The organism is Klebsiella sp. Q11 (assembly GCF_964241505.1).
GTDB classification, from domain to species: Bacteria; Pseudomonadota; Gammaproteobacteria; order Enterobacterales; family Enterobacteriaceae; genus Klebsiella; species Klebsiella michiganensis.
The window spans coordinates 115,344-166,788 of the sequence record NZ_CAXSXW010000015.1 but is presented as its reverse complement, the minus strand read 5'-3'; the positions used below and the strand labels follow the sequence as shown (position 1 = coordinate 166,788).

The window sequence follows — 51,445 nt, the reverse complement described above, 5'->3', positions numbered from 1 at the left end:
AAACGGACCAGTGAAGCTTACCATAGCGCGGACATCTGAATTGAGCCACAGGCGGACATTACTATTGAGCCATTACACGCGTAGTGCCGATAACGTACATTATGGTAAATCGGGTCTTTTTTTAACAAATTATCTGTTTCGTCACTGGTATCAAAATAACGGGAGTATCAACGCAATGGCGAAAAAAACAGGACGAGTCGCCACGGCGGATTCGTACGATAACTTCATTGCCCGCGTCGGCATGCAGCAGCCCAACCAGCATGCTGCATCGACCTACCGGGCCAACTATACCAGCCGCAATCGGCTGCTGATTGAATACGCTTACCGCTCATCCTGGATCATCGGCGCAGCTGTCGATTCTAAAGCGGACGATATGACGAAAAAGGGCGTACGCATCACCAGTGAAATTGACCCGAAACGGCGTGGCGTTCTGGAGTCTAAATTTGATGAGCTGCAGTTATGGGATTGCATCAATGAAACCTTGAAGTGGTCCAGGCTGTATGGTGGTGCTGTTGCGCTAATTCTCATTGAAGGGCAGGCGCCATTAACCCCCCTGGTACTCGATAAGGTCGGGAAGGGGAGCTTTAAGGGGCTTGCAGTTCTCGATCGCTGGATGATTAACCCACAGCTCAACAGGCGCATAAAGGCTCTTGGTCCTAAACTCGGCAAGCCTGAATTCTACGATATCGTGACGACGGCGCAGGGGCTTCCTGCGTGGACCGTTCATCACAGCCGCCTGATCCGTATGGATGGTGTGAAACTGCCGTACCAGCAGAAAATCACCGAAAACGAATGGGGCATGTCCATTGTCGAGCGTATTTTCGACCGCCTGACCTCCTACGACAGCACCAGCGTTGGTGCCGCCCAGCTGGCGTATAAGGCACACCTACGCACAGCAAAGATTAAAAAGCTGCGCGAGATTATCGCTATGGGCGGTAAGCCGTTCGAAGCGTTGATCAAGAATATGGATATGGTCCGCCAGTTCCAGACTAACGAGGGAATGTCCCTGTTTGATGCGGAGGATACTTTTGAAACTCATTCTTATTCTTTTGCTGGCCTGTCTGACCTGCTGGGCGAATTTAAGGAAGATATCGCTGGTGCCGTGGGTATTCCGCTGGTCCGCCTGTTCCGTCAGTCACCGAAGGGTTTCTCAACCGGTGATGCAGATCTCGCAAACTATTACGACGATGTGGGTACGCTGCAGGAGAGAGATTTACGCCCTCACATCCGCCTGTTATTCGATGTGCTGCATCGCTCGGAGTTTGGAGAGCCGTTGCCGGAGGATTTCACGTTTGAGTTTAATCCCCTGTGGCAAATGAGCGACACCGACCGCTCAACGGTCGCAACCAACACGACTACCGCACTGGCAACAGCTGTACGGGATATCGGTATGTCTCCAGCAGCGGCGCTTACCGATTTACGCGAGTTGGCTGATGTGACAGGCATCGGCGCATCTATTACCGACGAGGATATTCAGAATGCGGCGAAACAGTGGCAGGAGGCTGAATTTGAAACCGAACCTCCGCCGCCGGTCGGAGCGCCAGTATCAGAAAAGCCTACTGGCGATAGTCGACCAGATAAATCAAATCGTCACGGGTTCATACGATGGTTCACAGGCAAGCGCTGATAGCATTGCCAGAACGCTCATCGACTACTCTGGCGTGATTGATGACTGGGCCGAAATGGTCGGCAGGAAAATGTTCGCCCAGGTGGAGCAGGAAGAGTGGAACCAGTGGCGGTCTGTTTCAGAGGAGATATCCGCAGGTCTACGTGACGTGATGGATAACACGCCTGTCGGCATGGTCGCACAGGATATCGTTTATCGTCAGATTCGGTACATGAAATCCTTGCCGATAGAGGCAGCAGGCCGGGTAAGGGAAATTCAGGAACGCGCTATACAGGCGGTTATCAATGGTGAGCGTCCGGATCAGTTGTACGAGATGATCATGCAGTCCGGAGATGTCGCAGCCAGCAGGGCGCGGATGATAGCCCGTACGGAGATTGGGCGTGCAACCGGAGCATTGACGCAGGCGCGAGCGCTGGCCGTTGGCTCTGAGGGTTACTGGTGGCGGATTGAAGGTGCTGGAACCCGTCCATCACATCGAAAGATGAAAGATAAGTTTGTACGCTGGGACAACCCACCGACCCTTGACGGGATGACCGGTCATGCAGGATGCCTACCGAACTGCAAATGCTGGTCAGAAGTCCAGATCCCCGAACCGAGAAAATAACAGGTCGCTGAGCGGCCTTTTTTAATGCTCGCCATTCAGCAGGTAAATCATGAAATATTTCTTCAAAACCCGCCTTGGGAATACGCGGTTTCAGCTCGCTGATGGCTCGGTGCTATTCAAAGATGTGCCGATCGGTCGCACTGGCGAGCAGGTCTATGGCGCCGAGGAGTTGCCAGACATTATCCCTGATGATTCAGGGTTGATAGTGGTACGTAGAACGCCTGAAGAGGTGTTTAGCGAGCGCACGATTGCATCGTTTGAAGGAATGGCTGTCACCATCGGCCATCCGAAAGATTTTAACGGCAACATTATTTTCGTTACGCCGCAGAACTGGCGGCTGCTGGCGAATGGCCATATTCAGAACGTCAGGCAAGGAGGTGGCGACAATGCCGATCTTCTGCTGGCTGATGTTATCGCCAAAACCCCTGAAGCTATTCAGGCGGTAGAGGATGGTGACGACGAGGTGAGCTGCGGATATGACGCAGATTACCGACAAATCTCGCCGGGTATCGCGGAGCAGTACGCAATAACCGGTAATCATCTGGCCCTTGTCCCTAATGGGCGGGCTGGTTCTCGCTGCGCACTTGGAGATAGCATGCCAAATAAAGCCAAAAACTGGTGGGAGCGCCTTGTGCGCGCTCGTAAAACCAACGACGCCGCCGAAATGGCGAATCTTATTGATAATCCGCCGGAGAGCGTTACGGGTGATGATGATGTGAGTTCTTCGCTTACGCCAGGCGGGGTGGTGATCAACCTTTCTCCGCAAAGCCCGTTACCCGCACCTACCCTGCCGGGAACTGGCGATGATGAAGAAATTCCTGCATGGGGCAAAGCGCTGATCGAGGCAGTGGCCAAGCTTGCTCCGGCGGCCGCAATAGGCGATGCAGACGAAGATGATGAAGAGAAGGACGAAAAAGAGGGGGCGGTTACCGGTGACGCCGCTTATCGTGCCGATCTGATTCAGCCTGGTATCCAGTTGCCATCTTCGGCAAAACCTACCGCGTTCAAGCGCTCTGTGCTGGCAACCGCAGACCAGGCGATGGTTCGCTCTATCGTGGGTGATGCTGATATCACCAAACTGAAAAAAGCCACTGTGGATATGGCCTTTAATGCTGTATCTGAAGTGGCGAAAAACCGCAATACCGCAGCCAAAACCACTGACGGTTTCCGCTCTATCAACTCCAACACCACCAAAACCATCGCGGAGATTAACGCCGCCGCGAAGGAACTCTGGGCTAAACACTAACGGGGCATTCAATGGATAACACGTTTCTTTACCGGATGCCTGCAGGCATCGCCGGCGCAATCTCTCGTCCGCAGGATCTGACGGTTGAACCTCAGACACTGGACAGCACAAAGGCATTCGCCGCGTACGGTCTTGCCGGGAAGTTTTCGGCAGGTAAGTTTGTGCCGATTGAGGCGGCTGATACGGCTGCTGTTGTGGTGGGTATCTATGTTCGTCCTTACCCAACTACAACTCAGCCCGACAAAGTGCGCCAGATCGGGAGTGGCTACAACTTCGCGGGCGACTGCATGAAGCGTGGTTATGTCACGGTAAACCTCGGTGCTGATGCCAGTGCTGTAACGCTTGGCGGGGCTGTTTTTATGCGCGTGGCTACACCGACAGCATCAAGTCCGCTGGGTGCATTCCTGGCCGCCGCTGACAGCACGAATACCGTGCAGATCACCAACGCTTACTTCAATGGCCCTGGCGACACGAACGGCAACATTGAACTGGCCTTTAATATTTAAGGAAATCGCAAATGCCAATGACATTTGACCAGGCAACAGTCGACAGTTCTGGTGCCTTTCTCATCGGAGAACTGGAGCGCCTCGACCAGACGCTGAATCTGCCGCTGACCTCGCAGACGTGGAGTCGCGATATTCAGTTGCGTGAAGACGTGTCTATCGCTGACGAAATTAGTTCTTTCACCAACACCACCTTTGCTGCGGCTGGCACGCCTAATGCCAACGGTAAGAACTGGATCAGCCCGCTGGCAACAGCAATTGCCGGTATCAATGTTGATATCGAGAAGAAAGGCTTCCCGCTCGAATTGTGGGGTATGGAGCTTGGCTGGACCATTATTGAGCTTAATGCTGCAGCGCAGGTAGGTCGCCCCATCGACACCCAGAAATACGATGGTATGCAGCTGAAATGGAATATGGACACCGATGAGCAGGTTTATATCGGTGACTCGGCGAAAGGTGCTAAAGGACTGCTTAACCTGTCACAGGTGACACCGACCAACGCGACCAAAACGTGGGCTACCTCAACCGCCGACGAAATCCGCGCCAGCATTAACCAGGTGCTGAGCAATGCATGGGCCCGTTCCGCTTACTCCAAAGTGCCGGAAGATTTGCTGATCCCGCCTGAGCAGTATTCGTTCATTGCTAGCACCATCGTTTCCAGCGCCGGTAACCAGTCTCTGCTGACCTACCTGGAAACGAACACTATCGCCTACCACCAGAACGGCAAGCCGCTGAACATTCGTCCGGTTAAATGGATGAAAGGTCGCGGTGTGGGCGGTACTGATCGCATGGTGGCCTACACCAACGATAAGAAGTTTGTTCGCTTCCCGATGGTTCCGCTGCAGAGCGTCCCGATCCAGTATCGCGGCCTGTATCAGCTGGTGACCTATTACGGCAAGCTGGGTGCGGTTGAGCCGGTTTACCCGGAAACCCTGAACTACATGGATGGCATTTAATCCAGGCATAGCCCCTTCACAGGGGCTTTTTTCTAAGGAATACCGATGAAGAAAATCTATGTACTGACCGCGTTCAATTTCAACGACGGTGCGAAAATCACGCCATTCGCTGCAGGCTTCCATGATGTTGATGACGCAGTGGCAGAGCACTGGTTTGTAAAAGCGCATTGCTCACCAGATGGCGAAGCGCCGGCGGTGGTTGATGATCCCCGCATTGCCGAACTGGAAGCGCAGATCGTAGAGAAAGATGCGCGCATTGCCGAACTGGAAGCGCAGTTGCCGGAGACCGCAACCAATGGCAAGAAATCAAAGTCTACCGACGCCTGAGCAGTTCAGGGCGGCATTCCCGCAGTACGCTGACGAAACCACGTATCCCCCCGCCATGATTCAGATGCGCATTAATCTCGCTGATGTTCTGTTTAGCGAATCACGGTTTGGTGAGGATATTTTCCCCTACATTGTTGGGCAGTATGTCGCGCACTACCTGTACCTGTACGCCGCTGATATGCGTAGCGTTGCTGTAGGTGCATCTGGTGGTGCAAATAGCGGCGTACAGACATCAAAATCAGTGGATAAGGTTTCGGTTAGCTACGACGCCAGCGCTACGCTGGACCCGAATGCTGGTTTCTGGAACAACTCCCGTTACGGCTCTGAGTTCTGGGAATATCTGATGATTTTCGGTGCCGGAGCAATTCAACTGGGGACACCGTAATGAAAAGCGGGTTAACGGTTCGTGAGGACAATTACGCCGGTGTTCTCGATGCGCTGAAGCAGCTATCCGGTACTGATGTGCTGGTGGGTATTCCTGCGGGTCCACCGCGTGAAGATTCGCCGCTGAGCAACGCTGAAATTGGCTACCTGCAATCTACTGGCGCGACCGTGGAGATCGACGGCGAAACCGTGACTCTTCCGCCCCGGCCATTTCTCGACATGGGTATTGAAGATTCACGGGATAAAACCACCGCACGTTTAAAACTCGCTGCGCAGGCTGCGCTTGAGGGTAATGCGAAGCAGGCAGAGCAGCATCTTGAAGCCGCTGGACAGATTGCAAGCGTGGCCTCTCAGGCGGTTATCGGTGCTGGTGACCGTCTGGCTCCATTATCTGAGAAAACGAAAGCCAAACGTCGCAAGAACGGGCAGGACTTCAAGCCGCTGTATGACACTCACAAAATGATGGAATCGATCACCTATATCGTGAGGAAAAAATAATGCCGCTTCTCGATGTGACTGAAGTTCTGCTGGACCCGGATTTTGTCGATCTGACGCTGGTATGTCACCGGCAGCTGCAGACGGTCGACGAGGATAATTTCCCGGTCAATACACCGCAGGATATCCCGTTTACTGGCGTGGTGACCGTTGACCGCTCGCTGGAAGCTAAACGAATGGCCGCAGGGCAAAACATCAACGGCGCAATCCTCATCGTGACTCAATTCAGGCTTACGCAGGGCCAGCCCGGATTAGATGCCGATATCGTGACATATCGCGGGCGTGACTACCGTGTGACGTTTGTCGATCCGTATACGGCGTACGGTGCCGGGTTTGTCCAGGCACATTGCGAGCTGCTGGAATTCGACGGGGGAACGCCAATTGAGTAACGACAGCACAACGGCGGGGTACTTGACGCCTGTCGGGGATTCGCCGCCCTACGATGAAGATCTGGAACGGCTAATTAGTCGCTGGATACGGGGCGTTACCGGGCTGGATGCCACGCTGGTTTATCCACGCTGGACCGACCCACAAAAGCAGATACCCAAAAACGGCACCACCTGGTGCGCATTCGGTATCACCGGTATTCAGGAAGACTTCAACCCAGCTTATGTACAGGGCGAAGAGAACACCGAGCAGTGGTCCCATGAGACCGTGAGCCTGATTCTGTGCTTTTACGGACCACAGGGGCTGGCGACGGCCACGCGCTTTCGTGACGGTCTGCTGGTGGCACAAAACAACGGCGAACTGAACCGGGTCGGGATGACATTCCTGCAGATGGGCCGGATCCTCAACCTTCCCGAACTCATCAATAACCAGTGGGTACGCCGGTACGATATCGGCGTTGACCTGCGCCGCAAAATCATCCGCCAGTACGGCATTCAATCGCTGGTCGACGCGCCAGTGCAATTTTTTGGAGATTAAAACATGGCACAGGGCTTACCTGTTTCCAATGTCGTTAACGTTGACGTCATCATGTCACCGGTAGCGGCAACGGGGCGAAACTTCGGTGCGCTCCTCATTCTGGGAACCTCTACCGTTATTCCGGTGACCGAGCGCATTCGCCAGTATTCGGCCATTGAAGATATCGGCGATGATTTTGGCGTTGATTCCCCGGAATACGAAGCGGCGACCATCTTCTTTTCACAGTCACCAAAACCAACGCTGGTTTATATCGGACGCTGGGCGAAAACGCTGGCGGAAGGCGAAGCCGGGGCGGTTGAAACGCTGCTGCAGGCGGTTAATGCTTCGCTGCAATATACCAACTGGTATGGGCTGGCGATTGCCGACAGCGCCGATCTGGTTGAGGCTGACGTGATTTCCGTCGCCGCGGCGATCGAGGCATCCAGCCTTAGCCGCATTCTGGCCGTTACCACTGATGACGTGAACGTGCTGGTGGCAGGCAATACCGACAATATCGGCTACAAGCTGAAAGCCGCGGGTTATGGACGTACATTCTGGCAGTACAGCTCCAGCAGCAAATACGCCGCTATCTCGGCCTTTGGTCGCGCGTTCACGGTGAACTTCACCGGCAACAACACCACGATCACCCTGAAATTCAAAACCGAGCCTGGTGTGACGTACGAGACGCTGACGACCACACAGGCAGCCGCTATTGATTCCATTAACGGTAACGTCTACGTCTACTACGCCAACGATACGGCGATTATCCAGCAGGGCGTGATGGCGAACGGTGACTTCTTCGACGAGCGCCACGGCCTGGACTGGCTGCAGAACTACGTACAGACCAACATCTATAACCTGCTGTACACCTCGGCTACCAAAATCCCGCAGACCGACGCGGGCGTTACCCGGCTAATGACCAATGTCGAAGCATCGCTTGACCAGGCGGTTAATAACGGTCTGGTGGCACCGGGTGTGTGGAACGGCGGCCCGATTGGACAGATTCAGTCCGGTGACACACTGACGAAGGGGTACTACGTCTACGCAGATGCAGTATCCAGTCAGGCGCAGTCTGACCGTGAAGCGCGGAAGTCGCCGGTGATTCAGGCGGCGATCAAACTGGCGGGCGCTATTCACTATGGCGACGTACAGATCAACGTGGTTCGTTAAGGGGGAATAAATGGGAAACACTTACAGTTTTATTGACGTCTCGGCCTCCCTTACCGGTCCGACCGGGAGTATCGATCTGGGCTATGGCTCGGCGAACTCCGAAGAGGGTATTACGGTCACTATGACCGAGGCGAAAAACACCATGACCGTCGGCGCTGATGGTGAGGTGATGCACAGCCTACACGCCGGTAAGAGCGGCACCATCACGGTAACCCTGCTGAAAACGTCCCCAGTGAACAAAAAGCTATCCCTGATGTATAACGCGCAGAGCCAGTCCTCCGCGACCTGGGGTAATAACGTAATCGTCATCCGAAACAAGGTGTCAGGCGATATCACCACCGCGCGCAGCTGCGCATTCCAGAAACAGCCGGATCACGCTAACGCCAAAGTCGGCAATACGGTGTCGTGGGTATTTGACGCCGGTAAAGTTGACCAACTGCTGGGGGAGTTCTAACTAATGGAATTTGAAATCAAAGGCGTCAACTACCGTACCGCCAAACTCGACGTTTTCCAGCAACTGAAGGTCAGCCGTAAGCTTCTTCCGGTGCTGGCAGGTCTGGTCAGTGAGTTTTCCACGCTGAAAGCGCAGGCCGCCGCCGGTAACTCCGGCGCCGTGCTGGAAAGCGTGCTGCCGAAAATTGCCGATACGCTGGCAGCGCTGCCGGACGATGACGTTAACGCGGTGATTTTTCCGTGCCTGAGCGTCGTCTCACGCCAGCACGAAAAGGGCTGGGCGAAAATCTTCGATCAGGGTGTGCTGATGTTCGACGATATCGACCTGTTCACTATGCTGCAGCTGGTGGCGCGGGTGGTCGCCGATAGCCTGGGAAATTTTTTGAAAGAACTCCCCGTCAGCGAAACGGTGGACCCGTCGCCGCAGGCTTAACGCTGGAATCGCTGCCGGAAGGCGAAAGCTTCCTGATGCGCCCGGTGGAAGCCGGGTATATCCCCTATACCGCGCTGAAGGACGGATCTGTAGACCTTGCCGACATTGCCCGCATGAACGACTGGCTGGAGCTCAAAGCCGATAACGATTACCGAATAGCGAAATGGAGAGAGGACAATGAACGCTGAAACGCTCAAGGACTTTCTGATCTCGCTTGGGTTCAAAGTCGATGAGGCTGGCGCCAGAAAATTTGATGCAGTGGTTGCCGGGACGACGCTTAAGGCGATTGAGCTTGGTACCAAAGTTGAACTGGCTGCTGCTTCAGTGGTGGCCTTTACCGCGAAAGTCGCCAGCGGTCTCGATAACCTCTACTGGGCGTCACAGCGCACCGGCGCAACGGTGCAGGGCATCAAACAGATAGGGTATGCCGTCAGCCAGATGGGAGGCAGCGTGGACGCCGCCCGCGGCTCACTGGAAAGCCTGTCACGGTTCGTGCGTAACAACCCCGGCGCCGAAGGATTCCTTAACCGCCTGGGCGTTCAGACCCGCGATGCTAAAGGCAATATGCGGGATATGGCGACGATCTTTACCGGTGTCGGCCAACGGCTCAGCAGCATGCCGTACTATCGTGCTAACCAGTACGCTCAGATGCTGGGAATTGATGAAAATACCCTGATGGCTATGCGTCGCGGTATCGGCCAGTTCAGCGCCGAATATACCGCAATGGCGAAGGCGATCGGCTATAACGCTGACGTGGCCGCTGTTAGCTCAAACAAGTTCATGACCTCGCTGCGGTCATTCGGCCTGATGGCCGGTATGGCGCGGGACAAAATCGGTTCCAGTCTGGCCGATGGTCTGACGGGCTCGCTGGACCGCCTGCGTCGCCAGATTCTGGATAATTTCCCGAAAATCGAAGGGGCGATCACCGCGACGGTTAAGGGTATCCTCTGGATGGGGGAGGCAGTAGGTCGGATTGTATACCGGCTTATTCAGGCTGCCATTGACGTCAAGAATTGGTGGAAAGGTCTGAATGACGATACCAAGGCCCTCATCGAAACTCTTGGTGGGCTTGTGGTGGTCTGGCGATTGCTCAACTCGGCGATGATGGCGTCTCCCATTACCTGGGTGCTGGCATTGGCTGGCGCAATCCTGTTGCTGTACGACGATTACAAAACATGGAAAGAAGGCGGCAAAAGCCTTATCGACTGGAAGGCATGGGAACCGGCGATAACTTTGGCTCTGAACGCCATTGACAAGCTATGGTCAGGCATTAAGCGCCTCAAAGACGAGCTGATAAAGCTCTTCGGTATCGACCCCAAAACCTGGTCGATTAAGTTCGAATTCGACAGCCTGAAAAAGCAATTTGATGAACTTAGCAAGATGCTGGATATCATCGGCAAGCTTCTCAATGCTATTGACGAAGGCCGATGGTCAGACGCAGCAGCTTATGCCAGGCAGCTTTTAAAGCAAGGCGGCAATAGTGCGCCACCAGATGCGGTGACAGACAGTGCTAACGGCGCGGCTAACTGGATTCAGAATAAAACCGGGTTTGATCCGCGCAGTATTGGGCAGGCCGTTACTGGCTGGTTTGGCGGTGACGCTACTCAATACGGGCAGTCTGTTAAACGACCTCAGGCCACTAAAGCAGGCGCTCAACTGTTGGGCTGGATGGCTCCAATGATGGGTAAGCTGGAGGCGCTGTATAACCTACCAGCGGGTCTGCTACGTAGTGTGGCGCTTACTGAATCACGCGGTAATCAGTTTGCCGTGTCTGGCGCAGGCGCCAAAGGGATGTTCCAGTTTATGCCGGGTACCGCCCGCGATATGGGGCTGCGCGGTAATGACGTGTTTGACCCGATGAAGTCGGCGGAAGCGGCGGCGCGGTATCTCTCGATGCTCCTGCAGAGGAACGGCGGCGATCTCGGCAAGGCTCTGGCTTCATATAACTGGGGGATCGGTAACGTGCAGAAGTACGGCATGGCGCTGATGCCGCAGGAGACCAGAAACTACATACCCCGGGTGATGAGCAATATGCCGGGTGGTGGCGCGACGCTGAACCAGAATACGGTCATCAACATCTCTGGTGTCAGCGACCCAAGGGAGGCCGGTAAAATCGTTGCAGATAATCAGGCGAATGTTAATGCACGCTCAACCCAGCAACTGGCGAGGGGGCCGAGCTGATGGATATTCTATCTACGCTGTTTCAGCAGCAGAGCCGGCGCATTGGACTGATGATCCCCGACGTAGTTGTTACTGAACGGCATAGCGATGCGCTGGAAATAACCGAACACCCGGTGGAGAGGGCAACCAACGCCGGGACTGGCTTTATCTCCGACCATGCCTATCGCCGGCCCTCTGAAGTGGTAATGGAAATTGGCTTTGCTGGTGGTGGTTCACTGCTTGATTTCTATGACACCCGAAATATTGGACTGTCGACGCCGCTCAACAGCATGGGGCCGAAAGAGGTTTATGCCGAGCTGCTTAAAATGCAGCAGGAAAGACAACTCATCGACGTAACCACAGGCAAGCGGCTGTATACCAATATGGTGATCCGGACTCTGGATGTGACCACCGATCGCGCAAGCGAAAATGTCCTGATGGCAACCGTTACGCTGAGGGAGGTTATCACCACCCAGACGCAGACAGTCAGTGTAGCCGAAAAGGAAAATATGAAAGAGGGCGTGAACACCTCAGCGGTGCAAAATTCAGGCGTTAAAACTCCAACGCCTAAGGATGAGTCATTGCTAAGCCGGGGTGTGCGTTTCTTCACCGGAGGTTAAATGTCTGTATCAGAAATCCCGTTGTCACCCGACAACCAGCAGTTCGCGGTTGCGCTGGCGGGTCAGAGCTTTCAAATGGCTGTTACCTGGCGGGCGGTGTTCTGGTGTCTGGATATCATGGACAGTGCCGGCGCCGACTTGATCAAGGGTATTCCCCTGATTACCGGCGCTGATCTGCTGGCCCAATATCATTACATGAGCCTCGGGTTTTCGCTCTATGTTGTCTGTGATGACCCGGCGAATGACAACCCAACGGCAGCAGACCTCGGCACTAAGAGCCACCTTTACGTAGTAACGGAGTGATCATGTCTCAAAACTGGATGCGGCATTTTGAGCTGCAGCTTATCGACGATAAGGGTGATGGCATCTCACTGTCAGATTTCAAGGTGACGTTTAACATTCAGAAGATGCCGGCCACCATTTTTAACGGGTTCGTCGGTAACTTCAAAATTTACAATCTGGCGCCAGAGACTCAGAACCGGATAATGGGGAAGGAGTTTACCCGGATCAGAGCCATCGCCGGATACAACGGCGCAGCTGATGACAGCGGGGAATACCCTGATAAAAACATCGGTCTGATTTTCAATGGTGACATTCGCTTCACCATTACCGGGAAGGAGAACGTAACCGATAGTTGGGTGCTCATCCAGTGTATCGATGGCTGGGAAGGGCATCTGAACGCGAGCGTGAAAACGACGGTTGCGGCTGGCTGGAAGCACGCAGACCTGTTTGATCTCGGCATGCAGTCATTAAGGCCATACGGAATATCTGAAGGCAGCACGCCCGATTTCGGCTCAACTGTTTTCCCCCGCGGACGTACTATTTACCAGAATACCGGGCGCCTGATGTTCGGGCTGGCTGGGCAATGCAAAGCCAACTGGTGGTATGAAAACAACCAGGTGCATATCCTACCTGATGACAAATATATTCAGGAGGCGATCGTGCTGAACGCCGATACCGGACTCATTGGCATGCCACAGCAGACGATGGGTGCGGGCGTTAACGTTCGCTGCCTGATAAACCCGAATATAAAGCTGGGGGGGCTCATCAGGCTGGATCAGGCCTCAGTATATCGCCAGGCTCTCGGCAATGACCAAATCGGGCAGTCACCAGGGGTATTAGGCGAAAGTACCACTGACGGTAATATCTATGTCGATGGCTTGCCCGGATCCCAGCTTGCCGCAATCAATACCGATGGTGATTACATTGTCGGCAGCATTGACTATACTGGCGATACTCGCGGGCAGGCATGGTATATGGATTTGCTCTGTCTGGCGAAAGGGGCTGCGGAGTTGCAGTCACAAGGAACTTTGTCGAAGGTATTCACTCGTGATTAAAAAGGCATTATTCGCGCTTTTATTAACATCTCCTCTGTTGGTTTCAGCAAAAGGTATGCAGTGCGGACCATTTCAACTCGAAGCTGCTAACGATGGCCTTATGCATATCAACGGGCAAGCCCCTGAAACACAAAAAATGACCTTCCTCAAGCAAAAGGATGATTTCGATAACGTCATGATGCAATGGATGCTGCCCGATCCAAACACCGGTCGCTGGCTGGGCCTTGATTATGTTAAGCGCAACAATAAGGCAATTCTCAACGTCGAAGTGATCCGCAAGAACATGGATGACCCGAGACAGTTCTGGACTTATAACTGTGCGAAGGTGAAATAAGAATAATGACCGCAACCCTTATCCTTGCAGTTATGATTTTGATTTCATTATACGTAAGGCTAAAAACCTTTCTTAAAAAGAGGTCAGATGACCAATTCATGCGGAATATGGTTCATTCGCCACACCGACGAACGCCATCGGAGCATGCCCGCTTTGAAAAAATAAGATCTCAGAGGGTGGGTTCTAAAAAATTCATCTGGCATTCTGCTGGCGATGCAGGGTGCTGCCCGGAGTGTGCAAAAAATAACGGAAAGAAATTTAAGTGGGAAAAGCCTCCAGTAACTGGATTGCCAGGGGAAGGTAAGTGTTGCCCTGATGGCAAATGCAGATGTTGGGCTGAAGCAGTAATACCACCCCCGAAAAAAAATTAATATTTAAACCCGCTACGGCGGGTTTTTTAATGCCCGGAGTAAACCAAATGCCCGTAGCACTTAACGCACAGCTCGGCAGTAAAGAGCAGGCCGACGCGCAGCTGGCGCAAGCGATCATGTCCGCAATGCGCGTCTCTATTCCCGGCATCATTCAGTCGTTTGATCCGGATGCCGTCACCGCTGTTGTTCAGCCAGCCATTAAAGGCGTGGAGCATGACGAATCAGGCGCTGAGGTGTCCGTTAGCTTGCCGCTGCTGGTAGATGTTCCTGTCGTCTTCCCCCGCGGTGGTGGCTGTACGCTAACTTTTCCCGTTACGGCTGGTGATGAATGCCTGGTTATCTTTGCTGACCGCTGCATTGATTTCTGGTGGCAGAGCGGGGGCATACAGGAGCCAGTAGACGGGCGCATGCACGATTTATCGGATGCCTTCTGTATTGTGGGCCCGCAGTCGCAGGCGAAGAAAATAAGCGGCATCAGCACTACGGCCGCGCAGCTGCGTACCGACGACGGCACCGCATTCATTGAGGTGGCCGCCGGAGGGGATATCACTGCCACTACGACTGGCAATGCGACCATTAACGCCTCTGAAATCATCCTTAACGGCAACGTGACAATCAACGGCAATCTGTCGCAGGGCATGGGAGACGGTGGCGGCACAGCAACGATGCGCGGACCGGTCACCGTAACCAACGACGTGACTGCAGGTGGCAAGAGCCTTATGACGCACACGCATGGCGGAGTTGAGCATGGTAACGACAGCACCGGGGAGCCTGAATAATGCGATACCGACGTGAAGACGATGACGGGGATTACACCTTTGGTCAGGGCGATGATACCTGGCTGGTGAATTCTCCTGAGGCCGTCGCGCAGGCCATTAAAACGCGCTTCCTGCTCTGGTACGGTCAGTGGTTCCTCGATACCACCGAGGGAACGCCCTGGATTCAGTCCGTACTGGGTAAGCAAAAGCCCGACACCTACAACCTGGCTATCCGCCGGCGCATCCTGGAAACGCAGGGCGTGAGCGCAATCACCGAATTTAACACCGAAGTTGACGGCCGTACGCGCCGTGTAACGTTCACAGCAACGGTAGAAACCATCTACGGGACAACCACAGTAACCTCGGAGGCGTAATGTCTTTGGACCTCGACACACTCGGCTTATCGGCAACGGTAACCGCTGAGGGGATAAGTGCGCCCGACTATCAGACCGTGCTGGACACCATCACCGGCTATTTCCAGCAGATTTATGGCAGTGATGCCTATCTCGATCCTGACAGCAAAGATGGCCAGATGGTGGCGCTGGTGGCGCTGGCCATTCATGACGCTAACAACACAGCCATTTCGGTTTACCGTTCGTTCTCGCCGGCGACTGCCCTGTCAGATGCACTGACGAGCAACGTCAAAATTAACGGCATTACCCGGCGTGCAGCGACTAATTCGACGGTCGATCTACTGCTGACCGGCACTATCGGCACGACCATCACAAATGGTTCGGTACGCGACACAAACAGTGTGGTGTGGAATCTGCCGGCGACGGTAGTGATTGGCTCTGATGGTACCGTGGTGGCGACGGCCACGTGCGCGAATGATGGCGCCATAGCTGCGGTGGCGGGGTCGGTAAATGGCATCAACACGCCGACGCGTGGATGGTCTTCGGTGACTAACCCGCTGGCGGCCACGGTAGGTGTTGCTGCAGAGACGGATGCGCAGCTACGCGTAAGGCAGTCGCAAAGCGTCGCGCTGGCCTCTCTCACGCCGTTTGACGCGGTCGATGGTGCGATTGCTAACGTTGAAGGCGTGACCCGTCACAAGCTGTTTGAGAATGATACCGAGACAACGGACGCTAACGGGTTACCAGAGCACTCTATTTCCGCTGTCGTTGAGGGTGGGGATGCAACAGAAATTGCCAATACCATCCGAAGCGTGAAGGGGCAGGGAGTATCCACCTACGGCACGACGGCCGTGGTAGTCACAGATAAGTATGGAAATCCTTATACCATTCGTTTCTCTCGTCCAGTAGATGTTCCGGTATATGTGTCAATTACCCTTAAGGCGTTAACTGGCTACACCTCCGACATTGGCGATGAAATGAAAGCCGCTGTTGCTTCGTACATTAACTCTCTCGCTATTGGTGATAGTGTGCTGCTGAGCCGGGTTTATTCCCCGGCGAACCTCGGCGTAGTCAGTGGAGGGAATGCGCGATATTACGACATTATGGAGCTGTTAATAGGCCGGTCGGCTGAGTCTGTCGCAGCAGCTAATGTCACAGTCGTATATGACGAGGCCGTTTCATGTAGCGTGGAGAATATAGAGATAACGGTGACAGCATGAGCAAATACACCGATCTTATTTCCAACTACCATGCGGGAAAACCAAAATTTGTAAAACATGTTGACCTGTCGACAAGGCCGCTAATTGATGTGTCTGGTTCAGTGTCCGGTCTTATCTCTGCGTTCGATATAGATACTGGCGTAGGGGCACAACTTGATATTCTTGGTAAATGGATTGGGGTATCCCGGACTGTTGCCGCGCCGATATCTGGTGTTTTCCTTGAATGGGACAAAGAACGAGTTGGCTGGGACCAGGGGATCTGGCTTGGTCCGTATCAGTCTTCTGACGCATTAACCTACCTGAGCGATGACGTATACCGGGTCGTGTTAAAGGCCAGGGTAGGGATTAATAACTGGAATGGTCAGAACGGAACGCTGCCTGACATTCTGGAAACAGCGCTTGCTGGTACCGGGATTAAAATGATCATCCTCGATAATCAGGATATGACGATCTCAGTGCTCATCGTCATTGATTCTGAATATTTAATGTCTGTAACAGACCGGTTGATATTTGATTCTGGAATGAACCGTGGTCCTTTTATTTCTCTTCCTGATGATTACACACCATCGAGATATGACATTAACCCAATAGATAAACTCCCGGCTGAGTTTGTTTTTGTTGTACGTGCTGGACTCCTTACTGTAAAGGCCGCCGGGGTAAGAGTCAGGGAAACAGTTACGCCCTCTAATGGATATAAATTCTTTGGATTTGATGTCGAAAATGACTATATCGCTGGCTTTGAGTCCGGCGCATGGGGAGAAAACTTCTGATGCCAGTTAATAACTTTAAACCGTTTGCCATCGCATCTGGCTCAAATGTGACATCTCAGACGGAATGGGAAGGTTTGATCGCCCTTTCTACAGGATTTACAGCGGGGCTGGCCCGGTCCGCACAGATTAATAAAGCCCTGCGCCAGGGGACGGTGATGGCGAGCGTCTTAGCTCAGTTCATCGCTGAGACAACCGAAGAGGATGTGCTTGATGATGGAGATACCACAAAACTGGTATCCCTGCTGATCAGTTCCGTTAACACGGTTGCGCGGAGCGCTCTGCCAGTTGGCACCCCCATTCCCTGGCCCTCTGACACTTTGCCGGCAGACGGTGATTTCGCTTTCATGCAGGGGCAGACATTCAGCCTTACGGCATACCCGTTACTGGCTACAGCTTACCCGTCAGGTGTCATTCCAGACATGAGAAACTGGACCATTAAGGGGAAGCCGGCTACCGGGCGTGCGGTGCTGTCTCAGGAGCAAGATGGTGTTAAGTCCCACTCACACACAGCGTCGGCTACATCGACCGATCTCGGTACCAAAACGACAAGCAGCAACGGGGACCACACTCACACGTGGGGATCGGCAATGCAGAAGCAGGGCGGAAGCGATCAGGAGGTTGGTAGCAACAGTGGTAGCACCTTTGGCACAACATCCACTGCAGGCGCGCACACTCACTCCGTGGTTATTGGGGCCCACTCGCACACCATCACGGTTGATGCTGCAGGTAATGCAGAAAACACCGTTAAAAACATCGCATTTAACTACATCGTGAGGCTCGCATAATGGCTTTTGAAATGTCTGACAAAACTCAGGTGGTAACCGTTTATCATATCAGCGACGATACGGGGGAGTTAGTGGGCGTTGAAGAATTGTCGATCCCGCCTCACACTGGCTTGCCTGCCTGCAGCACTCAAAGCTCACCACCCGAAACAGCCACAGGAGAAGCGGCGATTTTCAATACTGCTGCGGGCTTATGGTCTATTTTCGAGGACCATCGCGGAAAAATCGTATACAGCACCGTATCTGGAGAACCTGTTGAGATTTCAGAGCTCGGTGCCCTGCCGGGTGATGTGACGGCAATAGCTCCTGCTGACAGCTACCAAAAATGGAATGGCGATGGTTGGATTAGTGACCCGGAAGCCAAACACCAGGCCGATGTTAATGCAGCAGGTGAACTGCTGACTAAGTTGATGCGGGAGGCTAACGAAAAAATAGCCCCCCTGAATGATGCCGTCGAACTGGGCATTCAGACTGACGATGAAGTACTTCTGTTGGCAGAGTGGAAAAAATACCGGGTCGCTCTTAGTCGCATTGATACCACTACCGCCCCTGATATCGCCTGGCCTGAAATCCCTGCCTGACCTGTTCCTGAGGTAATACTCCTATGCCATTTTATTTAACGCGGGATCCGGTCCCGTCGGCAGACATGCGCAATGTTTTTGATAATGCGCAAAATTTGGACCTTTTTCTGAACGACATAACTTCGGCGTTCTGGATGGACCGGCTCGGCCGTAGTCGTATGTCATGGTTTGGGATGGAGTCCGCATTCACAGTAAAACTTACGGATTTTGAATCTCGCTTCGCCACCCAACTTACTACCCAGGAAGCTGCATTTGATGCTGCGCAGGCTGACAAAGAGGCTCGCTTTGTTCATTTCCTTGATAGCTCTGGCTATGTGTTTTTGGGTGACTATGAAGCCGGCCCATTCCAGTTCAGTGCCCGCAACCAATATATTCGCTTTCAGGGGCAATTTTTCCGACTGAGTAAAGAGACCGATACTGGGTTTACTACTACTGGTACTGATGAAACAAGCTTTGCTAACGATGTAACCCACCTGGTTCTGATGGACGGTGATACGCTTCGCCAAAACCTGAGTTCAAGCGAAGAGGGGATGGGCGATGATTTAGTCTTCACGAAATACGGTATTTCCGTAGGGGAATACATCCGGAATTCACCTGTCAGACTGTCTAACTACAAAATCACCGCAGGTGCTGACGTAACAACAGCATTCAGTACGGCTGCAAATTTCGCTGCATTATCTAAAAAACTATTCCTGGTTGATGTGGATTGTCTGATCTCATCCGTTACCCTACCAGGTGATTTAACAATGGAGATTATGCCCGGAAAAGCCATTTCTCAGCTTCCTGGCTCGGGTCTGAAAATGCTGATTGCCGGTGGCGATAACATTCTGATCAAGTCCGATGGAACAGGGAGGCTTATCGGCCAGGAGGCGCTGCAGGGAGGGATAAATTACGGCTTCTGGGCTGAGGGTGTAACCAGTCCCAGGCTTGAGGGCGTGGACGTCGGGCATTTTAAAGGGTTTGGGGCGTATTTTTCAAACTGCATCAGACCTGCATGCATTTGGTCGACAGTTCACGACATTACAGGCGGCTACGTTGAAACTGCCGGGGGTATTTATTTTACAAATTGTATTGAACCGTACTCAGAACGCAACCTGGTCACTGATGTGGGCGCTAACGGAATCAAATTCCGCGCCGATACTCTCGGGCAAACGGTGAGGGGGAAATCTGTCGGAGATCGGGTATACCGCGCCGGATATATTGGTATCGCGAACAGCAAATGTGCTCACCATATTGTGGAGGACTATTACTGCGAGGACTGTGGCGATAATGGCGCAGATATGAACGGATGTTATGACACCCAGTTTAAAAACGGAACATCGGTTAACTGCCTTGATGGTGCTTATGTCGGTGAAAATAACCTCAACCTGTGCAAAATTATTAATCAGGTATCCATCAATTGCAGACGTTCTGCGGTTGGCTCTATGGGGGCAGCGACCAATGTGTTACTGGATAATTTGACCGGTGACGGCTGTGGCAGCGGCGTGTACTGCTCGGGATTTACCGTTTTTAAAATCCGTGGTGGTCAGATAATTAACTCGGTTAAACGCGCATATCTCGATAACCATGACGGGCAGACGAAACAGAGTACCGGTATCGGTATTCATATTCAGTCTGATCTGTCTGGTCTCCCTGCCTGTACTAACCCGGACATTCAGGGTATGACGTTCCTGAATAATGCAGGGTATGACCTGGCGCTGGGTGATGCGGGTGTTATCGGGTCTCTGCAGTTTATGAACAATACATTTCTGGATAATGCCGGGGATGGGAAAATTTATTACGGGTCAGCAACATTAGGCGACCCAATAATCGGGAATAACATTGGTTATATCACGTCACGCACTCAGGCATACAACCTGGCTGGCGATGGTACGACAGTTGAATTTACCCTTTCTCTTCCGCAGGAAGTTGCTGACGCAAATTACCGCATTGTTTCGGTGGTTCCGGACTGGCTAACGACAGTCAGGTATCTGGATAGCACCAGGGGCACGTCATATTTCGGCATCACGTTTGGTACAGCACCAACTGTGGGCACACGCCGCCTGAATGTTACGTTTGAACGTCTGCGCCCGGCCCACTGATTGAGGTTGATATGACGACTAAAAAATTTATTGGACTGGAGGTGGGGGACGTAATAGCCCCCGTTCCGGGAATGGAAATCACTGTAACTGAAGCACCAGTGCTAACCAAAACAGATGATGGTGAAAATTACACACTGAAAGGGATACGGGATGGTAATGAAGTTGGGCTGGCTGGGTTTTATGATTCGCTGGTACAGTTGAAACCCCGCCAGTAATGGCCGGAATACTCATACAACATTCGCCCCGGGAAACTCAAGGAGCCCCATGATTTGCGCTTGCGCCTGGCTGAAAATATCTCCATTCAGCCAGGCGCAAGCGCAAATCATGGGGTTGGATGAGTTTTCTGGCGCAACTGTCATCTAAATAAAACAGCCAGGGATGGCATCATAAAGGTTGAGTAAATAACTATCATAAGTTAAGAGTATGAGTGACGATCCTCAAAAATATAGACTCTTAAATTACATTTGGTACTGTTTGCTTTAATGCTGTTTATATAAATATAAATTACAGGTTTAAGGTGGTTGCGATGTTAAAGATATGCTGGGAAGGCACGCGATTCAGGAATTGTCTTTTCTGCCTTATTTTAGGTGCTGTTATTTACACTAGTTTCGGAAGTGGTTCGATTTTTTTGTTTTTCTTAGCTTCATTTTTATGTGGGATTAAGAGAAGGTGAGATAATGCATCTCACCTATCCAATCACATAAAATCCCTGCTAATCATCGCTGAGTAATTGAATGGGCTTTTCTTGTCTATATTTCTAAGGCTAATGGCATCCTCCCATTTTATAACTGATGCTGCTCCTGCCAGTACGCCAGATACAGCGGCTGCCGACTGAGGTAATAATATGCTTGAGCCACCATAAACAGCGGCTGATACAGCTATTATTTCCTTCATGTTAAAATTAAATTTTATGTTTGAATAATTTAATTTAAAAATGTTTTCTTTGTAAAGGCGTGTGAGCTCAGAACTGGCTATATCTATTTCATTTAATGCTTTTTTAAGCTCGTGTGCTTGATTTTCAGAATTACTCACTCTAATCTCCAGGGAGTTTATATGGTTTAAAAGATTTCTAAGGTGGTCCTTCCTTTTTAATCTGAACTCTAATATCTTGTGAATGTCGGTATCATCATCTGGGGTTGGAAGCACATTTATCATCTGCAAAATACTACCACCATTTTGAATTAATTTGTTGTCGTGGGTTTCTGCTGAAATGGTTAGGTTGTCAGCGATGTAGTTGATGGTTTTGTCCAATAATAACTCCATCATTTTGTCTGTTATTGACTTTTCCATTACAGAGCTTCTTGGTCCGAATTCTGAGGATTTATAATACACGTCCTCAAATATTTTCTCGCTTTTTAATAGTGTTACAATATCAGAATCATCAAGTTTAATGAAGGTGGATTTTAGGTTTATTATATTATCCCAATATAAAATCTTAGTAGCCAATCCCTTATTGAGTTCGTTATGACTAATTGATAATCTGCCTTTGCTCAAGCGAGCAACACCATCTTGTATAATGATTTTGTTTTTCATGACACTCCCCCTCTTTAGCTATCACCTATAAAATAATACTTTAAATTTAAGAATGAAAACGAATTTTTTTGAAACCATGCAAGTCTCTGGCACTGGCAGCGGCGAGAGAGCAGGGGCGCATCGGTGGCCGCCGCCGGGTAATGACCGAAGAAGTAGTGGAACGCTGCCGCCGGATGTTGGATGCAGGTGCTACCCGTCAGCAGGTAGCGGGAGTGATCGGAGTAGATGTGAAGACGATCTATAAGTACCTGCCAGCTGCTGAATAATCATTACTTTGCGTCGGTGTGCCTGATTGATAGCTGTAATCTCTATTGATCAGATTAATGAACATAACTACTGTATATAAAAACAGTATCATTGAGAGGTTCAGATCATGCCGCGTTTATACGAAATCGAAACAGCCTGCCGGGCAGCGATAGAGATAGAACCAAACGGCAGGCGCACCATCACAACCAGGCGGTTTCTGCAGGAACTGGAGCGGTATAACTGGCACTGGTCGCCGCGGCAGGCTAACCAGTGGATAGAGGGCTACGTGACCACGTTTAAAGACGTTTCCACCCAGGAAGGCGACGATCGCACGTTCCAGCTCTATAACCCGAACGGAGGACTGTGATATGGGGTTTCCTTCTCCGGCATCTGATTATGTCGAGGACACACTCACCGTCACGAAATTGTGCCGGATGGATGCCAACTCGCGCGTTGTAAAAACAGACTCTGGTTATGCGGTTCTGGATATGTCTCTACGGCCGCGGACGGGGGATTTCGTTCTGATCCGCTATGACGGGATGACGGATTTTGGCCAGCTAATGGGGCGCTCGTTTATCACCAGAGACGGTGAGGCGATCGAGGGGGAAGGCGTAGAAGTTTACGGCGTGGTGACGTTTTCGGTTAACGATCTACGGCGGGATGACTGCCCGATTTGATGATATAAATTGGGGCATATTTTGGGGCAAAACAGCGTTTGGGGCACGATTTGGGGCATTCAAATGTCCGTATTTGTCCGCATTTGGCTAGAACTGAAAATTCGTATCTTGTTGAAATTACGCTAGTTGGTTGATTTGTGAAAGGTAATTTTTTTCTTGCCATAATAAAGTTAATATTTAGGCAACCGCGATCAAAAAAATTGCGCTGTTTGCAGCACCGGACGAGGTTATTGCGTAAACTTTAAAAACTTTACCAACTCGCTGTTTCTTTAAGGTCATTTGTACGCTTTACTCACCGGCTGCTGCGGCGCGGAACGAGTGTGGCGGCATATTTTTGTTTGGAAAGGATACTTGGGTGGCTCTTATGACGCATGATGCTTTTTCCCTTCGCGGCCTCGCGGCAGGCTGCGCGCTTTTACTTCTCGTTGCGCCTGCGGTGCAGGCTGCGGAACAACTCCCCGATGCGCCATCCATTGACGCGCGAGCCTGGATCCTGATGGACTATGCCAGCGGCAAAGTGCTCAGCGAAGGCAATGCCGACGAAAAACTCGACCCGGCGAGCCTGACCAAAATCATGACCAGCTACGTTGTTGGCCAGGCGTTAAAGGCGGGTAAGATTAAGTCTACTGATATGGTGACCATCGGACGCGATGCGTGGGCCACCGGTAATCCGGCGCTGCGCGGCTCTTCGGTGATGTTCCTCAAGCCGGGGATGCAGGTGTCGGTAGAAGATCTTAACAAGGGCGTCATCATTCAGTCCGGCAACGACGCCAGCATCGCGATAGCCGACTACGTGGCGGGCAGCCAGGACGCGTTTGTCAGCCTGATGAACGGCTATGCGCAGAAAATGGGCCTGACCAACACCACCTTTATGACCGTGCACGGTCTGGACGCGCCGGGCCAGTTCAGTACCGCCCGCGATATGGCGCTGCTCACCAAAGCGATGATCCATGACGTGCCGGAAGAGTATGCGATCCATAAAGAAAAAGAGTTCACCTTCAACAAAATCCGCCAGCCGAACCGCAACCGCCTGCTGTGGAGCACGAACCTCAACGCTGACGGGGTGAAAACCGGGACCACCGCCGGGGCGGGCTACAATCTGGTTTCTTCCGCGACGCAAAACGATATGCGCCTGATTGCCGTCGTGCTCGGCACCAAAACTGACCGTATCCGTTTTAACGAATCAGAAAAACTGCTGACCTGGGGCTTCCGCTTCTATGAAACCGTGACGCCGATTAAACCCGATGCCACCTTCATTACCCAGCGCGTCTGGTTTGGCGATAGCAGTGAAGCGAAGCTGGGGGCGGGCGAGGCGGGTTCCATCACGCTGCCGAAAGGCCAGCTGAAAAACCTCAAGGCCAGCTACACCCTGAACGATACGCAGCTGACCGCGCCGCTGACCAAAGGGCAGGTGGTCGGCACCATCGACTTTAAACTGAATGATAAAACCATTGAGCAGCGGCCGCTGATTGTGATGGAAGCGGTAAACGAAGGCGGTTTCTTTAGCCGGATGATCGATTTCGTGCTGATGAAACTGCACGGCTGGTTCGGCGGTTGGTTCTCTTAAAATGCAGGCCGCGCCCTGCGGGGCGCGGTTAGTAAAGCAGTGAAATTTGTTTTTCCTTCGCCAGCGCGAGCAGATCGTCATCCGGACAGACGTCGCTGGTTATTACGTCAAACTGCGATAAATCCCCCATCCGCGCCGGCCGGACTTTGCCGAATTTACTGTGATCGACAACCAGCACGTGGTAGCGAGCGCTTTTCATCGCCCAGTGTTTGACCGGCAGCTCTTCCAGGTTAAAACAGGTCGCGCCCTGCTCGCAATCGACGCCCGCGGCGGAATAAAACGCGATGTCCGGGCACAGGTGGCTCAGCGTATCCTGCAGGCTTAGCGGTTTAAAAATGGCGTTGCTGGCGTGGAACTCGCCGCCGCACAAAATCGCGCGGCACTGGGGCTTTTCCTGTAAGGAAAGAAAGGTATTGAGCGAATAGCAGACGCCGGTAAAGGGCAGGGCGCTATCGATGGCGTCGATGATCCACGGCGTGGTGGTCCCGCAGTCAAAAAAGGCCATCTGGTGGGGCTCAAGCAGCTTTGCCGCATGGCGGGCTGCGCGGCGTTTTTCATCCACAAGGCGCGTTTTCTGATCGCTCAGCAGATAGTGCGTTGCGCTGCGCGGCTCCAGAACGATATAGCCGCCCAGCAACACGACCGGGCCGCTGTGGCCGTTGAGGTCGCGACGAATGGTCATCTCTGACACGCCAAGCAGGGTGGCCGCTTCTTTTAGATGGAGTTTATCACTGCGCTTGAGTGCCTGAATAAGCTGGCTGATGCGTTCGTCACGACGAGTTTCCATATTCCCTCTAAGCTGAAAGCGCCCTGCATTGACAGGGCGTCAGCGGCGATTTTACCTGCCGGAAGAGGCTTAGTCACGCGCAGGAATCGGGCGCTGCCGCAACTTTACCGGCTGGTCAGGAACGTCTATTCGCGCACCCAGCCTTTGCGAATCGGCAGCGAAAAGAACAGGCGGTACAGCCGCTGCAGATGCTGATAGAGGGTTTTTCCGCCGCTTTGCCACAGCAGTTGGGCGCTAAGACAGGCGATCATCGCGGTGAGAAGCCCGCCCAGCATGTCCATCGGCCAGTGAACGCCGAGATAGACCCGGGCCCAGGCAATCGCGCAGGCAACGGCGATAAGCAGCGCGCCCGACCACAGGCGGTGCCAGAACATAAAGGCCAGCGCAAAGGTAAAGCAGATAGTACCGTGATTGCTTGGGAAGGAGTTATTGGGTGAATGATGCAGGAAGTTATAGCCCACACCGGCGGCAAACGGACGTTCATGCGGAAAAAACACGCCGAATATCCATGAAAGCGTGAGGCTAATCGCGAGCGCCATCATCACCTTAAATACTAGCTGACGCTGGTTTGGCCCCCAAAGCCATAAGGCGAATACCAATAATGGCACAATAATAATCAGGTCTTTGGCGATAAACGTCGCGATTTCAATTGCCCACCACGGCGACGCGGGGGTGGCATTGAGGAATGCAAACAGCGAGTAGTTAATATTTTCCAGCATACATCCAGGCTCTTGGGTCCGTTAGCAACAAGCCGCCCACCTTAAAAAACGGTGGCGATAAGGTAAAGCAGTATTGTCTTAATTATCAGTTTGTTATGAATGAAAGTGCGTATGTGGCTTCGTTAACAGACTGAGTAAAGGAGTATATAGCCTGTAATCTAATTGAAACATAAACGAAATATATACAGCGGGATTTTCATTCGGTGAGGGCGACGCGGTCTCTGCGTGGCGATATTTCTCTTCATCGCTCACAATTCACTATCTCCCCGACACGACTTTCATTAAACTTTGCGCGGTTTTATTTAAATAAGAGATTTCATGCACAATTCTTCGCTTTCAGGCAAACGCCTCGGACGTCAGGCGCTGCTCTTTCCGCTGTGCCTGGTGTTATACGAATTCGCCACCTATATCGGCAATGACATGATCCAGCCGGGAATGCTCTCGGTGGTGGAAGAGTTTGGCGTGGGCAATGAGTGGGTTCCGACCTCAATGACTGCCTATCTGGCCGGCGGTATGTTTTTGCAGTGGCTGCTGGGGCCGCTTTCGGATCGCATCGGCCGCCGTCCGGTCATGCTGACCGGGGTGGTGTGGTTTATCGTGACCTGCCTGGCGACGCTGCTGGCGCAGACGATTGAGCAGTTCACGCTGCTGCGCTTTTTGCAGGGCATCAGCCTGTGCTTTATCGGCGCGGTTGGCTATGCGGCGATACAGGAGTCTTTTGAAGAGGCGGTGTGCATCAAGATCACGGCGCTGATGGCCAACGTCGCGCTGATTGCGCCGCTGCTTGGGCCGCTGGTGGGCGCGGCCTGGGTTCATCTCTTGCCGTGGGAGATGATGTTTGTCCTGTTTGCCGTGCTGGCCGCTATCGCCTTTTTTGGGCTACAGAAGGCGATGCCGGAAACCGCCACCCGCATGGGCGAGAAGCTATCGGTTAAAGAGCTGGGGCGTGATTATCGTGAGGTGCTGAAAAACCTGCGTTTTGTCGCCGGCGCGCTGGCCACCGGCTTTGTCAGCCTGCCGCTGCTGGCGTGGATTGCCCAATCGCCGGTGATCATCATCAGCGGCGAGCAGGCGACCAGCTACGAGTATGGTCTGCTGCAGGTGCCGATATTTGGCGCGCTGATTGCCGGTAACCTGGTGCTGGCGCGCCAGACTTCCCGCAAGACGGTGCGTTCGCTGATTATTCTCGGCGGCTGGCCAATTATGATCGGCCTGCTGATCTCCGCCGTCGCGACGGTGGCGTCAACCCACGCGTATCTGTGGATGACCGCCGGGCTGAGCGTTTACGCCTTCGGGATTGGGCTCGCTAACGCCGGGCTGGTACGCCTGACGCTGTTTGCCAGCGAAATGAGTAAGGGAACGGTGTCGGCGGCGATGGGGATGCTGCAAATGCTGATCTTTACCGTGGGTATCGAAGTGAGCAAGCACGCCTATGAGGCTGGCGGCAGCGGACTCTTCAGCTTGCTCAACCTGCTGAGCGGGGTGCTCTGGCTGGCGATGACGGTCTACTTCCTGAAGGATAAACGCGTAGGCAGCTCCCTCGAACCGCAGTAATCTTCAGATGCCCTGCTGCGACGTTACGCGCCGCAGCAGGCGCGGCCTCAGGCGAACGGCGCTTCGCGATTAAGCACTTTATCAATAATATGCAGCACGCCTTCTTCGTTATTGTGCGGCGCGCGGTAGCCGGCGACGGCCTTCACCGGCGCGGCGGCATTGGCCATGGCGAAACCGAAGCCGGCATGCTGCAGCATTTCGATATCGTTGCCGCTATCGCCAAACGCCACCACTTCATGGTTCTCGATGCCCCAGCGCTCCTGCAGGATGCGCAGTCCGTTAGCTTTATGTACGCCGGGAATAATCAGGTCAATGCTGCCGTAGCCGGTAGCGACCGCGGTCACCATATCGCCAAGCGCGGCGTGCAGCTTCGGCTGTATCTGCGGGATCAGCTGGTCCGGCACGTTGAGGCCGAACTTCAGAATTTCATCATCAGCAATATGATTAAAGTCGTCGACCAGTTCGAGGCGATGATAGTACTTCGCCGCGACCGCTTTCAGCGCATCGTTATAGCGGTTGAGGGTGTAAGCGCTGCGCTTACCGCAGGCGATGATTTCAATGTTGGTCAGCGTCTGGAGATGATCGATGACGGTATTGAAATGCTCCTGCGGCATCCGGCAGTTAAATACATCTTCTCCGGCGCTGACCACCCAGCCGCCGTTTTCGGCGACAAAGGCGATCTCATGCGCTACCTCCGGGAAGAAGGAGATAAGCTGGTAATACTGGTTACCGCTGGCGACGACGAAGCGGATGCCCTGCTCGCGCATCCGTTGATACTGGGCGAGGAAGCGCTGACGGTTATAGGTTTTGGCATCGCTCAGAAAGGTGCCGTCCATGTCTACCGCAATCAATTTGATGCTCATTAACTGTTCTCCATCACGGGTTCAGATTGTGGCTTCGCTACCGCGCGAGCGACGATGGCCGCGACCAGCACGAGTGCCAGCACCACCATCATGGCGCTGCGCAGGCCGAAGTGTTCGCCGAGAAAGCCCAGCAGCGGCGGCCCGACGAGGAAGGCGAGGTAGCCGGTAATCGCCACCACGCTGACGCGCTTCGGCGCATCGGGGCCGGTGTCGCTGGCGGCAGAAATGGTCAGCGGGAAGCCCAGCGACGCGCCGAGGCCCCATAATAGTACGGAGAGTCCGGCGACCCACGGGTTATCGACGAAAATAATCAGGCCAATGCCCAGGGCGCCCATTACCGCGCTGGCGCGAACCACCGTCACCCGGCTGTAGCGGTCAATAAACCAGCCGCCGGTAAAGCGGCCAAGGGTCATGCCGAGGGTGAAGCCTGCGTAAATCAGCGAGCCGGAGGTTGGGCTGAAGCCGTGGCCGTCAACCATCAGCAGCGGCAGCCAGTCGTTGGCGGAGCCTTCAGCAAAGGCCATGGCCAGGACGATCGCGCCAATCAGCAGCAGCTGGGCATCGCGCCATATCGGCAGGCCTTTGCCTTCATGGCGCGCCGCTTCCGCCGCATTTTTGCCGGTGCCTTCAGGGATCGCGCGAATGGCGATAGCAATGGGGGCGACGGCCACCAGCGCCGCCAGCAGGATGTGCGGCGCGGCGGGCAGGCCGAAGCCGGTTACCGCCATACCAATCCCGGCGCCGACGAGCGTACCGAAGCTGTAAAAACCATGCATCATCGGCAGGACGGTTTTATTCATCTCACGTTCAACGGCGGCGCCTTCGACGTTAATGGCCACTTCCGCGGAGCCAAAGCTGGCGCCGAAGATGGCTAAGCCAATAGCAAACAGCACTGCCGAGGTAAACCATAGCGCGGCGCTGAGCACCAGCATGCCGACCACCGCGCAGGACATGGTGGCGCGAATCACTTTACGGGTGCCGAATCGATTGACCAGCCACGCTGAGCAGAGGATGCCGCTCATCGAACCTATTGATAGTCCAAATAATACAATCCCCATTTCCGCCGTCGATAGCGCGAGCAGATCGCGAATCGCCGGCGTGCGGGTCGCCCATGAAGCCATGAGTAATCCGGGAATAAAAAAGAACATGAAGAGCGCCCACAGCCTTAGCTGAAGGGCTCTGCGGGAGGTTTGCGCTGTCATCCGTAAATGCCCGAGAGTGAAGAGATGCAGACAACAGTAGCAAGGTTGTGTACATTTGTACATCCAGGCAGGCTGCCGCGGAATGCTTTTTTATTGACCTCTATGATTCGATTCAGCCTGAGGCATATTTGACGCGTACGCCGTGGGATTCAGCATCTGTTTAAATGAAAGAGGAAAAGGGGATGGCCCGTCGACCAAACGACCCGCAGCGGCGGGAGCGGATTTTGCAGGCGACGCTGGACACGATCGCGATACACGGTATCCACGCCGTCACGCACCGGAAAATCGCCACCTGCGCGGGCGTGCCGCTGGGCTCGCTGACCTACTATTTCAGCGGCATTGAGGCGCTGGTCGAAGAGGCGTTCAGCCTGTTTACCGGCCAGATGTCGGCGCAGTATCAGCAGTTTTTTGCCGATGTGCATAGCCGCGAAGAGGCCTGTGACGCCATTGCGGAGCTGATTTTTAGCGCCCAGGTGACCACCGCGCGCAATATGGAGCTGATGTATCAGCTGTATGCTTTTTGCAGCAGCCAGCCGAATTTAAAAGCGGTCATGCAGAACTGGATGCTGCGCAGCCAGCAGACTCTTGAGCAGTGGTTTGAACCGGCCACGGCCCGCGGGCTTGACGCCTTTATCGAGGGGATGACGCTGCACTTCGTGACTGACAGAGCGCCGCTATCGAGAGAAGCGATTCGACTAATGGTAGACCGGCTGGCGGGAGCGTGAGCGGGGCGCAGAAAACAAAAACATTTATGTAAATGGGGTAGGGGAGACAATTATTTATGTATTAATCAATAAATTATGGCGGTTTCGAAATGTGGCGATTAGCGGCGAGTTTGACAGCAGGGTACAGCGCATAGCCCGCGTGTATCACTATGGCTTGCGTGAGCTGGTCAGCCGTAAAGGACCGGACGTTAAATATTCTGAATACCGATTACTCGGCATCAATGATGAAACATATGACATCACGTGAGACGTCATATTGCGCTAGTTGTCGGCAAAAATTTGAGTAAATTCTATATGTGATGAAAAATCATATTTTTTTTCAAAGTGATAGAGCTTGGTTGCGTAATCGCTTGATTTAAAGCTGAGTAAGATGTAAATAATATGCTTTCGACTAATTGTATCTGCTAAGGAGTGATATGGGTACTTTATCAGCTGGGATTGATTCAAAATCTACTTTACAACTTTTACGGCTTGGGCAATCCGTAGCGGAGTTTGATGATTCATTAGAAAAATATTTCATTGAAAATCAAGCTTATCACTCTTTAATTAATGATAGAGCTGATTTTATTGCTGGAGACAAGGGAACAGGTAAGACTGCAGTTTATAGAATCTTGCAAAAAAGATATTCCATAACCCCTGAATTGAAAAATGTTGAAGTAATCGCGGGCTTTAATCCTATATGGAATCCGGTTTTTCAGCGTCTAGTGCAGCAGGATGTTAATGTTCTGACTGAGGGGCAATATGTTAGTGTTTGGAAAACTTATATTTTATCGCTTATTGGTAATTGGCTTATCGATATAGTAGGTGGCGACTATTCCGAAAATTTAAATCAATTACAAAAACTATTTAATGAAACGAACTTGTTAAGTAAAGGCAATAAACCTGAAACAATTTTTAGTAGGATAGTTAACTCTTTAAAGCAAACCTTTAGACCGGATTCTTCTGAAACAACATTTACAATATCTGAGACTGGTTTACCTATAGTATCTCAAAAATTTACCTTCGGGGATGTTGGGAAAAGTGAAAGTGCTAAAATAAGAGAGATCACCCATGAGGAAGCGTTTGAGTTATTAAATGATTGTTTGAGCGACGTTGGTTATTCGGTCTGGGTTGCTCTTGATCGTCTAGATGAAGCATTTCAGGGATATCCTGATATTGAAGTCCCTGCATTAAGAGCGTTACTAAGGACATACTTGGATTTATTGGCTTTTGATAAATTAAGATTGAAAATATTTGTTCGTAAAGATCTATTTAGGAAAATAATTGGGGACGGATTTGTTAATCTGACACATATTAATGCTCGAAAGGTCGAGATTGTTTGGGATGAAGCAGACTTATTGAATCTCCTGTCTCGTAGGATTAGAGATAGTTCTGATTTCATAGAAACAATGGAGGCAGAGGCAGACTCTGATGAAACTTTGTTTTATAAGATTTTCCCTGAGAAAGTTGATGCCGCAGATCGAAAACCAACTACTTTTAATTGGATAATGTCTCGTATTAGAGATGGTAATGATATTAGAGCTCCTAGAAATTTAATTGACTTAGTGGGGAAAGCCACAGAAGAGCAAGTTCGTGCTGATTCAAGGGTGTCAAGGGTAATAAAATCAGACGAACGATTGATAATGTCTGAAGCACTTCGGAATGCTTTGTCGAGATTAAGTGATCAACGAGTCCAGGATACATTACTTGCTGAGGTGGGGCCAGAGATATCTGCATATATAAATAAATTTAATGCAGAAAAAGCGGAGCATAACCTTGAAACTTTAGCAGCAATATTAGAGTTAGAAGGGGAAAGGTTGCAATATGCTATTAAACAGCTTATGGAGACTGGTTTCTTGGAGGAAATAAAAGACACGTGGAAAATACCAATGCTCTATCGCGATGGTTTAGGTATAACACAAGGTAAAGCATTCGCATAACTGGAAGGGGGCGAACGCCCCCATTGTATTAGCTTCGCGACAATTAATCCCAATTCATTTCACCGATGCGTTCTGTCAGATTTTTCATATGAATGTACAACTCGCCGAAATTATGCGCCTTATCACAATCTGATCCACACCGGCATTCTGACCTAAGTGGACCGGGACGGCTGGCTATAACGAGTGAAAACAGGCGACCTCGAGACCAACTGGATTAATTGGCTGAAGTACCTCGCCGGTACCAATCTGGATAAAAATAACGAGGTGGATCTCTATGTCTTCATCAGCTTTATCTATGTCCCTGACTGCGTGCAGAAAAATACCACGTTTATCTCCTAGGACGGCTCGAAATGGTTTTTCATGCCCTATGACCTAGATACCACCTTTGGTCTGTATTACACAGGGACGTCTATTGCCTATCCTCCAAACATGAATCTGTTTGATAACGGCATCGCCATGCACGTCAACCGCACGTTCTGGAAGTAAAGTCCGTACACCTTCTTGGCGGAAATGAATGTCCGCTATGCGGAGTTACGCGATAACGGCCTGTTTTCACAGCGTGGCGTGCTGGAGCTGGCCCGCGACCTGCTGGGACGCTATGCCCCGGAGTTGATGTAGGCAGAATATGAAAAATGGTCGAATGTGCCCTCCATGAACATCACCAGTCTGCACCTGGTTATGGACGGGACCCGGCTGCGTATTGAATACCTAGCCACTTTTTCAATTATCGCCGATAAGGACACCACCATGATCATGACCATGATTTGAGTCAAAGATGTACTGCGGACCTCCGTTGAGGCGGCTTCGGGCGGAAAACAGACTGTACTGCATACCCCGAAGGGACGGCGGACCTTTGTAAATATTATCCCGAAGGTCAGTATCGAAAGCCTGAAACCGGTGCTGGGTATTTTCGGCGTACATCCGGCCTTTAAGCAGGGCGACAGGGAAATCCCGTATCTGTATGTCGGAACCTATAAGGGATGCGCGCTTAACGGTGATGTCCTGCATCTGCCCAACGTGGATGCGAATGCCTGCGATGCAACCAGCGCCACCCTTATTCCGTTACTGAAGGCGATGGGCAGCACTTGGCACGGCATACGTCGGTCGAGTGGGCGCTGATGCAGACAATGGCCTTGAAGAGCCGATACAGCCCTAGGCGCTGATATGTAGGTGTACGGCAAGTCCCCGCTAGACGTGACTCAGACTGGACGCCGTACCGACGGCAAAGAGGTGGGCGATATGTCCTCGCAGTCTCCGCGCATTTATGCCAGCTCTGGTTAGGTCGCTTATCGCCAGGACAAAAAATACAACAGCATCAGCGACCTTACCGACTCCGCTGTGTTTAGTGCGCACGGCGCTGATGTGCCGGGCTGGTATGCCATCCATGTGGCGGGCGAGCTGGTGAAAGACTTTGCCGCGCGGCACAGTCTTAAGGTTGCTATAGGCATGGATATTGCAGTGATGGCGCAGGATCACCTAGACCAGACCAACGAAAGCGACGCCAGCTTTTTGATGAAGCTGGCGCGGCAGTATGGCGCGATTGCTTCGGTTAAGGATAGTAACCTGCTGTTTATCCGGCAGGGGCAGGGGAAAACGGCCAGCGGTAAAGCACTGCCGGTCATCACTATTACCCGCCGGGACGGTGACAGTCACCGATTCAGCCTGGCGGACAGGGGAGCGTACACCGGGGTAATTGCTCACTGGTTGCATACGCGCGAACCGGAGAAAAAAGAAACCACCAAAGTGAAGCGCCGCCGGAAAACGACAAAACCAAAGAGCCAGAAGCAAAGCAGGGGGATTACCTGATCGGGACGGATGAGAACGTCTTGGTTCTGAACCGGACCTATGCGAACCGCAGTAATGCGGAGCGCGCAGCAAAAATGAACTGGGAGCGGCTGCAGTGTGGTGTGGCGTCATTTTTACTGCAGCTGGCAGAAGGCCGCGCGGATCTCTATACGGAAATGCCCGTGAAAGTCACCGGCTTTAAACAACCCATTGATGATGCCAGCTGGACCATCACAACGTTAACGTACACGGTAAACCCGGATAGCGGATTTACAATCAGCATCGAGCTGGAAGTGAAAATTGATGATTTAGTAATGGACTGAGGTTTTCAAAAGAGAGCTTAAAAATCACAAAATGAAACAATATTGTATCATTATTGCGATTTCAGGAAAAATGGTGGGGACGTAAAAATGATGATTTGCCCATTGTGTGGAAGTGCAGCCCATACTCGCAGCAGTTTCCAGGTCTCTTCAATGACCTAAGAACGTTACAACCAGTGCCAGAATATCAATTGCAGCCATACGTTCGTAACGCATGAGACTTTTGTTCGCTCAATTTCTACACCTAAAGAGGCCCATCCTGTGCAGCCTCACCCCACAAATTCAGGCCAGGCTGCGCTGGCTCTTTGAGGCTGTCGCCACTTTGTCGCCATGACTTAAAAAGAGAGTTTGTAACTCAATGATTTTAAAGGCTGTAAAATTCAGGCAACAAAAAACCCATCAACCTTGAACCTAAATGGCGGGGTTGATGGGCTCCACAAAATGGGGACATCAAAGAAAAGCAGTGGCACTACTTATGACTGATGCCAGCAAAAAAAGTTCTGCGTATGCGCGTTTTTTTTCTTAAAAAATTCACTGTAGTCCTGGCCAGATGATGACAATCAGCGTACCTGCCAGGGTTAACAACACGTTAGCGATGGCGTAGGTCCCCGCGTATCCCAGCGCAGGAATATTGCTGCGCGCGGTATCGCTGATGATTTCCATCGCCGGCGCGCAGGTACGGGCGCCCATCATGGCGCCGAAGAGCATCGCCCGGTTCATGCGCAGCACGTACGCGCCGAACAGGAAGCAGATAACCACCGGCACCAGGCTGACGATGAGGCCCGCCGCCAGCATTTGACCGCCGACGGCGCCGAGGCCGTTATTTATGCCGGCGCCCGCGCTGAGCCCCACGCCTGCCATAAACACCATCAGGCCGAACTCCTTCACCATATTCAGCGCCCCCTGCGGAATGTAGCCAAACGTCGGATGGTTGGCGCGCAGGAAACCGAGCATAATGCCGGCAAACAGCAGACCGGCGGCGTTACCGATGCCGAAGCTGAACGAGCTGAACTGGAAGGTGATCATGCCGATCATCAGGCCAACGATAAAGAAGGCGCAGAAGGCGAGCAGGTCGGTCACCTGGCTGTGGATGGAGATAAAGCCGATACGATCCGCGACGGTTTTAACGCGACGCGCGTCGCCGCTGACCTGCAGCACATCGCCCTTGTTGAGCACCACGTTATCGTCGATAGGCATTTCGATCTGGCTGCGGATAACGCGGTTTAAGAAGCAGCCGTGATCGGTCAGCTTCAGCTGCGCCAGGCGACGGCCGACGGCATTGTGGTTTTTGACCACGATCTCTTCGGTGACGATGCGCATATCGAGCAGATCGCGGTCGAAGACCTCTTTGCCGTTACGGAAGCTTGGGTCGAGGCGGGCATGGGCATCCGGGTAACCTACCAGGGCGATATCATCGCCCATCTGCAGCACCGCATCGCCGTCCGGGTTCGCGAGAATGCCGTTGCGGCGGATGCGCTCAATGTAGCAGCCGGTCTGGCGATAAATGCCCAGCTCGCGCAGGTTTTTACCATCAGCCCACGCCACCAGCTCCGGGCCGACGCGGTAGGCGCGGATCACCGGCAGATAGACCTTACGCCGGGAGTCGGTATCGAGGCCGCGCTCGCGGGCGATTTGCTGGGCGCTGGTCTGCAAATCCTGATGCTGCAGCTTCGGCATATAGCGGGCGCCGACGATCAGGCTGACCAGGCCAATCAGGTAGGTCAGCGCATAGCCGAGGCTCAGATGATCGAGCGAGAGGGCGAGCTGGTCGCTGGGCATGCCGAAGTGCCGTAGCGTATCCCCGGCACCCACCAGCACGGGCGTGGAGGTCATGGCGCCGGCGAGCATCCCGGCCGTGAGGCCGATATCCCAGCCGAAGAGCTTACCCAGCCCCATGGCGATCAGCATCGCGCTGCCGACCATCACCAGCGCGAGCATCAGGTAATTTTTGCCGTCGCGAAAAAAAATAGAAAAAAAGTTGGGCCCCGCTTCCACGCCGACGCAGAAAATAAACAGCATAAAGCCGAGATTGAGGGCATCAGTGTTAATACTGAAATGCTGTTGCCCTAATAATAGGGAAACCACTAAAACGCCAATGGAATTACCAAGTTGTACCGACCCGAGACGCAGTTTCCCGAGGCAGAGTCCTAATGCAAGCACAACGAACAATAACAGGATGTAATTCCCGTTTAACAAATCTGCGACGTTTATATTCACGAAAGCCAACTTCTCATTTACTAGTAAGTTGTTGAAGGAAATGGTTATTTGGTCTAAGGTTGGTCCAGTGTTCGCATTGTCCCGAACGCTATTCTGGCATCCCGTTATAACCAGCAAAATATAGTCGACAGTTTAATCTTTCCTGGAGGCTGCGGCTAGTAACAATCGTGTTTACATTGACGGGATCTTTTATTGGCATGGATTGCCAGAATCTTTATCTGACTGGGCGAAGTGGAAGTTGGTTAGAGGCAAAATCAGGAGGATGTCGTGAAATCTGAGCGTGCTTGGGCCGGTATTATCTGTGGGTTCTTTCTATTTATCGTGGTTTGTTTATCACTACTGTTACATATGAAAGGCGCCTTTCGGGCTACCGGTCACCCTGAGCTCGGGCTGCTGTTCTTTTTGCTCCCCGGTGCGGCGGCAAGCTGCCTCTCTCCCGGGCAGCGGGTACTGCGTCCGCTTATCGGCGCGATGCTGGCTGCACCTGTCTGTCTGGTAGTTATGCGGCTTTTCTTTGTGACCGAGCGTTCTTTCTGGCAGGAACTGGCGTGGCTGTTTAGCGCGGTGTTCTGGTGCGCGCTTGGCGCGCTGTGCTTTTTGTTTATTTGCGCCTGGCTTGATACCAGACGCAGGCACTCGTCAGAGGAGTGAGCCGTCTCAGGCGAACAGGCCGAGATTCTCTTTCGCCCAGGCTTCAAAGTCAGTGCAGCCGCCAATGTGCTTCTGATCGACAAAAATCTGCGGTACGGTTTCAACCGGTTTACCCACGGTTTTTTCCAGATCGGCTTTGCTGATGCCTTCTGCGTGAATATCTATATAGCGATAGTTAAAATCATCACGCTCGTTGCTCAGTTTTTCCGCCAGCTCTTTGGCGCGAACGCAATAGGGGCAGCCTGGACGACCAAAAATTACCGTAAACATAGTCCTTCTCCTTAAACCTCAGCCGGATGGCGAATGCCGCGTATCATGCCGCGTTATGTCGAGGAGGGAAAGAAGGTTCTGCCTTTTGCTTCGATGGCTTAAGGCTATGTTTGGTAAATATTCTGCTGATGAAACCGCTATACTCCCCTGATACGCGACCGGTCTTTGCCCGGGAGCGTGCATGATTTTGACCGGAGGAGCGTTATGCGATCGCCCGCTGCATTACCAAAAAGCATTCTGGTAGTCGAGATTATCGGCATGGTGCTGTTGACCCTGGCCTGGCTCTCGCTCAACCAGTACGTCAGCCTGCCCGCGCCGTTTTCCAGCCCAACGGCGGCGCTGCTGATGATCTTCGCGGGGATCCTGCTGATGCTTCCGGCCGCCGTGGCGTTAATGTGGCGAGTGGCGAAAGTGATTGCCCCGCAGTTGACGCAAACGAAAACCCCACCTTCTTCATTGCCTGACAGAGAAAAACGAGATGACGCCGACCATTGAGCTGCTGCGTAGCCACCGTTCTATTCGCCATTTTACCGACGCGCCGATAAGCGACGAACAGCGCGCCGCGATTATTGCCAGCGCGCAGGGCGCTTCCAGCTCCAGTTTTTTACAATGCTCCTCAATTATTCGCGTTACCGACCCGGAAATACGCCAACAGCTGGTCCCGCTGAGCGGCGGTCAGCAGCACGTAGCGCAGGCCGCTGAATTTTGGGTATTCTGCGCTGATTTCAATCGCAATCTGCAAATCTGCCCGGACGCTCAGCTGGGCCTCGCCGAACAGCTGCTGCTGGGCTGCGTCGATACCGCGATTCTGGCGCAGAATGCGCTGGTGGCGGCGGAATCCCTTGGCCTCGGTGGCGTCTATATTGGCGGCCTGCGCAACAATATCGATGCGGTGACCGAGCTGCTGAAGCTCCCGCAGCACGTACTGCCGCTGTTTGGCCTGTGCCTTGGCTGGCCGGACGATAACCCGGAGGTGAAACCGCGCATGCCGTCGGCGATGCTGGTGCATGAAAATCACTATCAGCCGGTGGACGACGCGGTGCTTGCGGAATATGACGAGCAGATAGCGCAGTATTATCTCTCTCGCGGCAGCAATACGCGTCGCGATACCTGGAGCGACCATATCCGTCGGACTATTGTTAAAGAGAGCCGTCCGTTTATTCTGCAATATCTGCATAAGCAGGGATGGGCTACGCGCTGATTGCGTGTAAACTGCCCTCGGTCTGACGCAAGGAAATTCCGCAGGTCAGCGCTAATTGACTACCAGAGGCCCGCCAGAGCGGGTCTTTTCGCAGAGGTGCAGGGTGAAAATTGCCATATTATCCCGGGATGGAACGCTTTATTCATGTCGACGCCTGCGCGAAGCCGCGCAAAAACGCGGACACCAGGTGGAAATCCTCGATCCGCTTTCCTGTTATATGAACGTCAGCCCGGTGGCCTCGTCGATTCACTATAAAGGTCGCCAGCTCCCGCATTTCGACGCCGTGATCCCGCGCATTGGCACGGCGATCACCTACTATGGTACCGCGGCGCTGCGTCAGTTTGAGCTGCTGGGCAGCTATCCGCTGAATGAATCGGTGGCGATCACCCGCGCCCGCGACAAGCTGCGCTCGCTCCAGCTGCTGGCCCGTCAGGGGATCGATCTGCCGCTCACCGGTATTGCCCATTCGCCAGACGATACCAGCGACCTGATTGCCATGGTTGGCGGCGCGCCGCTGGTGGTAAAGCTGGTGGAGGGTACCCAGGGCATCGGCGTCGTGCTGGCCGAAACGCGCCAGGCGGCAGAGAGCGTCATCGACGCTTTTCGCGGCCTGAATGCGCATATTCTGGTGCAGGAGTATATCGCCGAGGCGAAGGGGCGGGACGTGCGCTGCCTCGTGGTGGGTAATGAAGTGGTGGCGGCAATTGAACGGCGGGCGAAGGAGGGGGATTTTCGCTCTAACCTGCATCGCGGCGGCGTGGCGTCGGTGGCGTATATCAGCGAGCAGGAGCGTGAAATGGCCATTAAGGCCGCGCAAACGCTCGGGCTGGACGTGGCCGGCGTTGATATCCTGCGCGCCGCGCGCGGTCCTCTGGTGATGGAGGTCAATGCTTCTCCTGGGCTGGAAGGAATTGAAACCACCACCGGCGTCGATATTGCCGGCAAAATGATCGCCTGGATCGAACGACAAGCCACGCCCGGATTTTGTCTGAAAATGGGCGGATAATTCCCTTTCACGACACCGTCATGGAACAGGACGCTTTTTTTGCGTAAGCTATGGCGTCGCATTTTTCACAGTAAGAGGTCACAGGTCATATGGATTCACTGGTCGTTCCGGGTCTTGATACGTTACGTCAATGGCTCGACGAATTGGGCATCAGCTTTTTTGAGTGTGATTCCTGCCAGGCACTGCACCTGCCGCATATGCAAAATTTCGAAGGCATTTTTGATGCCAAACTTGACCTGGTGGATAACGTGGTGCTTTTCTCCGCGCTGGCAGAGGTGAAACCCTCCGCGCTGCTGCCGCTCTCCGCCGATCTTTCTGCGATTAACGCCAGTTCGTTGACGGTGAAAGCTTTCCTCGATATTCAGGATGATAATCTGCCGAAGCTGGTGGTGTGCCAGGCCTTGACCGTCGGCGTCGGCGTGACGATCGATCAGTTCGCGTGGTTTTTCCGCCAGAGCGAAGAACAGATATCGATGGTCATCCTCGAAGCCAGCGCCAATCAGGTGCTGTATAAGTCTGAGGAAGAAGAGCCGGTGGCTGAGAATATTCAGTACCATTTTCTTCACTAAGCCTGTCGAAAAATAGCGCAGCCACTGCCATAGCGGCTGCGTATTACATGCTTTTATTCTGCTATTAACCTTCCGGAAAAGAATTTTTCACCGCCATTCCCCCGCTTTCGGCTTATCACATAGACCCTTATTGCATAAAAAATTGATAAAAGCCGTTTTTTTACCTGGGCTATAGCCTCTTATTCTGGCTACAGTTATTCTGACGCTGCTTCCAGTTGCGGGCAACCATTCCGGGAGAGGTCCTCTCTCCTTTTCTTAGGCAATGAAAAAATATGCATGATTATTGCATGCGAACAAGTGCGTATATTCAGCCCGCTTGTTAACGGGCATTGAGAAGGAATAAGAGATATGACCGCCTTTGGTAAAAAATGGTTAACAGGTCTGGTTACGGGTGCGCTGATGGCCGTTTCTGCCGGTTCGCTCGCAGCCGAACAAAAAACCCTGCATGTTTATAACTGGTCTGATTATATTGCGCCGGATACGGTGGCGAATTTTGAAAAAGAGACCGGTATTAAAGTGGTGTATGACGTCTTTGACTCCAACGAAGTGCTGGAGGGTAAGCTCATGGCGGGCAGCACCGGTTTTGACCTGGTGGTGCCGTCGGCGAGCTTCCTTGAGCGCCAGCTGGCGGCCGGGGTATTCCAGCCGCTGGATAAAAGTAAGCTTCCCAACTGGAAAAATCTCGACCCGGAAGTATTGAAGCTGGTCGCGAAGCACGACCCCGACAATAAATACGCGATCCCGTACCTGTGGGCGACAACCGGCATAGGCTATAACATCGATAAAGTGAAAGCCGTGCTTGGCAAAGATGCGCCGCTGGACAGCTGGGATCTGGTGATGAAGCCGGAAAACCTGGAAAAGCTGAAAAGCTGCGGCGTCTCCTTCCTGGATGCCCCGGAAGAGATTTTCGCCACCGTGCTGAACTATCTCGGCAAAGATCCTAACAGTACTAAAGCCGATGACTACACCGGCCCGGCGACCGATCTGCTGCTGAAGCTGCGTCCGAATATTCGCTATTTCCACTCCTCTCAGTACATCAACGACCTGGCGAACGGTGATATCTGCGTCGCTATCGGCTGGGCGGGCGACGTATGGCAGGCGGCTAACCGGGCGAAAGAAGCGAAAAACGGGGTGAATGTTTCCTACTATATTCCGAAAGAGGGCGCGCTGGCGTTCTTCGACGTCTTCGCCATGCCGGCGGATGCGAAAAACAAAGATGAGGCTTATCAGTTCCTGAACTATCTGATGCGTCCGGAGGTTATCGCCCACATCAGCGATCATGTCTATTACGCTAACGGCAACAAAGCCTCTGTTCCGCTGGTCAGCGAAGCGATCCGCAATAACCCGGCCATTTACCCGCCGGCTGACGTCTTCGCCAAGCTGTTCACCCTGAAAGTCCAGGATCCGAAAATCGACCGCGTGCGTACTCGCGCGTGGACGAAGGTGAAAAGCGGTAAGTAATTCTCCGTGAGTTGTAGGCCGGATAAGCGTCGCGCTGCCGGCAACAGGCGCACCGCGATGGTGCGCCTGCACCATGATTTGATTTCTGCCGGAGAACACCCCGTGAATGATGTGATTCCTCGCCCGCAGGCGAAAACCCCCAAAGCGCTGACCCCGCTGCTGGAAATCCGTAATTTAACCAAGTCCTTCGATGGCCAGCACGCCGTCGATGACGTCAATCTCACCATTTATAAAGGCGAAATTTTTGCCCTGCTGGGCGCATCCGGCTGCGGCAAGTCAACCCTGCTGCGCATGCTGGCGGGATTTGAACAGCCTACCGCCGGACAGATTGTCCTGGATGGCGTCGATCTGGCGCGGGTGCCGCCGTATCAGCGGCCGATTAATATGATGTTCCAGTCCTACGCGCTGTTTCCCCATATGACGGTGGAGCAGAATATCGCCTTTGGCCTCAAGCAGGACAAATTGCCCAAGGCCGAAATCACCAGCCGGGTGCAGGAGATGCTGGCGCTGGTGCATATGCAGGAGTTCGCAAAGCGTAAACCGCATCAGCTCTCCGGCGGCCAGCGTCAGCGCGTGGCCCTGGCCCGCAGCCTGGCAAAAAGACCGAAACTGCTGCTGCTTGATGAGCCGATGGGGGCGCTGGATAAGAAGCTGCGCGACAGGATGCAGCTGGAAGTGGTCGATATCCTTGAGCGCGTCGGCGTTACCTGCGTGATGGTGACCCACGATCAGGAAGAGGCGATGACCATGGCGGGGCGTATCGCCATTATGAACCGCGGCAAGTTCGTGCAAATCGGCGAGCCGGAGGAAATCTACGAACACCCGACCACCCGCTACAGCGCGGAGTTTATCGGCTCGGTCAACGTCTTTGAAGGGCTGGTGAAAGAGCGGCAGGAAGATGGTCTGGTGCTGGACTCTCCGGGCCTGACCCATCCGCTGAAGGTCGATCCCGATGCCTCCGTCGTCGATAACGTGCCGGTGTGGGTGGCCCTGCGCCCGGAAAAAATCATGCTCTGCGAAGACCCGCCCGCGGATGGCTATAACTTCGCGGTGGGCGAGGTTATCTATATTGCCTATCTCGGCGACCTGTCTATCTACCATGTGCGTCTGAAAAGCGGGCAGATGCTGAGCGCTCAGCTGCAAAACGAACACCGTTACCGTAAAGGGGCGCCCACCTGGGGTGATGAGGTGCGTTTGTGCTGGGATGCCGATAGCTGCGTCGTGTTGATGGTGTAAGGAGAGGGCGATGAGTACATTAGAACCCCCGTCAGGCGTAAAAAAACCTGGCGGTTTTGCGCTGTGGCTGGCGCGGCTGCAGATGGCCCACGGGCGCAAGCTGGTCATTGCGCTGCCCTACGTGTGGCTGATCCTGCTGTTTCTGCTGCCGTTCCTGATCGTCTTTAAAATCAGCCTGGCGGAGATGGCGCGGGCGATCCCACCCTATACCGACCTGCTGGAGTGGGCCGACGGTCAGCTTACGTTAACGCTGAATCTCGGGAATTTCCTGCAGCTCACCGACGATCCGCTCTATTTTGAAGCGTATCTGCAATCGCTTCAGGTGGCGGCGATCTCGACGTTCTGCTGCCTGCTGTTGGGGTATCCGCTGGCGTGGGCGGTGGCGCACAGTAAGCCATCGACGCGAAATATCCTGCTGCTGCTGGTGATCCTACCGTCATGGACCTCCTTCCTGATCCGCGTCTATGCCTGGATGGGGCTGCTGAAAAGCAACGGCGTGCTGAACAACTTCCTGCTGTGGCTGGGGGTCATCGACCAGCCGCTGGAGATCCTGCATACCAACCTGGCGGTCTATATCGGTATTGTTTACGCCTATCTGCCGTTTATGGTGCTGCCGATCTATACCGCCCTCACGCGTATCGATTACTCGCTGGTGGAGGCGTCGCTGGATCTGGGGGCCCGGCCGCTGAAGACCTTCTTCCAGGTGATCGTTCCCCTCACCAAAGGCGGGATTATTGCCGGGTCGATGCTGGTGTTTATTCCGGCAGTCGGGGAGTTCGTTATCCCGGAACTGCTGGGCGGGCCAGACAGCATTATGATTGGCCGCGTACTGTGGCAGGAGTTTTTCAATAACCGCGACTGGCCGGTGGCGTCGGCGGTGGCGATCGTGATGCTGTTGCTGCTGATCGTACCGATCATGTGGTTCCACAAGCATCAGCAAAAACAGGTGGGGGAACACGGATGAATAATTTACCGGTAGTCCGTTCGCCGTGGCGAATTTTGATTCTGCTGCTCGGCTTTACCTTTCTGTATGCCCCGATGCTGATGCTGGTGATTTACTCGTTCAACAGCTCAAAGCTGGTGACGGTATGGGCGGGGTGGTCGACGCGCTGGTATCGCGAGCTGTTTCATGACGATGCGATGATGAGCGCGGTAGGCTTAAGTCTGACCATTGCCGCCTGCGCCGCGACGGCGGCGGTGATCCTCGGTACCATTGCCGCAGTGGTGATGGTGCGTTTTGGCCGCTTCCGCGGTTCAAACGGCTTTGCTTTTATGATCACCGCGCCGCTGGTGATGCCCGATGTGATTACCGGCCTGTCGCTGCTGCTGCTGTTTGTCGCGCTGGGGCATTCAATTGGCTGGCCGTCGGATCGCGGCATGCTGACCATCTGGCTGGCGCACGTCACCTTCTGTACCGCGTACGTCGCGGTGGTCATTTCATCGCGCCTGCGTGAGCTGGACCACTCTATTGAAGAGGCGGCGATGGATCTGGGCGCCGCGCCGCTGAAGGTCTTTTTCGTCATTACGCTGCCGATGATTATGCCGGCGGTGGTCTCCGGTTGGCTGCTGGCCTTTACGTTGTCGCTCGACGACCTGGTTATTGCCAGCTTTGTTTCCGGGCCGGGGGCGACGACGCTGCCGATGCTGGTCTTCTCCAGCGTGCGCATGGGGGTCAACCCGGAGATTAACGCCCTGGCGACGTTAATCCTCGGCGTGGTCGGGATTGTTGGTTTTATCGCCTGGTATTTGATGGCCCGCGCGGAAAAGCAGCGGGTGCGCGATATCCAGCGTGCAAGAAGCGGCTGAACCACCTAAAATCTGCAATAGAGTTAACATCGGCGCCGCATTTGTGGCGCCGTTTTCATGGAAGACTTTACGTTGGGATTGTTTACTAAAACGCGTTCGTCTCATGCTCGTCTTAACGTTCCTGCGCTGGTGCAGGTGGCGGCCTTCGCCATTATTTTAATCCGCGGCCTGGATTTGCTGATGATCCTCAATCAGCTTGGCGTTCAGGGAATCGCGGATTTTGTCCATCGCAGCGTGCAGACGTGGGCGCTCACCCTGGTGTTTCTCTCAAGTCTGGTGCTGGTATTTATTGAAATCTGGTGCGCGTTTTCGCTGGTAAAAGGGCGCAACTGGGCGCGTTGGCTGTTCCTGTTGACGCAGATTATCGTGATTGGCTACCTGTGGGCCGCTTCATTGGGCTACGGTTATCCCGAGCTGTTTAGTATTGCCGGGGAATCGAAGCGCGAAATCTTTCGCTCACTGGTGCTGCAAAAACTACCGGATCTGCTGGTGCTGGCGATGCTGTTTGTGCCGGCCCCGTGCCGACGCTTTTTCCGTTTACAGTAACGGTGATACAATCCCCGCCCCTGTTTTTTTGAAGGTCTTGTTATGCAATGCGCACTTTATGACGCGGGCCGCTGCCGCTCCTGCCAGTGGCTGGAACTGCCGGTATCCCAACAGCTCGCCGATAAAATGGCCGATCTGCGCGCGCTTTTCGCCGATGCGCCCGTCGCTGAATGGTGCGCACCGGTTTGCGGGCCGGAAAGCGGGTTTCGCAACAAAGCGAAAATGGTGGTCAGCGGTAGCGTGGAGCGCCCGCTGCTCGGGATGCTGCACCGTGATGGCGCCCCGGAAGACCTGACCGACTGCCCGCTTTATCCGCAAAGCTTCGCGCCCGTCTTCGCTGCGCTCAAGCCGTTTATCGCCCGCGCCGGGCTCACGCCCTATAACGTTGCCCGCAGGCGCGGAGAGCTGAAGTACATTCTGCTGACCGAAAGCCGGCTCGACGGCGGTATGATGCTGCGCTTTGTCCTGCGTTCGGAGACCAAGCTTGCCCAGCTGCGCGCCGCGCTGCCGGAGCTTCAGGCGCTGCTGCCGCAGCTGCAGGTGATTACCGCCAATATTCAGCCGGTGCATATGGCCATCATGGAAGGAGAGCGGGAAATTTTCCTCACCGACCAGCAGGCGCTGGCGGAAAATTTCAACGGCGTGCCGCTGTGGATCCGCCCGCAAAGCTTCTTTCAGACCAACCCTGTGGTAGCCAGCCGTCTGTATGCCACCGCTCGTGACTGGGTGCGCCAGCTGCCGGTCAACCACATGTGGGATCTCTTCTGCGGGGTGGGCGGCTTTGGTCTGCACAGCGCAACGCCTGAGATGCGCCTGACCGGGATTGAAATTGCCCCGGAGGCGATCGCCTGCGCGAAGCAGTCGGCGGCGCAGCTCGGGCTGCATAATCTGCATTTTCAGGCGCTCGATTCCACGCAGTTTGCGACCGGCGAAGGCGACATTCCCGATCTGGTGCTGGTGAATCCGCCGCGTCGCGGTATCGGCGACGGCCTGTGCGACTATTTAAACCGTATGGCGCCAGGCTTTATTATCTACTCCAGCTGCAACGCCCGGACGATGGCGAAAGATATCGCTCGCCTGGCCGGTTATCGCATTGAGCGCGTCCAGCTGTTCGATATGTTCCCCCATACCGCCCACTATGAGGTGCTGACCCTGCTGGTTCGCGAAGTATAAACAAAATGTGAACTCTTCAGGTGCTGAAGATCGGGTAAGCTTGGCTAATCAGAACGTAAGAATAGCGGAGTGCTGCCGGTGGCAAAAAAAATCCTGTTGGTTGAAGATGATGAAGATATCGCCGCGCTGCTGCGCCTGAATCTGCTGGATGAGGGCTATCAGATTGTCCACGTGGCGGACGGAGCCCAGGCCCTGCGCCTGCTGGAAAAAGAGCTTTGGGATGCGGTGATCCTCGACCTGATGCTGCCGGGCGTAGACGGTCTGGAAATTTGTCGGCGCATTCGTCAGCAAACCCGCTATCTGCCGGTGATTATTATCAGCGCTCGCGCCAGCGAAACCCAGCGGGTACAGGGGCTGGAGATGGGAGCGGATGATTATCTGGCCAAACCGTTTTCGATTCTCGAACTGACCGCCCGGGTCAAAGCGGTGTTCCGTCGTCAGGAGGCGATGGGGCAGAATCTGCTGATGGATGCCGGCCGTATCGCCAGCCATGGTTTAAGCATTGACCCCTTGTCGCGCGACGTTAAGCTGTGCGGCGAGACGGTGGATCTGACGCCGCGCGAGTTCGACCTGCTCTACTACTTTGCCCGCCATCCGGGGGAGGTCTTTTCCCGCCTTGAGCTGCTTGATCGGGTGTGGGGCTATCAGCACGACGGCTATGAGCATACGGTCAATACCCATATCAACCGCCTGCGCACCAAAATTGAGCGCGACCCGGCGGAGCCGGACATCATTCTGACCGTCTGGGGAAAAGGCTATAAATTTGCCGTGGAGCGCAAAGAGGCGCAGCCATGATCCGCCGTCTCAGCCTCAGCCAGCGCCTGGCGCTGGTGTTTACCTCACTGCTGCTGCTCTGTGCCGTAGCCGTTTGTCTGATCCAGCTGTACAGCAGCGCGCAGTACGGCAATGTCATGGTCCAGCGTCTCTCCGCCGGGCTGGCGCAGCAGATCGCCGCCCGCGAGCCGCTGTTGGACGCTCAGGGGCAGGTTGATCGCCGGATGCTGAAGCCGCTTTTTGATCGGCTGATGACCTTCAATCCCAGCGTGGAGCTGTATCTGCTTTCGCCCGACGGCGAGCTGCTGGCCGACGCCGCGCCGCCGGGGCATATTAAGCGCCAGCGCATCGATCTGGCTCCGGTGCAAACGTTTCTTTCCGGCGGCGCCTGGCCGGTGTACGGCGACGATCCGCGCAGCCTTGATAAGCAAAAGGTGTTTAGCGTGGCGCCGCTGCGCCAGGACGGCCAGCTGCGCGGCTATCTCTACATTATCCTGCAGGGCGAAACCTTTAATGAACTGGCGGCGAGCGCCTGGCAGAAAACCTTGTGGAGCCTGCTGCTGTGGACTCTGCTGCTGGTGGCCGGTCTCGGCGGGCTGGCGGGCTGGCTTGCCTGGTTCTGGGTAACGCGCCCGGTGCGTCAGCTCACCGCGCTGGTGGCAACCGACGGCCAGGACAGTATTCATGCGATCAAGGCGCTGGCGGCGCAAACTCCGGAGGTGAACCCGGGGAATGAAGTGGCCGTGCTGCATAATCGCTTTATTGAACTGGCCCGCCAGATTGCCGGGCAGTGGGACCGTCTGGCCGACAGCGATCGCCAGCGGCGAGAATTTGTCGCCAATATCTCCCACGATTTACGCACGCCGCTCACCTCTTTGCTGGGATATCTGGAAACGTTAAGCCTGAAGGCCGATCGCCTGACGATGGAGGAGAACAAGCAGTATCTGAATATCGCCCTGCGCCAGGGAAACAAGGTCCGCCATCTTTCTCAGCAGCTGTTTGAGCTGGCTCGCCTGGAGCACGGAGGGATTAAGCCGCAGCCGGAAACCTTCGTGCTGGCTGAGCTGGTGCAGGATGTCGCGCAAAAATTCGACCTGGCAATCGCGACGCGCAATATCGGTTTACAGCTGGATCTGGCCACCGGGCTACCGCCGATAACGGCGGATCTCTCGATGATTGAACGGGTGCTGACTAATCTGCTCGATAACGCCATTCGCCATACGCCGGAAGGTGGGCTTATCCGCCTGACGGCGCGTCGCTCAGGGCCGGAATTTATCGTCGAGGTGGCCGATAGCGGACCGGGCGTTGCCGGTGAGCTGCGGGCAACCTTGTTCGAACGGCCTTCGGTGCTTGAACCTGGCGCGCAAAGCGCATCACGAGGGGGACTGGGTTTGATGATTGTGCGACGGATGCTGCAGCTTCACGGCGGCGATATTCGCCTGCTTGAAGCGCCCGCAGGGGCCTGTTTCCAGTTTACCCTGCCGGTTTAAGGTGGCGGATTGGCCGATCGGGATACCGGTCTATCGCCGTCTGCGGGCCGATAGCCCGGGTAAGGCGTTTACGCCGCAGCCCGGGTAGTGCGCCGGGATTGAGGCTTTGGTGCGGCTTCGTCCCGGGCCGCGCTGCGCTTGCCCGGGCTACGGGGCCACGGCTGTCTGCGGGCCGGTAGCCCGGGTAAGGCGTTTACGCCGCAACCCGGGGAATGCGCCGGGGTTGAGGCTTTGGTGCGGCTTCGTCCCGGGCCGCGCTGCGCTTGCCCGGGCTACGACTGTCTGCGGGCCGGTAGCCTGGGTAAGGCGTTTACGCCGCAGCCCGGGGAGTGCGCCGGGATTGAGGCTTTAGTGCGGCTTCTTCCCGGGCCGCGCTGCGCTTGCCCGGGCTACGGGGCCACGGCTGTCTGCGGGCCGGTAGGCCGGGTAAGGCGTTTACGCCGCAGCCCGGGAAATGCGCCGGGATTGAGGCTTTAGTGCGGCTTCTTCCCGGACCGCGCTGCGCTTGCCCGGGCTACAGGGCCACGACTGTCTGCGGGCCGGTAGGCCGGGTAAGGCGTTTACGCCGCAGCCCGGGGAATGAGCCGGGATTGAGGCTTTAGTGCGGCTTCTTCCCGGGCCGCGCTGCGCTTGCCCGGGCTCCGGGGCCACGGTTGTCTGCGGGCCGGTAGCTCGGACAGGCGCGTCAAGCGCCGCCTCCGGGAAATGCTTACTCCGGGAACCACTGCTTGTTGATTTTCTCGTAGGTGCCGTCGGCTTTAATCGCCTTCAGCGCGGCGTTCAGTTTTTCCAGCAGCGCTTTGTTATCCGGGCGTACCGCAATGCCGAGGCCGGTACCGAAGTACTGCGCGTCGGTGACTTTCGGCGTTGCCGCACCCAGCTGCGGGTTGGTTTTCAGCCACTCGTTGACCACGGCGGTATCGCCAAACACCCCATCAATACGGCCATTTTTCAGGTCGATAAACGCATTCTGGTAGCTATCGTAAGCCACGGTTTTTACTTCCGGATGTTTATCCTGCAGGTATTTCTGGTGCGTGGTGCCGTTTTCCATCCCGATACGCTTACCTTTCAGATCGGCAAAAGAGTGGAAGGCATCTTTCTTCGAGATAACCAGCGCGGAGTTAGCGTAGTACGGGTCGGTAAACGCCACCTGCTTGCTGCGCTCCGGGGTAATGTCCATGCCGGAGATGACCGCATCATATTTCTTGAATTTGAGCGCCGGGATCAGGCTGTCGAAGGCATGGTTGGTAAACGTACACTCAGCCTGCATCTGCTTACACAGCGCGTTTGCCAGATCGATGTCGAAACCGGCGATCTGGTTATTGGCGTCCATCGATTCAAACGGTGGGTAAGTTGCAGAAACACCAAAGCTGATTTTTTCTGCGGCAGCGGCGCCAAAGGCGAAAGTGCTAAGCAGTGCGGCCAGAACTAACTTTTTCATTGTGGAACTCCCGTCGGTCAATCTTATGATGTTGTGCCGTGTCTGCGGCTGGGAGTAACAATGCCACTAAATGAATTTGTATTCAATAATCATGGATATTTATTTTAATCAAAATAAAAAAAAGACGGATAATTCAGTGAGCTTATCCGTCTTGGTTTGGCTTTTTATGCGTTTTTAATTGCGTCGCTCAAAGGCCAGCGCTTTATGTTCCACCAGGCGCATCAGCAGCGTCAGCAGGCCATTGACCACCAGATAGACAATGCCGGCGGCGCCGAACACCATCACATCATAGGTACGTCCATAGAGCAGCTGGCTGTGACCCATCACTTCCATCAGGGTAATGGTGTAGGCCAGAGACGTACTCTTGAACACCAGTACCACTTCGTTGGAGTAGGAGGAGAGGGCGCGTTTAAAGGCGTACGGCAGCAGGATCGCCAGCGTATCTTTCTTACTCATTCCCAGCGCGCCGCAGGATTGCCACTGGCCATCCGGGATGGCGCGAATGGCGCCATAAAACAGCTGCGTGGTATAAGCGGCGCTGTTGAGAGAAAGGGCGATCAGCGCGCAGAGCCAGGGCTCGGAAATCAGATGCCAGAGTACCGGATACTCCTGCAGCGACGGGAACTGTCCCGGGCCGTAGTAAATCAGGAAGATCTGCACCAGCAGCGGCGTGCCGGTAAACAGCGTGATATAGCCGCGCACGATCCACACCAGCCCCGGCGTTTTTAGCGTCAGAATGATGGTGAAGATCAGCGACAGAATCAGCGCCACGACGATAGAGGCTGCGGTCAGCGTCAGGCTGGTATGCAGCCCTTTTAGCAGTTCGGGTAAGTAATCAAGCATCAGCCTGGTCTCCGTTCGAAGCGCGTCGCACGCTGGTCAATACGTTTCAGAATGTACTGACTCAACAGGGTGATGACCAGATAGATTGCCGCCGCGATGATATACCAGTTAAACGGCTCCTGGGTTCGGGTGGCGATGCTTTTAGTTTGCAGCATCAGATCGTTGACGCTGATCAGGCTCACCAGCGCGGTATCCTTCAGCAGCACCAGCCACTGATTGCCGAGTCCCGGCAGCGCGTGGCGCCACATTTGCGGCATCACTAAGCGAAAGAAAATAGCGGCTTTCGATAATCCCAGCGCCTGACCGGATTCCCATTGCCCCTGCGGAACGGCTTTAAGCGCCCCGCGCAGGGTCTGCGATGCGTAAGCGGCATACAGCAGAGAAAGCGCGATAGCC

57 protein-coding genes and 7 pseudogenes (1 of these 64 running past the window's edge) are annotated in these 51,445 nt (G+C 54.0%); 54 read left to right on the top strand and 10 right to left on the bottom strand.

Annotated elements, in window-relative coordinates:
* Positions 1-175 precede the first annotated feature (175 nt).
* The 28 genes from ACESQ2_RS22390 (at position 176) to ACESQ2_RS22255 (ending at position 20,683) form a co-directional block, all read left to right on the top strand.
* Complete coding sequence (locus ACESQ2_RS22390; RefSeq protein ID WP_373171308.1) at positions 176-1,627, top strand: DUF1073 domain-containing protein; 1,452 nt, start codon at positions 176-178, stop codon at positions 1,625-1,627.
* A 55-nt stretch (positions 1,628-1,682) separates the two neighbouring features.
* Complete coding sequence (locus tag ACESQ2_RS22385; RefSeq protein ID WP_373171307.1) at positions 1,683-2,231, top strand: phage minor head protein; 549 nt, start codon at positions 1,683-1,685, stop codon at positions 2,229-2,231.
* Between the two features lie 49 nt (positions 2,232-2,280).
* Entirely contained in the window at positions 2,281-3,477 is a 1,197-nt protein-coding gene (locus ACESQ2_RS22380) for a DUF2213 domain-containing protein (protein WP_200782961.1), read from the top strand.
* An 11-nt stretch (positions 3,478-3,488) separates the two neighbouring features.
* Positions 3,489-3,983, top strand: a complete 495-nt coding sequence (locus ACESQ2_RS22375) for a hypothetical protein (protein WP_044347009.1) — start codon at positions 3,489-3,491, stop codon at positions 3,981-3,983.
* 11 nt (positions 3,984-3,994) lie between these two features.
* Entirely contained in the window at positions 3,995-4,936 is a 942-nt protein-coding gene (locus ACESQ2_RS22370) for a DUF2184 domain-containing protein (protein WP_044347011.1), read from the top strand.
* 45 nt (positions 4,937-4,981) lie between these two features.
* Entirely contained in the window at positions 4,982-5,263 is a 282-nt protein-coding gene (locus ACESQ2_RS22365; protein WP_200782962.1) for a hypothetical protein, read from the top strand.
* Positions 5,232-5,648, top strand: a complete 417-nt coding sequence (locus tag ACESQ2_RS22360; protein ID WP_373171306.1) for a DUF4054 domain-containing protein — start codon at positions 5,232-5,234, stop codon at positions 5,646-5,648. The genes ACESQ2_RS22365 and ACESQ2_RS22360 overlap by 32 nt, the downstream gene beginning before the upstream one ends.
* Entirely contained in the window at positions 5,648-6,145 is a 498-nt protein-coding gene (locus tag ACESQ2_RS22355; protein ID WP_064168882.1) for a hypothetical protein, read from the top strand. Before ACESQ2_RS22360 ends, ACESQ2_RS22355 begins: the two co-directional genes overlap by 1 nt.
* Positions 6,145-6,531 carry a hypothetical protein gene (locus tag ACESQ2_RS22350; protein WP_064168883.1) on the top strand — a complete coding sequence of 129 codons (387 nt, stop codon included), beginning with the start codon at positions 6,145-6,147 and terminating at the stop codon, positions 6,529-6,531. The genes ACESQ2_RS22355 and ACESQ2_RS22350 overlap by 1 nt, the downstream gene beginning before the upstream one ends.
* A gap of 85 nt (positions 6,532-6,616) precedes the next feature.
* The gene (locus ACESQ2_RS22345; protein WP_076752615.1) at positions 6,617-7,066 is read left to right on the top strand and encodes a hypothetical protein; all 450 of its coding nucleotides are present in this window, start codon (positions 6,617-6,619) and stop codon (positions 7,064-7,066) included.
* Positions 7,067-7,069: 3 nt separating this feature from the next.
* Positions 7,070-8,215, top strand: a complete 1,146-nt coding sequence (locus ACESQ2_RS22340; RefSeq protein WP_373171304.1) for a DUF3383 family protein — start codon at positions 7,070-7,072, stop codon at positions 8,213-8,215.
* Positions 8,216-8,225: 10 nt separating this feature from the next.
* Positions 8,226-8,669 carry a DUF3277 family protein gene (locus tag ACESQ2_RS22335; RefSeq protein ID WP_064168886.1) on the top strand — a complete coding sequence of 148 codons (444 nt, stop codon included), beginning with the start codon at positions 8,226-8,228 and terminating at the stop codon, positions 8,667-8,669.
* 3 nt (positions 8,670-8,672) lie between these two features.
* Positions 8,673-9,101: a phage tail assembly chaperone gene (locus ACESQ2_RS22330; RefSeq protein ID WP_373171303.1), complete on the top strand. Its 429-nt coding sequence runs from the start codon at positions 8,673-8,675 to the stop codon at positions 9,099-9,101.
* Positions 9,102-9,136: 35 nt separating this feature from the next.
* Entirely contained in the window at positions 9,137-9,289 is a 153-nt protein-coding gene (locus tag ACESQ2_RS22325; protein WP_373171301.1) for an NTP pyrophosphohydrolase, read from the top strand.
* The gene (locus ACESQ2_RS22320) at positions 9,279-11,282 is read left to right on the top strand and encodes a transglycosylase SLT domain-containing protein (protein WP_373171299.1); all 2,004 of its coding nucleotides are present in this window, start codon (positions 9,279-9,281) and stop codon (positions 11,280-11,282) included. The genes ACESQ2_RS22325 and ACESQ2_RS22320 overlap by 11 nt, the downstream gene beginning before the upstream one ends.
* On the top strand, positions 11,282-11,881 hold the full coding sequence (locus tag ACESQ2_RS22315) for a phage baseplate protein (RefSeq protein WP_289154146.1): 600 nt from the start codon (positions 11,282-11,284) through the stop codon (positions 11,879-11,881). Before ACESQ2_RS22320 ends, ACESQ2_RS22315 begins: the two co-directional genes overlap by 1 nt.
* A complete protein-coding gene (locus tag ACESQ2_RS22310) occupies positions 11,882-12,184 on the top strand; it encodes a hypothetical protein (protein WP_104896102.1) in 303 nt (100 codons plus the stop codon).
* Between the two features lie 2 nt (positions 12,185-12,186).
* The gene (locus tag ACESQ2_RS22305; protein WP_128910096.1) at positions 12,187-13,218 is read left to right on the top strand and encodes a hypothetical protein; all 1,032 of its coding nucleotides are present in this window, start codon (positions 12,187-12,189) and stop codon (positions 13,216-13,218) included.
* Between the two features lie 55 nt (positions 13,219-13,273).
* Complete coding sequence (locus tag ACESQ2_RS22300) at positions 13,274-13,552, top strand: hypothetical protein (RefSeq protein WP_238076245.1); 279 nt, start codon at positions 13,274-13,276, stop codon at positions 13,550-13,552.
* A gap of 5 nt (positions 13,553-13,557) precedes the next feature.
* Positions 13,558-13,923: a phage minor head protein gene (locus tag ACESQ2_RS22295; RefSeq protein WP_128910097.1), complete on the top strand. Its 366-nt coding sequence runs from the start codon at positions 13,558-13,560 to the stop codon at positions 13,921-13,923.
* Between the two features lie 47 nt (positions 13,924-13,970).
* Positions 13,971-14,702 carry a Gp138 family membrane-puncturing spike protein gene (locus tag ACESQ2_RS22290; RefSeq protein WP_316133981.1) on the top strand — a complete coding sequence of 244 codons (732 nt, stop codon included), beginning with the start codon at positions 13,971-13,973 and terminating at the stop codon, positions 14,700-14,702.
* Positions 14,702-15,055: a hypothetical protein gene (locus ACESQ2_RS22285; protein ID WP_373171298.1), complete on the top strand. Its 354-nt coding sequence runs from the start codon at positions 14,702-14,704 to the stop codon at positions 15,053-15,055. The genes ACESQ2_RS22290 and ACESQ2_RS22285 overlap by 1 nt, the downstream gene beginning before the upstream one ends.
* Positions 15,055-16,254 (top strand): baseplate J/gp47 family protein, encoded by a 1,200-nt coding sequence (locus tag ACESQ2_RS22280; RefSeq protein ID WP_282812718.1) that lies wholly within the window; start codon positions 15,055-15,057, stop codon positions 16,252-16,254. Before ACESQ2_RS22285 ends, ACESQ2_RS22280 begins: the two co-directional genes overlap by 1 nt.
* Positions 16,251-17,024 (top strand): DUF2612 domain-containing protein, encoded by a 774-nt coding sequence (locus ACESQ2_RS22275; protein WP_044347058.1) that lies wholly within the window; start codon positions 16,251-16,253, stop codon positions 17,022-17,024. Before ACESQ2_RS22280 ends, ACESQ2_RS22275 begins: the two co-directional genes overlap by 4 nt.
* A complete protein-coding gene (locus ACESQ2_RS22270) occupies positions 17,024-17,809 on the top strand; it encodes a tail fiber protein (protein WP_224394459.1) in 786 nt (261 codons plus the stop codon). Before ACESQ2_RS22275 ends, ACESQ2_RS22270 begins: the two co-directional genes overlap by 1 nt.
* On the top strand, positions 17,809-18,387 hold the full coding sequence (locus ACESQ2_RS22265) for a tail fiber assembly protein (protein ID WP_373171297.1): 579 nt from the start codon (positions 17,809-17,811) through the stop codon (positions 18,385-18,387). The genes ACESQ2_RS22270 and ACESQ2_RS22265 overlap by 1 nt, the downstream gene beginning before the upstream one ends.
* 23 nt (positions 18,388-18,410) lie before the next feature.
* Positions 18,411-20,468 (top strand): hypothetical protein, encoded by a 2,058-nt coding sequence (locus tag ACESQ2_RS22260; RefSeq protein ID WP_373171295.1) that lies wholly within the window; start codon positions 18,411-18,413, stop codon positions 20,466-20,468.
* 11 nt (positions 20,469-20,479) lie between these two features.
* Positions 20,480-20,683 (top strand): hypothetical protein, encoded by a 204-nt coding sequence (locus tag ACESQ2_RS22255; protein ID WP_373171293.1) that lies wholly within the window; start codon positions 20,480-20,482, stop codon positions 20,681-20,683.
* A 481-nt stretch (positions 20,684-21,164) separates the two neighbouring features.
* Here the strand turns inward: ACESQ2_RS22255 and ACESQ2_RS22250 are convergent, their stop codons facing one another.
* On the bottom strand, positions 21,165-22,001 hold the full coding sequence (locus tag ACESQ2_RS22250; protein ID WP_057729217.1) for a DUF6236 family protein: 837 nt from the start codon (positions 21,999-22,001) through the stop codon (positions 21,165-21,167).
* A gap of 92 nt (positions 22,002-22,093) precedes the next feature.
* On the opposite strand from ACESQ2_RS22250, the pseudogene ACESQ2_RS22245 reads away from it, so the two are divergent.
* The 4 genes and pseudogenes from ACESQ2_RS22245 to dacC form a co-directional block, all read left to right on the top strand.
* Positions 22,094-22,267, top strand: a pseudogene (locus ACESQ2_RS22245) (helix-turn-helix domain-containing protein); the annotation flags it as partial.
* Between the two features lie 107 nt (positions 22,268-22,374).
* Positions 22,375-22,614: a DNA polymerase V gene (locus ACESQ2_RS22240; RefSeq protein ID WP_373171292.1), complete on the top strand. Its 240-nt coding sequence runs from the start codon at positions 22,375-22,377 to the stop codon at positions 22,612-22,614.
* Positions 22,615-22,735: 121 nt separating this feature from the next.
* Entirely contained in the window at positions 22,736-22,924 is a 189-nt protein-coding gene (locus ACESQ2_RS22235) for a hypothetical protein (RefSeq protein WP_373171291.1), read from the top strand.
* Positions 22,925-23,288: 364 nt separating this feature from the next.
* On the top strand, positions 23,289-24,491 hold the full coding sequence (gene dacC, locus ACESQ2_RS22230) for a serine-type D-Ala-D-Ala carboxypeptidase (protein WP_032721350.1): 1,203 nt from the start codon (positions 23,289-23,291) through the stop codon (positions 24,489-24,491).
* Between the two features lie 28 nt (positions 24,492-24,519).
* Here dacC and deoR read toward each other — a convergent pair whose 3' ends face one another.
* Positions 24,520-25,278, bottom strand: a complete 759-nt coding sequence (gene deoR / locus ACESQ2_RS22225; RefSeq protein ID WP_046877864.1) for a DNA-binding transcriptional repressor DeoR — start codon at positions 25,276-25,278, stop codon at positions 24,520-24,522.
* Positions 25,279-25,403: 125 nt separating this feature from the next.
* Positions 25,404-25,997: an undecaprenyl-diphosphate phosphatase gene (ybjG, locus tag ACESQ2_RS22220; protein ID WP_025108035.1), complete on the bottom strand. Its 594-nt coding sequence runs from the start codon at positions 25,995-25,997 to the stop codon at positions 25,404-25,406.
* 318 nt (positions 25,998-26,315) lie between these two features.
* Between ybjG and ACESQ2_RS22215 the strand changes: the two genes are divergently transcribed.
* The gene (locus ACESQ2_RS22215) at positions 26,316-27,551 is read left to right on the top strand and encodes an MFS transporter (RefSeq protein WP_032748874.1); all 1,236 of its coding nucleotides are present in this window, start codon (positions 26,316-26,318) and stop codon (positions 27,549-27,551) included.
* Positions 27,552-27,598: 47 nt separating this feature from the next.
* On the opposite strand, the gene ACESQ2_RS22210 is transcribed toward ACESQ2_RS22215, so the two are convergent.
* Positions 27,599-28,414: a Cof-type HAD-IIB family hydrolase gene (locus ACESQ2_RS22210; protein WP_224260500.1), complete on the bottom strand. Its 816-nt coding sequence runs from the start codon at positions 28,412-28,414 to the stop codon at positions 27,599-27,601.
* On the bottom strand, positions 28,414-29,616 hold the full coding sequence (locus ACESQ2_RS22205) for an MFS transporter (RefSeq protein ID WP_014228591.1): 1,203 nt from the start codon (positions 29,614-29,616) through the stop codon (positions 28,414-28,416). The genes ACESQ2_RS22210 and ACESQ2_RS22205 overlap by 1 nt, the downstream gene beginning before the upstream one ends.
* 182 nt (positions 29,617-29,798) lie before the next feature.
* Here ACESQ2_RS22205 and ACESQ2_RS22200 point away from each other — a divergent pair, with 182 nt between their 5' ends.
* The 8 genes and pseudogenes from ACESQ2_RS22200 to ACESQ2_RS22165 all read left to right on the top strand — a co-directional run bounded on the left by ACESQ2_RS22200 (position 29,799) and on the right by ACESQ2_RS22165 (position 34,674).
* On the top strand, positions 29,799-30,341 hold the full coding sequence (locus ACESQ2_RS22200; RefSeq protein WP_009653296.1) for a TetR/AcrR family transcriptional regulator: 543 nt from the start codon (positions 29,799-29,801) through the stop codon (positions 30,339-30,341).
* A gap of 100 nt (positions 30,342-30,441) precedes the next feature.
* Positions 30,442-30,588, top strand: a pseudogene (locus ACESQ2_RS22195) (phage virion morphogenesis protein); the annotation flags it as partial.
* 169 nt (positions 30,589-30,757) lie between these two features.
* Positions 30,758-32,260, top strand: a complete 1,503-nt coding sequence (locus tag ACESQ2_RS22190) for a P-loop ATPase, Sll1717 family (protein WP_373171290.1) — start codon at positions 30,758-30,760, stop codon at positions 32,258-32,260.
* Between the two features lie 88 nt (positions 32,261-32,348).
* Positions 32,349-32,500, top strand: a pseudogene (locus tag ACESQ2_RS22185) (phage baseplate assembly protein V); the annotation flags it as partial.
* Positions 32,495-33,028, top strand: a pseudogene (locus tag ACESQ2_RS22180) (spore coat protein CotH); the annotation flags it as partial. The pseudogenes ACESQ2_RS22185 and ACESQ2_RS22180, both read left to right, overlap by 6 nt.
* A gap of 12 nt (positions 33,029-33,040) precedes the next feature.
* A pseudogene (locus ACESQ2_RS22175) lies at positions 33,041-33,646 on the top strand (hypothetical protein); the annotation flags it as partial.
* 6 nt (positions 33,647-33,652) lie between these two features.
* Positions 33,653-34,368: pseudogene (locus tag ACESQ2_RS22170) on the top strand (contractile injection system protein, VgrG/Pvc8 family); the annotation flags it as partial.
* Positions 34,369-34,455: 87 nt separating this feature from the next.
* Positions 34,456-34,674: pseudogene (locus ACESQ2_RS22165) on the top strand (ogr/Delta-like zinc finger family protein).
* Between the two features lie 222 nt (positions 34,675-34,896).
* On the opposite strand, the gene ACESQ2_RS22160 reads toward ACESQ2_RS22165, so the two are convergent.
* Positions 34,897-36,582, bottom strand: coding sequence for an aspartate:alanine antiporter (locus tag ACESQ2_RS22160; RefSeq protein WP_004849356.1), 1,686 nt, complete (start codon positions 36,580-36,582; stop codon positions 34,897-34,899).
* Between the two features lie 267 nt (positions 36,583-36,849).
* Here ACESQ2_RS22160 and ybjM point away from each other — a divergent pair, with 267 nt between their 5' ends.
* A complete protein-coding gene (gene ybjM, locus ACESQ2_RS22155) occupies positions 36,850-37,233 on the top strand; it encodes an inner membrane protein YbjM (RefSeq protein ID WP_004849358.1) in 384 nt (127 codons plus the stop codon).
* A gap of 6 nt (positions 37,234-37,239) precedes the next feature.
* Here the strand turns inward: ybjM and ACESQ2_RS22150 are convergent, their stop codons facing one another.
* Positions 37,240-37,503 carry a GrxA family glutaredoxin gene (locus ACESQ2_RS22150; protein WP_004100567.1) on the bottom strand — a complete coding sequence of 88 codons (264 nt, stop codon included), beginning with the start codon at positions 37,501-37,503 and terminating at the stop codon, positions 37,240-37,242.
* 204 nt (positions 37,504-37,707) lie between these two features.
* On the opposite strand from ACESQ2_RS22150, the gene ACESQ2_RS22145 reads away from it, so the two are divergent.
* The 12 genes from ACESQ2_RS22145 to ACESQ2_RS22090 all read left to right on the top strand — a co-directional run bounded on the left by ACESQ2_RS22145 (position 37,708) and on the right by ACESQ2_RS22090 (position 48,765).
* Positions 37,708-37,998 carry a YbjC family protein gene (locus ACESQ2_RS22145; protein ID WP_009653259.1) on the top strand — a complete coding sequence of 97 codons (291 nt, stop codon included), beginning with the start codon at positions 37,708-37,710 and terminating at the stop codon, positions 37,996-37,998.
* Entirely contained in the window at positions 37,982-38,704 is a 723-nt protein-coding gene (gene nfsA, locus ACESQ2_RS22140) for a nitroreductase NfsA (RefSeq protein WP_025108025.1), read from the top strand. Before ACESQ2_RS22145 ends, nfsA begins: the two co-directional genes overlap by 17 nt.
* Positions 38,705-38,807: 103 nt before the next feature.
* Positions 38,808-39,710 carry a 30S ribosomal protein S6--L-glutamate ligase gene (gene rimK, locus ACESQ2_RS22135; RefSeq protein ID WP_009653278.1) on the top strand — a complete coding sequence of 301 codons (903 nt, stop codon included), beginning with the start codon at positions 38,808-38,810 and terminating at the stop codon, positions 39,708-39,710.
* An 89-nt stretch (positions 39,711-39,799) separates the two neighbouring features.
* Positions 39,800-40,279: a YbjN domain-containing protein gene (locus ACESQ2_RS22130; RefSeq protein WP_004849367.1), complete on the top strand. Its 480-nt coding sequence runs from the start codon at positions 39,800-39,802 to the stop codon at positions 40,277-40,279.
* 348 nt (positions 40,280-40,627) lie between these two features.
* On the top strand, positions 40,628-41,740 hold the full coding sequence (gene potF, locus ACESQ2_RS22125; protein WP_014228600.1) for a spermidine/putrescine ABC transporter substrate-binding protein PotF: 1,113 nt from the start codon (positions 40,628-40,630) through the stop codon (positions 41,738-41,740).
* Positions 41,741-41,842: 102 nt separating this feature from the next.
* On the top strand, positions 41,843-42,976 hold the full coding sequence (gene potG, locus ACESQ2_RS22120; protein ID WP_373171289.1) for a putrescine ABC transporter ATP-binding subunit PotG: 1,134 nt from the start codon (positions 41,843-41,845) through the stop codon (positions 42,974-42,976).
* 10 nt (positions 42,977-42,986) lie between these two features.
* Positions 42,987-43,940 carry a putrescine ABC transporter permease PotH gene (gene potH, locus ACESQ2_RS22115; RefSeq protein WP_014228601.1) on the top strand — a complete coding sequence of 318 codons (954 nt, stop codon included), beginning with the start codon at positions 42,987-42,989 and terminating at the stop codon, positions 43,938-43,940.
* The gene (gene potI / locus ACESQ2_RS22110; RefSeq protein WP_004130847.1) at positions 43,937-44,782 is read left to right on the top strand and encodes a putrescine ABC transporter permease PotI; all 846 of its coding nucleotides are present in this window, start codon (positions 43,937-43,939) and stop codon (positions 44,780-44,782) included. The genes potH and potI overlap by 4 nt, the downstream gene beginning before the upstream one ends.
* Positions 44,783-44,839: 57 nt before the next feature.
* Positions 44,840-45,328, top strand: coding sequence for a YbjO family protein (locus tag ACESQ2_RS22105; protein ID WP_004100588.1), 489 nt, complete (start codon positions 44,840-44,842; stop codon positions 45,326-45,328).
* Positions 45,329-45,370: 42 nt separating this feature from the next.
* Complete coding sequence (gene rlmC / locus ACESQ2_RS22100) at positions 45,371-46,501, top strand: 23S rRNA (uracil(747)-C(5))-methyltransferase RlmC (RefSeq protein ID WP_046877693.1); 1,131 nt, start codon at positions 45,371-45,373, stop codon at positions 46,499-46,501.
* A 78-nt stretch (positions 46,502-46,579) separates the two neighbouring features.
* Positions 46,580-47,296: a response regulator transcription factor gene (locus ACESQ2_RS22095; protein ID WP_373171286.1), complete on the top strand. Its 717-nt coding sequence runs from the start codon at positions 46,580-46,582 to the stop codon at positions 47,294-47,296.
* Positions 47,293-48,765, top strand: a complete 1,473-nt coding sequence (locus ACESQ2_RS22090) for an ATP-binding protein (protein WP_186006477.1) — start codon at positions 47,293-47,295, stop codon at positions 48,763-48,765. Before ACESQ2_RS22095 ends, ACESQ2_RS22090 begins: the two co-directional genes overlap by 4 nt.
* 709 nt (positions 48,766-49,474) lie before the next feature.
* On the opposite strand, the gene artJ is transcribed toward ACESQ2_RS22090, so the two are convergent.
* From artJ to artQ, 3 genes are all read right to left on the bottom strand, one after another.
* Positions 49,475-50,206, bottom strand: a complete 732-nt coding sequence (artJ, locus tag ACESQ2_RS22085) for an arginine ABC transporter substrate-binding protein ArtJ (RefSeq protein ID WP_046877695.1) — start codon at positions 50,204-50,206, stop codon at positions 49,475-49,477.
* A 174-nt stretch (positions 50,207-50,380) separates the two neighbouring features.
* Positions 50,381-51,049, bottom strand: coding sequence for an arginine ABC transporter permease ArtM (artM, locus tag ACESQ2_RS22080; protein WP_014228606.1), 669 nt, complete (start codon positions 51,047-51,049; stop codon positions 50,381-50,383).
* Positions 51,049-51,445 carry the 3' portion of an arginine ABC transporter permease ArtQ gene (gene artQ / locus ACESQ2_RS22075; protein ID WP_004100599.1) on the bottom strand. Its footprint extends 320 nt past the window's final position, so the window shows 397 of its 717 coding nt (coding positions 321-717); its start codon lies off the right edge, out of view; the stop codon is at positions 51,049-51,051. The genes artM and artQ overlap by 1 nt, the downstream gene beginning before the upstream one ends.

What these genes read in the sequence shown, in the direction of transcription:
- ACESQ2_RS22335 (WP_064168886.1), top strand. Translation starts at nt 8,226, where the DNA reads ATGGGAAACACTTACAGTTTTATTGACGTCTCGGCCTCCCTTACCGGT.
- artJ (WP_046877695.1), bottom strand. Translation starts at nt 50,206, where the DNA reads ATGAAAAAGTTAGTTCTGGCCGCACTGCTTAGCACTTTCGCCTTTGGC.
- ACESQ2_RS22315 (WP_289154146.1), top strand. Translation starts at nt 11,282, where the DNA reads ATGGATATTCTATCTACGCTGTTTCAGCAGCAGAGCCGGCGCATTGGA.
- ACESQ2_RS22210 (WP_224260500.1), bottom strand. Translation starts at nt 28,414, where the DNA reads ATGAGCATCAAATTGATTGCGGTAGACATGGACGGCACCTTTCTGAGC.
- ACESQ2_RS22385 (WP_373171307.1), top strand. Translation starts at nt 1,683, where the DNA reads ATGGTCGGCAGGAAAATGTTCGCCCAGGTGGAGCAGGAAGAGTGGAAC.
- potH (WP_014228601.1), top strand. Translation starts at nt 42,987, where the DNA reads ATGAGTACATTAGAACCCCCGTCAGGCGTAAAAAAACCTGGCGGTTTT.
- ACESQ2_RS22325 (WP_373171301.1), top strand. Translation starts at nt 9,137, where the DNA reads ATGCGCCCGGTGGAAGCCGGGTATATCCCCTATACCGCGCTGAAGGAC.
- ACESQ2_RS22350 (WP_064168883.1), top strand. Translation starts at nt 6,145, where the DNA reads ATGCCGCTTCTCGATGTGACTGAAGTTCTGCTGGACCCGGATTTTGTC.
- ACESQ2_RS22285 (WP_373171298.1), top strand. Translation starts at nt 14,702, where the DNA reads ATGCGATACCGACGTGAAGACGATGACGGGGATTACACCTTTGGTCAG.
- artM (WP_014228606.1), bottom strand. Translation starts at nt 51,049, where the DNA reads ATGCTTGATTACTTACCCGAACTGCTAAAAGGGCTGCATACCAGCCTG.
- ACESQ2_RS22270 (WP_224394459.1), top strand. Translation starts at nt 17,024, where the DNA reads ATGCCAGTTAATAACTTTAAACCGTTTGCCATCGCATCTGGCTCAAAT.
- rlmC (WP_046877693.1), top strand. Translation starts at nt 45,371, where the DNA reads ATGCAATGCGCACTTTATGACGCGGGCCGCTGCCGCTCCTGCCAGTGG.
- ACESQ2_RS22370 (WP_044347011.1), top strand. Translation starts at nt 3,995, where the DNA reads ATGCCAATGACATTTGACCAGGCAACAGTCGACAGTTCTGGTGCCTTT.
- ACESQ2_RS22215 (WP_032748874.1), top strand. Translation starts at nt 26,316, where the DNA reads ATGCACAATTCTTCGCTTTCAGGCAAACGCCTCGGACGTCAGGCGCTG.
- ACESQ2_RS22340 (WP_373171304.1), top strand. Translation starts at nt 7,070, where the DNA reads ATGGCACAGGGCTTACCTGTTTCCAATGTCGTTAACGTTGACGTCATC.
- ACESQ2_RS22200 (WP_009653296.1), top strand. Translation starts at nt 29,799, where the DNA reads ATGGCCCGTCGACCAAACGACCCGCAGCGGCGGGAGCGGATTTTGCAG.
- dacC (WP_032721350.1), top strand. Translation starts at nt 23,289, where the DNA reads ATGACGCATGATGCTTTTTCCCTTCGCGGCCTCGCGGCAGGCTGCGCG.
- ACESQ2_RS22390 (WP_373171308.1), top strand. Translation starts at nt 176, where the DNA reads ATGGCGAAAAAAACAGGACGAGTCGCCACGGCGGATTCGTACGATAAC.
- ACESQ2_RS22250 (WP_057729217.1), bottom strand. Translation starts at nt 22,001, where the DNA reads ATGAAAAACAAAATCATTATACAAGATGGTGTTGCTCGCTTGAGCAAA.
- ACESQ2_RS22130 (WP_004849367.1), top strand. Translation starts at nt 39,800, where the DNA reads ATGGATTCACTGGTCGTTCCGGGTCTTGATACGTTACGTCAATGGCTC.
- ACESQ2_RS22255 (WP_373171293.1), top strand. Translation starts at nt 20,480, where the DNA reads ATGACGACTAAAAAATTTATTGGACTGGAGGTGGGGGACGTAATAGCC.
- ACESQ2_RS22235 (WP_373171291.1), top strand. Translation starts at nt 22,736, where the DNA reads ATGTCTCTACGGCCGCGGACGGGGGATTTCGTTCTGATCCGCTATGAC.
- ACESQ2_RS22205 (WP_014228591.1), bottom strand. Translation starts at nt 29,616, where the DNA reads ATGACAGCGCAAACCTCCCGCAGAGCCCTTCAGCTAAGGCTGTGGGCG.
- ACESQ2_RS22240 (WP_373171292.1), top strand. Translation starts at nt 22,375, where the DNA reads ATGCCGCGTTTATACGAAATCGAAACAGCCTGCCGGGCAGCGATAGAG.
- ACESQ2_RS22300 (WP_238076245.1), top strand. Translation starts at nt 13,274, where the DNA reads ATGCAGTGCGGACCATTTCAACTCGAAGCTGCTAACGATGGCCTTATG.
- ACESQ2_RS22145 (WP_009653259.1), top strand. Translation starts at nt 37,708, where the DNA reads ATGCGATCGCCCGCTGCATTACCAAAAAGCATTCTGGTAGTCGAGATT.
- ACESQ2_RS22305 (WP_128910096.1), top strand. Translation starts at nt 12,187, where the DNA reads ATGTCTCAAAACTGGATGCGGCATTTTGAGCTGCAGCTTATCGACGAT.
- ACESQ2_RS22260 (WP_373171295.1), top strand. Translation starts at nt 18,411, where the DNA reads ATGCCATTTTATTTAACGCGGGATCCGGTCCCGTCGGCAGACATGCGC.
- potF (WP_014228600.1), top strand. Translation starts at nt 40,628, where the DNA reads ATGACCGCCTTTGGTAAAAAATGGTTAACAGGTCTGGTTACGGGTGCG.
- ACESQ2_RS22380 (WP_200782961.1), top strand. Translation starts at nt 2,281, where the DNA reads ATGAAATATTTCTTCAAAACCCGCCTTGGGAATACGCGGTTTCAGCTC.
- ACESQ2_RS22310 (WP_104896102.1), top strand. Translation starts at nt 11,882, where the DNA reads ATGTCTGTATCAGAAATCCCGTTGTCACCCGACAACCAGCAGTTCGCG.
- ACESQ2_RS22355 (WP_064168882.1), top strand. Translation starts at nt 5,648, where the DNA reads ATGAAAAGCGGGTTAACGGTTCGTGAGGACAATTACGCCGGTGTTCTC.
- ACESQ2_RS22190 (WP_373171290.1), top strand. Translation starts at nt 30,758, where the DNA reads ATGGGTACTTTATCAGCTGGGATTGATTCAAAATCTACTTTACAACTT.
- ACESQ2_RS22090 (WP_186006477.1), top strand. Translation starts at nt 47,293, where the DNA reads ATGATCCGCCGTCTCAGCCTCAGCCAGCGCCTGGCGCTGGTGTTTACC.
- deoR (WP_046877864.1), bottom strand. Translation starts at nt 25,278, where the DNA reads ATGGAAACTCGTCGTGACGAACGCATCAGCCAGCTTATTCAGGCACTC.
- ACESQ2_RS22365 (WP_200782962.1), top strand. Translation starts at nt 4,982, where the DNA reads ATGAAGAAAATCTATGTACTGACCGCGTTCAATTTCAACGACGGTGCG.
- ACESQ2_RS22275 (WP_044347058.1), top strand. Translation starts at nt 16,251, where the DNA reads ATGAGCAAATACACCGATCTTATTTCCAACTACCATGCGGGAAAACCA.
- nfsA (WP_025108025.1), top strand. Translation starts at nt 37,982, where the DNA reads ATGACGCCGACCATTGAGCTGCTGCGTAGCCACCGTTCTATTCGCCAT.
- ACESQ2_RS22295 (WP_128910097.1), top strand. Translation starts at nt 13,558, where the DNA reads ATGACCGCAACCCTTATCCTTGCAGTTATGATTTTGATTTCATTATAC.
- ACESQ2_RS22360 (WP_373171306.1), top strand. Translation starts at nt 5,232, where the DNA reads ATGGCAAGAAATCAAAGTCTACCGACGCCTGAGCAGTTCAGGGCGGCA.
- ybjG (WP_025108035.1), bottom strand. Translation starts at nt 25,997, where the DNA reads ATGCTGGAAAATATTAACTACTCGCTGTTTGCATTCCTCAATGCCACC.
- ACESQ2_RS22280 (WP_282812718.1), top strand. Translation starts at nt 15,055, where the DNA reads ATGTCTTTGGACCTCGACACACTCGGCTTATCGGCAACGGTAACCGCT.
- ACESQ2_RS22375 (WP_044347009.1), top strand. Translation starts at nt 3,489, where the DNA reads ATGGATAACACGTTTCTTTACCGGATGCCTGCAGGCATCGCCGGCGCA.
- ACESQ2_RS22105 (WP_004100588.1), top strand. Translation starts at nt 44,840, where the DNA reads ATGGAAGACTTTACGTTGGGATTGTTTACTAAAACGCGTTCGTCTCAT.
- ACESQ2_RS22290 (WP_316133981.1), top strand. Translation starts at nt 13,971, where the DNA reads ATGCCCGTAGCACTTAACGCACAGCTCGGCAGTAAAGAGCAGGCCGAC.
- ACESQ2_RS22330 (WP_373171303.1), top strand. Translation starts at nt 8,673, where the DNA reads ATGGAATTTGAAATCAAAGGCGTCAACTACCGTACCGCCAAACTCGAC.
- ACESQ2_RS22320 (WP_373171299.1), top strand. Translation starts at nt 9,279, where the DNA reads ATGAACGCTGAAACGCTCAAGGACTTTCTGATCTCGCTTGGGTTCAAA.
- ACESQ2_RS22265 (WP_373171297.1), top strand. Translation starts at nt 17,809, where the DNA reads ATGGCTTTTGAAATGTCTGACAAAACTCAGGTGGTAACCGTTTATCAT.
- ACESQ2_RS22150 (WP_004100567.1), bottom strand. Translation starts at nt 37,503, where the DNA reads ATGTTTACGGTAATTTTTGGTCGTCCAGGCTGCCCCTATTGCGTTCGC.
- potI (WP_004130847.1), top strand. Translation starts at nt 43,937, where the DNA reads ATGAATAATTTACCGGTAGTCCGTTCGCCGTGGCGAATTTTGATTCTG.